Source organism: Cohnella nanjingensis, from assembly GCF_014212125.1.
In the GTDB taxonomy this organism is placed as follows: Bacteria; Bacillota; Bacilli; order Paenibacillales; family Paenibacillaceae; genus Cohnella; species Cohnella nanjingensis.
Genome location: NZ_JACJVP010000030.1, coordinates 115,343 through 171,851, shown reverse-complemented (window position 1 = coordinate 171,851; position 56,509 = coordinate 115,343). Strand labels below are relative to the sequence as shown.

Below are 56,509 nucleotides of genomic sequence, written 5' to 3'. Positions count from 1 at the left end.
TGCGAACGAGGACGGGCATCAAGGGGTTGCGCTAGGCGAACAGCAGATGGACGGCGCCTATTCTTGGGTGAACAAGCGCGCGGTCAAGATCAACGATACGGTCTATCAGGTGAAATGGATTGACGATCGCCTGATCTTACAGGGAGAGCAGGACGAATTTACATTCATTCGAAGCCAGTAAGGGAGACAGCCGCACGCCCCCGTAACCGAGAGGAGAACGTCAAATGGAACCGAAATGGCTGACATGGGCCAAGCAGATTCAGGCGATCAGCCAAGCCGGGCTGGCATACTCGAAGGACATCTACGATCTGGAACGATTCGAGATGCTGCGGACGTTAAGCGTCGACATTCTTCAGCATTACACGGAAGTCGACGCCGAACGAATCCGGACGCTTTTCGCAGCCGAGACAGGGTATGCGACGCCGAAGGTCGATGTCCGCGGCGTCGTCTTCCGACAAGACCAGATCTTGCTCGTCCAGGAGCGCCTCGACGGCGCCTGGGCGCTGCCCGGCGGATGGGCGGACATCGGGCTGTCGCCCAAGGAAGTCGTCGTGAAGGAAGTGCTGGAAGAGTCGGGATTATGCGTGGAGCCGGTACGGCTGCTCGGCATCCTGGACAAGAAGTTCCACGACCACCCGCCTTCTCCTTGGCACGTTTACAAGATCTTCATCCTGTGCGAGGTTGTCGGCGGCCAGATGGCGTCGGGAATGGAAACGCTGCGGGTGGCATTCTTCGGCAAGAATGAACTACCGGCCTTGTCCGTGGAACGGAATACGAGAGATCAGGTCGAGCGGATGTTCGAACTAAGAAACCATCCGCATGAGGTGACGTTCGATTAATCGCCTCGACAACTTCGAGAAGGCAGGTGCGCGATTGCAGCTATTCCATATGAGCGAGGAGCCCGGCATCGCCCGGTTTGTGCCGAAGGCGGTCGCCGGAGCGCCGGACAAGCCGCCTCTCGTCTGGGCGATCGACGAGGCGCATCTCGTGAATTATCTTTTTCCCCGCGAATGCCCGAGAATCATCTATACCGACTCGCATAACGTGAGCGAGCAGGATCGAAGCCAGTTCTTTGCGTTGTCGGCGGCCAAGACGATCATCGCGGTGGAGCAGGCGTGGTACGAACGGATCCGGGACGGCCGGCTGTATCGTTATACGTTCGAGGCCGACGGATTCGAGCGAGCGGACGGGATTGCCGGCTATTATACGTCGACGCGGACCGTGGAGCCCGTCTCCGTCACGACGGTGGATCGTCTGCTCGATCGGCTGGCGATCTCAGGATGCGAGCTTCGCTTCACGCCGAGTCTCCATCCGCTCCGCGACGCCATTCTGGCTTCCGCCTTGACGGACTTTTCGATCATCCGGTTCCGGAATGCCGGTCCGAGGACGCCGGCTCGCGCTTGCTTTGCTCGATCATCCGAACGAATGGCGCCGGATCGAAGGCGAGTTCCGCGACGACGAACGTATGGCGTTTGGCGGTCAGGAACAAGAGGGCATAAGGCTGCTGACCTGGCGCAAGGAATAGATAAGCTTCTTGCACGGGTCTGGCGTAGAAGGCATGGCGAGGGCGAACCGGGGCCGCGAACGGAATGTGCAGCACCCAGCCGTCCTTCGGGTCGACAGCGGTATTCGCATAAGTGACGGGAGAAGCTTCGAGCGCCGAGAGGACGCGGGCTTGGAGCGCCTCCGTCAACGGCCAGACGGCGACAACCTTCTCTTGGCGGACGTCAAAGACCGAGACGGTCGGCCGCGGCGTATTCGCGAGCGCGGGTTCGCCGCACAAGAACCAGACGGGAATCAGAGCGAACAGCAAACGTGCCGCGATGCGCATGTTCATCGGGATCACCTCTTTGCCAGCATCCCCTATGAACGGAAAGTTTATGAGATCGCCGCCGGAAAATGCCCGAAGCAGTCGGATGGACTAATGTTGCGACTGGCGCCATGACCGGCGTCAGCTATCATCTATCGATAACCAAGCGGGGGTCGGCGCTGCCGAACGCGTCAGGCAACGTTCTCCTCTCCACGGAGCCTTTCCTTGCGCAATGGAAGAAAGGACGATCGGTGGAGGTGACCGGGGCTGCCGACGGCATCAAGCGCCGTCGGCATGAAGTGAAAGGCATCCGCATTCGTTATGCGAATAAAGGAGGCGCCGCATGAATCGTTTGACGAGGAGAAGAAGCCCTATGACGCCCCCTAAAACTTCATTATAAATGTTGTTCCACGACCTCCGTCATTTCGTAGGCTCTGTTGGTTCTTCTTGCCTCATCAGCGGCATTCAGCAGAATATCTGCCACTTCCACTGCGCCTTTAATATTCCGCAGCAAGAAGTTCGGCGTATCTACATCCGTAGAATTCACCACAATATCGCCCATGCTCCAAAGACGTTCCCATAGGTTGCGCTTGGAAGACCCGTCTCGGATCCGATAGAGCCTGATTTCTTTCCGTGTTTTCGTAAAGATGCCCCGCTCGACGATGAGTCTGTTGCTTGTAATGGTGTACGTGGTGAACGATGGAAATCCGTAGTTGAAAGGTTTGCCTTTCCACAGCACTTGTTCTGCCATGCGATCGCCTCCAGGTAAGATAGGTATATGTTTATCTCGCGATATATTCATTATTATAAATAGATCTGCTTTTCGCTGTCTCCCTATTTTGGCCACAGCAGAGAAGCGACGGATGATTCGAACGGGGGAGTGGAACGGCGTTGCTGAAGAAGTTGGGGCTTGCCTCGATCCTTATCGCGCTTGCGGCAGCGATTGCGGTCTTGTATTATACCTATCCGAGACATCGCGTCCTGCATGCCCAGGGCCTGCTGTTCCAGCTTGGGGAGGATCATGCGTCGTTCGCGCAGCCGATCGCCATCGACGCGGACGGCACGCTGCGGAGAAGCTTGAACGGGAGCAAGACCTTTCGCGGCACGTTCAAGGTTGACGAAGGCGCGGATACGCATCCGATGTTCGATCAGCCGCTGACTATCCGCTTCGACGCGAAGGGAAGAGGCACGCTCCTATCGGCGGATTTCCGGAACGGCCGGCCGATCATTCAGACGTACGGAGACGTCTTCATCGACGGCAAGATGAGCCGGGTAGCCATCGCGAAGTACGTCATGACGGGCGTGGACGCTACCCAGAAGGGCTGGTCCGGCGCCGACGGTCTCATGATCGCCGCTCCCGCCGCGGATCGGACAGCCGGATTGCGCGTCGTGAACGAACTGACAGGCCGGTTCTGGCGAGACCATACGTTCCGATAAATCAAGTTCCCAAGAGAAGGAGGAATCGAGAGATGGACCCATCTTCATTCGATATGGAGAAGCTGTATCTCGTCACCGATATACCCGGGTACGCCCCGCAGATCGGGCGGCTGCTGTCGATGATGAACTATGCGCGCTATACGACCTTGTCCGCGGTGAAGGGACTTGGCGTCGAAGAGCTGGACGCGCTCACGGACCCCGGGAGCAACTCCATCGGCATGCTGCTGCTTCACTTCGCCGCAGTCGAGCATGCTTATCAAGCTCTGACGTTCGAAGGCAGAGAGCTGAACGATCAAGATGCGGCCGAATGGGGACCCGCCCTGGATCTTGGAGAGAAGGGACGGGCGAGCATTCATGGTCATGAACTGGACTATTATCTGGAACGTATGCAGACGGTCCGCAACCGAACCTTCGAATGGTTCAAGACGGTGGACGACGATTGGCTGGCGCAGGAGCAGCCGTTCTGGCGTGGCCGACCGGCCAATTTCCACTTTATGTGGTATCACGTGTTCGAGGACGAGATCAACCACCGGGGACAGATCCGGTTGATCCGCAAGCGGCTGGGAGGGCATTATCGTGCGTAGCCCGCTCGTACCTTCCCTCGCGCTGGCCGCGGAGATCGAGCGCTCCAAGATCGGCTATATGTCCGATCGTATGACCGCCATCCGGAGCCGGGAGGGCAACCCGGAGGGCGTCGAGATCCGCGCGTTCGGGCAAGCCGTCGCCTTTTACAGCCGGACGATGCCTTGGCCTGCCTTTAACACGGTTAAAGGATTGAGGAACGGCGACGCAGACGCGCTCGAGGACATCTTGGCTTTCTACAACGAGCGAGGCCGGCGCCCGCAGTTCGAGATCGTGCCCGGACTTGCGGATACGGGCCTCCTGCGCAGGTTGTCGGAGCTCGGCTGCGAGCTGTCCGGCTATCATACGTCGCTCTATGCCGATCCGTCGACGCGCTCGATTCCGGCCGGCTCGGCCCTCGGCGAGCCGGCCGGGATCACGGTGCGCGAGCTGCGGGAGGAGGAGATCGAGCTGTACGCGACGATTCATTGCCGGGGAACCGGCTTGCCGGACGACGGCATCCGGCCGGTCGCCGCGAACAATCGCGTGCTGTTTGGCCGGCCGGGCTGGAAGATCTTCTTGGCTTCCGTCCACGAATCGCCTGCGGCGGTCGGGGTTCTGCACGTGAAGGACGGGATCGCCTCCTGTACTTTCGCGGCCACTTTGCCGGAATATCGAAACCGGGGGTTGCAGCAGCTTCTTCTGAAGCGTAGATTGGAAGAAGCGGCCGCTCAGGGCTGCCGGCTTGCGGTAAGCCAATGCGCCTACGCGTCGCAGAGTCACCGCAACATGGAGCGAGTCGGGATGAAGATCGGCTACATTCGTTCGTCTTGGACGGCGCGGAACTAACGACGGTCGCTTGCCGGCAGACCTCCAAGCCATGCCGGGGCCGGTACGCTGTTCGGCTATTTTCTCTTCGCCATGTTGATCGCGATGCTGCTGTTCATGATCTGCTTCGCCTGGATTCGGTGAGCATCCGCCGGCGCGCGGCACGGCACTGCCGAATGGTATGCCGCCTCCTGACAAGGAGAACCTAGAAGACATTCGAGCTTTACGACAACAGGCTAAGGAAGTATGCACAGTGAGAAACGGAATTCATGGATATCATCCCGTCTGGCATGAGACGAGCGAGGCGTTAATGGCGGCCGAAGGTCTGCAGCTGGAGCGGCTGCAGGGGTGCCGTCTCCTTAACGTCTATTCGCTCTGGGACGTCGGCCAGGAACGTTGGAACGACGCGGCGCCGTTCGTATTCGAGCTGGACGCCTTCAACCTCGAGGTGTGCCACGCCTGCCTGCATGCGCTGTCCGTGACGGTGAACGCCATCGATCTCGCCTCCGAGCCGGCCTGCGAATGGCGAACCGGAAGGCCGGAACTGTCCGACTTCATCGGCGCCTTCATCGCGGGACTCGATCTCGTCGAGTTCGGCGCCGGCCATGCGGGCGGAGCGGGCTGGATGCTGCACGGCATCGGCTTCGACACGACCAAGGGCTATTTCGCCGTGAACAACGGGCTGGACCGGAATCTCATTCGCATCGGCAAAGACTACGGAGACGATATTCGAACGAGAATAGTATTTTAACAACGAGAGGTGAGCGCAATGTCGATCGAAATCATCACCCCTCGGATGGCTCTGCGGGTCATCGACGAGGGACAAGCGGATCAAGCGTTGGCTTATTTCGTGCGCAATCGCGACTATCTGGAAGAATGGGAGCCCGTGAGGCCGCCCGAATACTATACGCTGGAGCATCAGGCGCACCTGCTGCTCCACGATCAGATGGCGATGGCCACCGGACAATTGTTCAGAGTCTGGATGTATTCGCTGTCCGAACCGGACCGGATCATCGGTTCGATCGCGTTGAGCAACATCGTGCGGGGCGCCTTCCTGTCGTGCCACCTGGGTTACCGGCTGGACGCGGAAGCGCACTCCCAGGGCTATATGACGGAAGGGCTGCGAGCGGTCATCGACTATGCGTTCGGGACGCTGAAGCTCCATCGGATCGAAGCCAACATCATGCCGAAGAACAAAGGCTCGCTGCGCGTCGTCCAGAAGCTCGGATTTTACGACGAAGGACTGGCTCGTCAATATCTCAAGATCAACGGACAATGGGAGGATCACATTCATATGGTCCTGCTCAACGACCAGGTATGAGGGAGGATGGCCGCGACGTTCCCGCATGACTACCGCATCGGCTTCCCGGACAAGCGGATCTATATCGCGAGAAATCACCAGTGGGCGTTCGCTGCCTGGGCGCTCGGCCGGCGCACCGGCGCGTTCGCGCATCCGGTAACGCTGCTCCACGTGGATGCGCATCTGGACGACACATGGGACGGCATTCTCGCGCAGGGTTTAAACGAGATGCGTACGCCCGAAGACTGCCTCTCGGTCGCCGGGCGGCTTGAGATCGACAACTTCATCTGGGCGGGATTCGCCTGCGGCGCGATCGACCGCATCGTCTACGTATGCCCGAGGGAAGAGGACCCATCCGATCCGTTCGATCTGTCGGATTGGCCGCTGAACGGCGAACAATTGCTGCCGCTCAAGATGCTATTGGCGCGCAAAGCCTATCAAGGCGAACGCTTGGAATCGATCGCTGAGCTTCGGCGGCTCGCGGCTTGTCCCGATCGGCTGGAACAACTGCTCGCCGCACCGAACGCCGTCGTGCTCGATCTGGATCTAGACGTGTTCCGTTCGTATACGGAGGCGGAGATCCGGGCGGACTTGGCCTTCTTAAAGTCCTTCTATGCTTACGACATGATCACGGTCGCGCTCTCGCCGCCGTTCTGCGGCGGAGAGGAGCGCTGCGCGTCGATCTATCGGCAGTTTCTGGACATCTTCGAGCTTGATCCGGCAGAAGCGGTAGATTGGTAGAAGAGGTTCAGGAACGCGACGCCATGCTTGGCTGATGCGCGGGAGGTCCAAAAGCGAAGGGGTGAGCAAGCGATGTGTACAAGCTTTGTGGTTCACGGGGAGCGCACCTTCATCGGGATGAACTTCGATATCTCGGACCGGCCGATCAAGCTCGCGCGCCATGGCGAGCATCAGCTCATCGTACGCCAGCAAGAGAACGGCTCCTATTATCCCGCCTTCGGGCTGAACCGGGCGGGGACGTTCATGAACCTGCAGACGGTCGAGCCGAACGAAGCGGGCCGCTATCGGCGGACCAAGGATGCCGTCCATACGATGAGATTGTTCGAGGATGTGCTGGGCGAGAAGATTCGGCTGTCGTCGCTCGGCGACTACTTGCGGATGAAGGCGGTCGTGAACGTGCCGAATTACAGCGTGCACTGCCTCATCGCGGGCATGGAACGCCAAGGCTACATCGTCGAACCCGGCCGCGGCAACCTCGCGCTGGACGAAGCGGAAGATCCCGACGTGATGGTGCTGACGAACTGCGCGCTGACCGACGGTTCGGCGCCTGTCGACGAACGATACGAGACCGCCAATCGGGCGATTCGGCTGCGCAAAGCGGCGTTCGACCCGGCGGCGGGGCTCGCGGTGCTGGCCGAGACTGCGCAGCAAGAAGGGGACTACCCTACGCAGCTGTCGCTCGTCTCCGTACCGGAAGAGGGGCTCATGTACTTCGCTTTGCGCCGGAGGTTCGATCGGATCTTCGTCTTCCGGTTCGACGACGATACGATACGTACGCATGCCGGATTCGAGCGCGCATGCAGTTGGCCGGTGACGAAGCAAGGAATCGACCTCGCCGATCTGGACATATTCGCTTAATGCGCCTCGCGCTCCGTGGGGGAAGATCGTCATCCGCGTGTCGGACGACTGAGCGATTTCCCGGGAAGCCGCAGGAAGCGACAGCTTCCGGCAGCGCTAGACGAAGCGTATTCCGGCAGCCGCATCTCGCCGGGGATTTGATCTTTCCGCTCCGGTTGAGTACGATTAGGGACAGAACGGTTCATCGATCGAAGGAGCGAACGCTGGTGTTAATCGAGATTAAAGATCGGCTGGACAAGCCGCAAGTCTACGAATTGATCGAGATGTCGGTCTTTCCGGACCCGGACCGCATCGTCCAGGTGCTGCAGGAATATCGGGAGGATCCGTCGCTGGAAATTCGCGGCTACTACGAAGACGACGCGCTGATCGGCATTATCGGCTCCAGGCTGGACGACGAAGGCGCGCTGGAGATTCGGCATATCGCCGTCGCGCCGGATGAGCGCGGCAAAGGCTACGGCAGAGGCATGATCCTCGAGCTGCTCGCGGCCAAGGATCCGAGAGAGATCGTCGCGGAGACCGACGACGAGGCCGTGAACTTCTACCGCAGCATCGGGTTCACGATCGAGAGCTTAGGGGAGAAGTACCCCGGCGTCGAGCGCTACAGATGCGCGTACGATACCGCGTTGGAGTAAGCGAGCTGCGGCAGGAGCGGAACGTCCGAAGAGGCGGGCCGCTCCTTTTTTCGTTTTTTCGGGCGCAACGGCGGGGCTGCGGGGATGACCGGGATACGGGCGAGATGGTATATTGAGAGGAAAAGCCGGTGGGGAGGCGAAAGCCATGATCGTCCGCGAGAACGAACGTTTTTTTGTCCTGACGCCGCAAGATGACCATGCGCGGCTGTCGGGAGAGATCGCAAAGCGCATGCATGCGAATCTGTACGGGAACAGCCCCTACGTCCAGGAGGCGCTGCTCGCCATCGCCGAGCACGACCGAAGCTGGATGCGGCTCGACGACACGCCCGTCTGGAACGACCGGGATCGCAGGCCCTTTTCGTTCATGGACTATCCGCATCTGCCCAAACTGACCTTTTATCGGTTGGGCGTCGACGAAGTCGAAGCCATGAGTGCCTATGCCGGGCTGCTGTGCAGCCTGCATTTCTCCTCATTCCAGCCTCCGGGAGGAGCGCAGGACCCCGCTTGGAGCGAATTTGTCGATCACGAGCGGGCGAGGCAGCGCCGCATCCGGGCCGTGCTGAATGAACCGGAAGAGGCGTCGGTGATGCGGCACCTTGGCATTTTGCAGCTATGCGATCAGATCTCCTTGTATGTCTGCTTCAACGAACCCGGCGCGGCCAAGGCCGACGAACACCCTTGGTACCGCGAAGGGTTCGGCGTCCGGCTGGACGGCCGGCAGCTGTCCGCCGCCTGGACGGGGCCGGAGCGGGTGCGGATCTCGCCTTCGCCGTTCGCCGAACCGTTCCGTGCCGTGCTCCGCACGAAGCATGTTCTCAAGGACGCAATCGCTGGCATGGGCATCGGGGATGCCTATCGGGAGACGCCGTGGACGGAGCAGACCCTTCATTTCGAATAAGAGGTGCAGATGATGGCGAACCTGCTTTTTTTCGCCGGGATGGCCATCCTGGTGCTCGGCGGCTTCATGGGCCGGGTAAGCCGCAATCAATCACATTTTTCACGAAGGGAGCGGGAACGTGCCGAACAAGATGGCCTTACTCGTCGTGGATATGCAGAACGCGTTCTTGCAAGACCGGGTGGAGGCTTCCCGCATCTCCCAAGCTTGCGAATATATCAACCATGTCGCTCGTCTCTTCCGCGAACGCGGGCACGCGGTGGTCCACGTGCAGGATATCGAAGGCATGGAAGCGGATCAAGAAGAGACTTACGCGTTCGTGCCTGAAGTCGAAGTGGAGCCGGACGACGTTCGGATCCGGAAGGTCCATTCCAATGCTTTCTGGGAGACGGATCTGGAAGCCGTCTTGCGCGAACGCGGAGCGGGCTTGGTCGTCGTAGCCGGATTCGCGGCCGAATATTGCGTACTGTTCACCTATCAGGGCGCGATCGAACGCGGATTCAAGGCGGCCATGCTGCAGAACGGCATTCTAAGCGAGCATCGGGACACGGTTCAAGCCGCTTACCGCGATCGCCACGTGGTGGCTTATCCCGTCCTGGAATGGCTCGCCGAGCACAGCGGCACACGGGCTTGAACGAGAGGCGAGGTTTGGCCGGAGGGCGCTGGAGCCGTTCGAGGCGGCCGAATGAGCCGGCGGACGACCGACCGCTACTACGCTCCGGGCATGATATCCGCTATATGCGGAACCGGCTAAGCTTGAACGAGAATGGCTTCAGTTCCTAACCGATACGGAACGCACCGATACGAACGAAGTTAGCCCATGAGGAGGGGAACACGATGACGCGATTTTTGGAAGTCAGCCAAGCGACGGCAGCCGATCTCAGCGTGCTGGTCCCGCTGTTCGACGCTTATCGTCAGTTTTATGGACAAACCGCCGATCCGGCGGGAGCCGAGCAATACCTCTTCGAGCGATTCGCTCACTTGGAGTCGGTCATCTTCCTCGCGCGGGACGCGAACACCGGCGAAGCGCTCGGGTTCGCGCAGCTCTACCCGGCATTCTCTTCGATCTCGATGAAGCGTACTTGGATTCTGAACGATCTGTTCGTCGGCGAATCCTACCGCCAACAAGGCGTCGCCAAGCGTCTGCTCACGGAGGCGATCGCGTACGGGCAGTTGACGCGCGCCAAGGGCATCGAGCTGTCGACGGCCAAGACGAATGCGGGCGCGAAGCGGCTCTACGAGCAATTGGGTTTCGAGCGGGACGAGACGTACGATCATTACTTTTTGACGATCTGAGACGGACTTCGCGCGCATAGATTAAGAGAAGACGAGTCCCGGAAAGGAAGGAAGACGCATGCGATACGAGATTCGGTCAGCCGTAGACGAGGAGCTGCCGGTCGTTCATCGGATCATGAGAGAAGCGTTCGGCGAATACCGGGAACGGCTGAATCCGCCCCCTTCCGCGCTGAAGGAAGAAGTGGAGGATATCCGACGCAAGCTGGCGGGGCGCGGCGGCGCACTGCTCGTCTGGCTCGGGGACGAGCCGGTCGGCTCCGCCCAGTACTACTTCAGCGAGCGATACATGTATATCGGACGCGTCTCCATCCTCGAACGTGCGCGCAGACGGGGGATCGGCAGCGGCACGATGGCTTACCTGGAACGGCTCGCCATCCGGCAAGGATATTCGGAGACCCGGATCGAGGTTCGCGCGTCGCTCCTAGGGAACGTTGCGCTCTATCGGAAGCTGGGGTACGCGATCGTCAGACGCCGTACCTATCCGGACGGGAAGGACGGCTGGTTCGTCATGCGGAAGAAGCTCTCCGGCCGAACGGGCATGGCCGAGGAGGTGCGTCATGACGAATCGGCGGGCGCGTGAACCGATCGCGGTCATCTCCGACATCCACAGCAACGCGCACGCGCTGGAAGCCGTACTGCGCGATATCGACGCCCGGGGCATCGGCAGGATCGTATGCTTGGGCGACAGCCTGTTCGGACCGATCGATCCGATCGGCACGGCCCGGCTGCTCATGGCGGATCCGCGGATCGTCCATCTCATGGGGAACTGCGATGAAGTATTGCTAGCGCCGGAAGGCGCAGGTCCGACCTATCGTTTCGTAAAGCCGCTGCTTACGGAAGAGACGGAGCGTTGGATGGCTGGATTCCCGGCCGTATGGTCGGACGGAGATTGGCTGTTCTGCCATGGCACGCCGGACGCGAACGACGTGTATCTGCTCGAAGAGGTCGGTCCGCGCGGCGCGTCGTACAAGCCGTCCGACCGGCTGCGGCGCGAGCTTGCGCATGTGCGGGCACGCGTCGTCTTCTGCGGCCACAGCCACGTCTTCGCCCTGCGCCATTTGCCGGACGGCAAGACGGTGGTGAACGCCGGGAGCGTCGGCCTTCCCGCCTATGAAGACGAGGAGCCGATCCCGCACGTCATGGCCTCGGGCCATCCTTTTGCCGAATACGTCATCGTGAGGGAAGGTCCGGACGGGACGAATGCCGGGCCGCGGATCGAGCATCTCCTCGTGCCCTACGACTGGGAGCGGGCCGCCGATATCGCGCTACGGCGCGGGCGGCCGGAGTATGCGACGGCGCTGCGAACGGGACGAATGTGAGACGCCAGCGCCCGGTCGTTCCGCCGTTATTAGCCGCAGCCCGAATCCGGGCAGCGTTACGACAGTTAAAGGAGAGAAAAAGATGATCCTCGAAGTCGCCATCTTGAACGTGAAGTCCGGCTTGACCAACGATTTTGAGAGCAGCTTCCGCAAAGCCTCCAAGATCATCTCGTCCATGCGCGGATATATCGGCCACGAGCTGAACAAATGCGTGGAGAAAAAGGACCAATACATCCTGCTCGTCAAATGGGAGACGCTCAAGGACCACACGGTCGGCTTCCGCGGATCGCCCCAGTATCAGGAGTGGAAAGCGCTGCTGCATCATTTTTACGATCCGTTCCCCGAAGTCGATCATTATATCAACATCCGGTTGGACGAAGGTCCGATTCCTCCGATCGTCTATCAGGAGGAACAGGAGGGGGAGCCGTCATGATCGGAGCTTATGATATCGCCGACGCGGTCTTGGACGACTTGCCCGAGATCGTCGGCATCTACAATTCCACGATCGCGGGACGGCAGGTGACCGCCGACCTCGCACCGGTTACGGTCGAGAGCCGCATCGCCTGGTTCCATGCGCACGAGCCGGTGCGCCGCCCGTTGTGGGTACTGAAGCTGGACGGCCGCATCGTCGCCTGGTTCAGCTTCCAGTCGTTCTACGGCCGTCCGGCCTACGACGCCACCGCCGAGATCAGCATCTACATCTCCGAGCGGCATCGCGGGCAAGGACTGGGCAAGCGCTTGATGCGGCATGCGATCGAGAGCTGTCCGCGGCTCGGGATTCGCAGCCTCGTCGGATTCGTCTTCGGCCACAACGAGCCGAGCATCGCACTGCTGACGAAGTACGGCTTCGAGCAATGGGGCTATCTGCCCCGCGTTGCCGAACTGGACGGCGTAGAACGGGATCTGGCGATCCTCGGCCTGCGGGTGGCGGACTGAAGAAGGGGACGGCGTCAGATGGCCCCATGGAGCAGATTTGCCGCTGGCAGAAAGTCGGTGACGTTGGCAGAGAGTCGGTATCACCGGCAAGTAGTCGGTGTTACTGGCAGAAATTCGGTGCCGCTGACAGTTGGTTCCGCTGGAAAAGAATAGGGACTCCTGTGCAAAAGTGCATGGGAGTTTTTTTGTTTTTGTTTGAAATGCGGTATTCAAAAATAAACAAATATGATAAGATCAAAACAAATAAAAACAAACATTCATTCGGAGGTTATCATCCATGGTACAAAGCTTGTGGGATCCGGCAAAAGCCTCACAGCAGTCCGGCGGACTGAACGAACTGGTCTACCGCTCCAACCTGATCGGCGAAGACCGCCGCGTATGCAACTGGGGAGGCGGCAACACCTCGGCGAAGACGGTCGTACAGGACTTCCGCGGCCGCGACGTCGAAGTCATGTACGTGAAGGGCAGCGGCTCCGACCTCGCGACGATGAAGGCGGGCAACTTCACGGGCTTGCGCATGGAGGATATCCGGCCGCTGTTCGAGCGTCCGGAGATGTCCGACGAAGAGATGGTCGCCTACCTGGCTAATTGTATGATTGACGCCAAGCACCCGCGCGCATCGATCGAGACGCTGCTGCACGCGTTCCTCCCGTTCAAGCATGTCGACCACACGCATCCGGACGCGATCATCAGCCTGTGCTGCGCGGACAACGGCAAGGAGCTGGCGCGCGAGATCTTCGGCGACCGCTTCGTATGGGTACCGTACATTCGTCCAGGCTTTACGCTGTCCAAGATGATCGCCGAAGGCGTGCTCGCGAATCCGAAGGTGGAGCTGGTGCTGATGGAGAAGCACGGCTTGGTCACTTGGGGAGAGACGTCCGAAGCGTGCTACGCGCAGACGATCAAGATCATCAGCGAAGCCGAAGCGTTCATCGAAGCGCGGGCGGACGAGGCGAAGCTGTTCGGCGGCGCCAAGCATCCGGCGCTCCCGGCAGACGTCCGTCGGCAGATCGCGGCCGCCGTCATGCCGACGATCCGCGGCGCCGTCAGCGACGCGAAAAAGATGATTTTGACGTTCGACGACCAAGCGGACGTACTCGCGTTCGTAGGCGGCGAGCGCTCGCCGAAGCTGTCCCAAGTCGGCGCCGCTTGCCCGGACCACCTGGTTCATACCAAGGTCGTGCCGCTGTTCATCGATTGGACGCCGAACGCGGACGACGTCGATGGCTTGAAGGCGATCCTCAAAGAGAGCGTGGCCGCCTACAAGGAGCAATACAAAGCCTACTTCGAGCGCAACAAGAACGAAGGCGACGTCATGTTCGAAGCGGCGCCACGCGTCATCCTGATCCCCGGCGTCGGCATGATCAACACCGGCAAGAACTGGGCGATGTCCCAAGTCAGCGGCGCGCTCTATCACCGCGCGATCGCGGTGATGCGCGGCGCGACGGCACTCGGAGAGTTCGTCTCCTTGAGCGAGAACGAATCGTACAACGTGGAATACTGGCCGCTCGAGCTGTATAAATTGTCTTTAGCCCCGGCCGAAGCCGAATTCTCCCGCAAGATCGCGTTCATCACGGGCGGCGCGGGCGGCATCGGCAGCGAGACGGCCCGCCGTCTCGTCTCCGAAGGCGCGCACGTCGTGCTGGCGGACTTGAACCTCGAAGGCGCGGAGAAGGTCGCGGCCGAGATCAACGCGAAGTACGGCGACAACCGGGCCGTCGCGGTCAAGATGGACGTCACGAACGAAGAGGCGGTCCAAGCGGCGTACGCGGAGACGGCGCTGGCGTTCGGCGGCGTGGACATCATCGTGAACAATGCCGGTCTCGCCACGTCCAGCCCGTTCGACCAGACGTCGCTGAAGGAATGGAACCTGAATATCAACGTGCTCGGCACCGGGTACTTCCTCGTCGCCCGCGAAGCGTTCAAGCAGATGAAGGAACAAAGCATCGGCGGCAACATGGTGTTTATCGGCTCTAAGAACTCCGTCTACGCCGGCAAGAACGCGACGGCTTACAGCGCGGCCAAGGCGCTCGAAGCGCACCTCGCCCGCTGCATCGCGGCCGAAGGCGGCGAATACGGCATCCGCGTCAACACGATCCTGCCGGACGCCATCCTCCAAGGCTCCGCGATCTGGAACGGCAGCTGGCGCAACGAGCGCGCGGCGGCCTACGGCATCGAGCCGGATCAGCTGGAAGAATACTACCGCAAGCGCACGACCCTGCTCGTGAACATCTATCCGCGGGATATCGCGGAAGGCATCGCCTTCTTCGCGTCCTCCAAGTCCGACAAGACGACGGGCTGCATGCTGACGATCGACGGCGGCGTGCCCGCGGCGTTCACGCGCTAATCGTCCAACCATTATCTGAACGGAAGGGGATACCGGGAATGCCTCAAGCCACAGGAGAGAAGCTCTGGTACATTCCGGACGCTTATATTCCGGAGAAAAGCTCGGGCGGCCTCACCAGCCACGAGTCGGTGTGCGTCATCAACACGGCGTCGGAAGACGCGCTGCTCAGCTTTACGGTTTTCTTCGAGGACCGCGCGCCGCTTGAAGACATTCTCGTGGTCGTCCCGGCCAGACGGACCAAGCATATTCGCACCAGCTCGCTGGCGAAGGGAGGAGCGTCGATTCCGGTCGGCGTTCCTTACGCCATCGAGGTGCGCAGCGACATCAAGATCATCGTCCAATACAGCCGTCTGGACGCGACCCAAGCTGAGAACGCTCTCATGTCCGTCATCGCTTATCCGGTCCGATCATCATCTTAACCGATAGGGGACGCAACCCCGAGGAGGAATTATCGTATGCAAGAGAACGTCAAACGCAATTACGAAGCGGCCAAGGCGCAGTACGCCGAACACGGCATCGACGTCGACCAGTCGTTGAAGCAGCTCGCTCAGATCAAGATCTCCATGCATTGCTGGCAAGGGGACGACGTGCGCGGCTTCCTGAATCGCGACCAGGACTTGACCGGAGGCATCTCCGTGACTGGCAACTATCCGGGCGCGGCGCGCACGCCTGCCGAGCTGAGAGCGGATCTGGAGAAAGCGCTCTCGCTCATCCCCGGCAAGCACAAGGTGAATCTTCATGCCATCTACGTCGATACGGACGAGAAGGTGGAGTTGGATCGGCTGGAGCCGAAGCACTTCCGGCGCTGGGTCGATTGGGCGAAGGAGCAGGGGCTCGGCCTCGACTTCAACCCGACCTGCTTCTCCCACGAGAAGTCGAGCGACGGCTTCACCCTCAGCCACCCGGACCCGGAGATCCGCCGGTTCTGGATCGACCACTGCAAGGCGTCGCGCAAGATCAGCGCCTATTTCGGCGAACAGCTTGGCCAGACCTGCGTCACGAACGTCTGGGTGCCGGACGGCTTCAAGGACACGCCGGTCGACCGCATGGCGCCGAGACAGCGCCTGAAGGAATCGCTGGACGAGATCTTCGCGGAAGAACTGAACCCCGCTTACCATCTGGACGCCGTCGAGAGCAAGCTGTTCGGCATCGGATCGGAAGCGTACGTCGTCGGCTCGCATGAGTTCTACATGGGCTACGGCATTCGGAACAACAAGCTGATCTGCCTCGACGCCGGCCACTTCCATCCGACGGAAGTCATCTCGAACAAGCTGTCCTCGCTGGCGCTGTTCGCGGACGGCATCCTGCTGCACGTGAGCCGTCCGATGCGCTGGGACAGCGACCACGTCGTCGTCATGGACGACGAGCTGCTCGCGATCGGCCAAGAGCTGGTCCGCGGCGACCTGCTCGGCAAGACGCACATCGGCCTCGACTTTTTCGACGCCAGCATCAACCGCGTCGCGGCTTGGGTCATCGGCACGCGCAACACGATCAAAGCGCTGCTCCGCGCCATGCTGGAGCCGGTCGACCTGCTGCGCAAAGCCGAGCTGGAAGGCGACTACACGACGCGCCTCGCGATCGCCGAGGAGTTCAAGTCGTATCCGTTCGGCGCCGTCTGGGACTACTATTGCGAGCAGCAGGGCGTGCCGGTGCGCGAGCAATGGCTCGCGGAGGTCAAAGCCTATGAGCAGGAAGTTCTGCTGAAGCGCGGTTAATACGGAACGGGGAGGACGGCGGGCGGCCGCGGAGCGCTCCCTGCGTACTCGCTGCGTGGCACGCACGAGCATGCTAGCCGTTCGTTGCGCGTAACGCGGAGCGTTCCTGCGTACTCGGTGCGTGGCACGCACGAACATGCTAGCCGTTCGTTGCCGCGTAACGCGGAGCGCTCCCTGCATACTCGATGCGTGGCACGCACGAACATGCCAGCCGTTCATCGAGCTGAAAGCGGTTGGCATTTGTCCGCCCTAGCCCCTCGTTTCGCGATTCGTGAGTAAGCGCCGCGGTCGCGGGAGGCGGAGCGAGCTGATATTTTCCGCCTCAGCCGCCCTCGTTTCTCGATTCGTGAGTAAGTGCCGCAGTCGCGGGAGGCGGAGCGAGCTGCTATTTTCCGCCTCAGCCGCCCTCGTTTCTCGATTCGTGAGTAAGTGCCACGGTTGCGGGAGGTGGAGCGAGCTGCTATTTTCCGCCTCAGCCGCCCTCGTTTCTCGATTAGTTGCAAATGTACAACTTTTTTAGCCTTATCTGCATGAAAAAAGCAAAAAAGGTGCAAATGTACAACTTATTTCGTGAGAATACCGCTTTACTCGGAAAAAGGCCGAAATAAGTTGTACGATTACAACTTATTCAGCCATATCGGCCCATTTGAGCGAAAAAAATGGTACAAATGCAACTAAATGATCAACCAGCCACGCCCGACGAGAGGTCGGACTTCGCTAGGACGACGCTTCAGCCACGCCCGACGCGAGGTCGGGCTTAGCTAGGACGACGCTCCCGCCGCGCCCGACGAGAGGTCGGACTTCGCTAGGACGTCTCTCCCTGCGCGCCGTACGACTTTCAGATTCCGAATGGAAAGGGGATGCCCATCTTGGCGAGCATTCTCGCATATGACCTTGGCGCCAGCAGCGGACGAGCGCTGCTCGGCCGGCTGACGGACCGCAAGATCGAGACCGAGGAGCTGCACCGGTTCCCGAACGATCCCGTGCAGGTGGGCGACCGCTTGCATTGGGATATTCTCCGTCTGTATCATGAACTGAAGCAGGGCTTGCTGAAGGCAAAGCACCAAGGCGTGCAAGTACAAAGTCTGGGCATCGATTCCTGGGCGGTGGACTTCGGCTTCATCGGCGCGAACGGGGAGCTGCTCGGCAATCCCTACCACTATCGCGACCGGCATACGGACGGCGCGATGGAGCGGCTGTTCGCCGAACTCCCGCCAGAGGAAGTATTCGGACGGACGGGCATTCAGTTCCTGCCGTTCAATTCGATCTTCCAGCTCTATGCGCTGAAGCAAGCGAATCATCCGCTGCTGCGCGAGGCGAACCGGTTCCTCATGATTCCGGACCTGCTCCGCTACTTCCTCACCGGCGAGATGAAGAGCGAATTCACGAACGCCACGACCACCCAGCTCTACAATCCGGCCTTGGGCGGCTGGGATACGGAATTGCTGGCCAAGCTAGGCCTGCCTGCGTCCTGGTTCGGCCCAATCGTCCAGCCGGGCACGCAGGTCGGCGCGCTGCGCCGTTCGCTCACCGAGGAGCTGGGCATCGACGCGATTCCCGTCTTCGCGGTCGCCGAGCACGACACCGGCTCCGCGGTCGCGGCCGTACCGGCTTTGGACCGCTCGTTCGCTTACTTGAGCTGCGGCACATGGTCGCTCATAGGGACGGAGGTAGAGCGTCCAGTCATCCATGACGAAGCGAGAGCGCTCAACTTCACGAACGAGGGCGGCGTGGACGGGACCTACCGTCTGCTGAAAAACATTATGGGCCTCTGGATTCTGAACGAGACGCGCCGCGCATGGGAACGAGCAGGAAAATCGTACGCGTTCCCCGAATTAGTGAAGCTGGCGGGCGGAGCGCCCGCGTTCGCCGCGTTCATCGATCCGGACGACGAGGCATTCCTGCATCCGGGCGACATGCCGGGACAGATCCGGCGTTATTGCGAGCGTACGCGCCAACGTCCGCCGGAGGAACCGGGCGCCGTCGTACGCTGCATTCTGGAGAGCCTCGCGATGAAGTACCGCTATATCCTCGAATTGACCGAGCGGCTGTCCGGCCAATCGTTCAACGGGCTGCACATGGTGGGCGGCGGCATTCAGAATACGCTGCTCTGCCAATGGTCCGCGAACGCGATCGGCAAGCCGGTATGGGCCGGGCCCGCCGAAGGCAGCGCGATCGGCAATCTGGTCGTCCAATGGATCGCCCAAGGCGAGCTGTCGGATATCTGGGAAGCGCGAAGCGTCATCCGGGATTCGTTCCCGGTGACCGTCTACGAGCCGGAAGCATGGGAAGCATGGGACGACGCATACGGCCGATTCCTGCGCGCGACGGGACTGCAAGGAACGTGAGCCGAGGGAGCTTGCGTCGACAATAGATGAAGTTAGTGGAGAAGAGGTTGCTTATGCTGGTCGCGGAACGCTACGAGAAAATAGTGGAGCTGGTTAACGAGCGGGGGAGCATTCGGGTATCCGAGCTGAGCGAGCTGTGCCAGGTCACGGAGGAGACGATCCGCCGCGACTTGGACCGGCTCGAGCAAGCGGGGCGCCTGCGGCGTTCGCACGGCGGCGCGGTTAGCGTGAAGGACCAGCACCAGCAGCCGGAGATCCCGTACTTCGAACGGGAGATCGTCCATGCGGAGGAGAAAAAGCGGATCGCCCAGGAGGCGATCGGCCTCATTCAACCGCGTGACCGCATTCTGCTGGACGCGAGCTCGACCGCTTGGTACATGGCGCGCGAGATGCCGGACATCCCGCTGACCGTGCTGACCAACTCGATCAAGGTCGCCATGGAGCTTGCCGCGAAGGAGAAGATCGAGGTCATCTCGACCGGCGGCTCGCTCGCGCAGCGCTCGCTGTCGTTCGTCGGCCCGTTGGCCGAACGCTCGCTCGACGCCTATCACGTCGACAAGGCGTTCCTCTCCTGCAAGGGCGTTCATCTCGAGCGGGGGATCAGCGAGTCGAACGAGCTGCAGGCGCGCGTCAAGCACAAGATGGTCGGCATGGCCGACCAAGTCGTCGTTCTGGCCGACGCGAGCAAGTTCGGCGTGCAGGCATTCACGCACGTGTCCGATCTGGACGGCGTCGGCACGATCATCACCGATCGGCGGCTGCCCGCCGAGACGAAGCGTCAGTTCGCCGAGCGCGGCATCGCCGTGCGGACGGTATAGCGATACGGCATGCACGCATTTCTCGCCGGGTACGGTATAGCGATACGGCATGCACGCATTTCTCGCCGGGTACGGTGTAGCGATACGGCATGCACGCCATCTCTCGCCAGGTACGGTGTAGCGGTACGGCATGCACGCATCTCTCGCCGGGTACGGTATAGGCGATACGGCATGCACGCATTTCTCGCCGGGTACGGTATAGGCGATACGGCATGCACGCATTTCTCGCCGGGTACGGTATAGGCGATACGGCATGCACGCATTTCTCGCCGGGTACGGTATAGCGATACGGCATGCACGCCATCTCTCGCCGGGTACGGTGTAGCGATACGGCATGCACGCCGCCCCTCATCGAACCCAACGCCGAAGGCGGTTGCCTTCGGCGTTGGGCATCTCCAACTTGTCTGACAACCTGACAAACTGATAAAATGGAGTCAAAACCTCCTCATCCATTCGAAAAAGAGGTGCCTATCATGAAGGTGTCGTTGTTTATCACCTGCCTCGGAGACGCCATCTACCCCCGCGTCGGGGAAGCGATGGTCCGGGTGCTGGCCAAATACGGCATAGCGCTCGATTTTCCCCGGATCCAAACGTGCTGCGGCCAGCCGGCCTTCAACAGCGGCTATTGGAAGGAAGCGCGGGCGAGCGCCTTGACCTTGCTCGACGCGTTCGAGGACAGCGACTTCGTCATCTCGCCGTCCGGCTCGTGCACGGGCATGATTCACCATTACCCGAAGCTGTTCGAGGACGATCCGGTTCAGCGCGAACGGGCCCTGAAGCTCCAGGCGAAGTCGTACGAGTTTGCGCAGTTTCTCGTGAACGTGCTGGGCGTGACCGACGTCGGCGCGACGTTCCCGCGCAAGGTGACGTACCATCCCTCCTGCCACGGCACCCGGCTGCTCGGCGTCAAGGATGAGCCGATGGCGCTCATGCGGCACGTGAAGGGGCTGGAGTTCATCCCGCTGCCGTTCGCGGAAGATTGCTGCGGCTTCGGCGGCACGTTCGCGGTGAAGATGGCGGACATCTCCGGCGCGATGGTGACGGAGAAGGCCGATCACGTCAAGGAGACGGAAGCCGAGGTGCTCGTCGGGCTCGACATGGCCTGCCTGATGAACATCGCGGGAAACCTGCGTTACCGAAACGAACCGGTACGGGTCATGCACCTGGCCGAATTGCTTGCGGAAGGGGCGAACCTGGCATGAGCGCGACGGGAGCGGCACATCCATCCGTGAAGGAACGGGCGGAGCTCGCCTTGAACGACGAGTTCCTGCGCAAGGCGGTCAAGTTCACGACCGAACGGCTGCGCAACGGGAAAAAGAACGCTTCGGCGGATCACGGAAACTGGGACGAATGGCGGGAACGCGGACGGCAGATCCGGCTCCACACGATCGCCCATCTGGACTATTACTTGAACCTGTTCGTCGAGAACGCGCGCGCGAACGGCGTGCACGTCCACTTCGCGGATACCGGCGAAGAAGCGGTCCGCATCTCGCTCGACATCGCCGAACGCAAGTCGGCGAAGAGCGTCGTCAAGTCCAAGTCGATGGTGTCGGAGGAGCTGCATCTCAACCATGCGCTCGAGACGATCGGCGTGGAAGCGATCGAGACCGATCTCGGCGAGTATATCATCCAATTGGCGGGCGAGATGCCGTCGCATATCGTCATCCCCGCCATTCACAAGAACCGTTATCAGATCGCCGATCTGCTCTCCGAGGTGGCGGGCGAGCGGCTCGAAGCCGATACGACGGTGCTGGCCGGCTTCGTCCGCAAGAAGCTGCGAGAGAAGTTCCTCGAAGCCGATATCGGGATGACCGGCTGCAACTTCGCGATCGCGGAGACCGGCTCGATGGTGCTGTTCGAGAACGAAGGCAACGCGCGGATGGTCACCACCGTGCCGAAGACCCAGATTACGCTGATGGGCATGGAGCGGATCATCCCGTCCTTCGAGGATCTCGAAGTGATGGCGACGCTGCTGCCGCGCTCGGCGACGGGCCAGAAGCTGACGATGTACATGTCGGGCATCTCGGGCCCGCGGCGGTCGGACGACGCGGACGGCCCGGACGAGATGCATATCATCATCGTCGACAACGGGCGTTCCCTGCAGCTCGGCGACCCCGAGTTCCAGGAGCTGCTCAACTGCATCCGCTGCGGCGCCTGCCTGAACGCCTGCCCGGTCTACCGCCACATCGGCGGGCATGCTTACGGCAGCACCTACAGCGGGCCGATCGGCGCCGTCTTGACGCCGGCGCTGAACAAGAACATCGCCGAATGGGACGATATCGCCAATGCGTCGAGCCTGTGCGGCGCTTGCTACGAGGCGTGTCCGGTCAAGATCCCGCTGCACGAGATGCTGATCTATCTGCGCAGGCGCAAAGTCGAGAGCGGCCACGGCAACAAGCTCGAAGCCGCCGGCATGAAGGGCTTCGCCGTGCTCATGGCGAACGCTTCGCGGCTCCGAGCCATTCTGGCGCTGGGCAAGATCGGACAGAAGCTGGTCGTCCGCAAAGGCGAGATCCGCACGAAGATCGGACCGCTGAAAGGGTGGAACAGCTACCGCGTCACGCCGAGCCTGCCGCGCGCTTCGTTCCGCGACCGCTGGGCGACGCTCGATCAGGAGATCCGCCACGGGCTGCAGGAGTTGAATCCGGAGATGCAGCGCCGGTTGGAGAACGCCGTGAAGCAGCGGCAGCAGGGAGGAGGCGCCGGACATGGCGGACATTGACAAGAGCGAGACGGCGCATGCGGCGTGGTTGAAGGAGATGGAAGCGGCCTCCCGCGCCAAGCAGGAGACGTTCATGAACGGGATCGCCGCGCGCCTGCGGCATCCGCGGATGAAGGAGAAGCCCGCGCACCCTTACCGCGGGGCGCTGGACTTCTGGCGCGAATTCGAATGGACCGAGGAAGAGCGAATCGCGCGCTTCGCCGACAACTGGAGAAGCGTCGGCGGGCACGTCGCGCGCCTCTCGAACGCGGACGAGGTGCGCGACTTCATCGCGGGCAAGGCGAAGGAGCTCGGAGCGCGGTTCGTCGTGCGCCAGAACCAGGCGGAGCTGGACGCGCTCGGACTGGAAGCCGCGCTGCCTGACGCCCGGATCTCGGTATGGAACAGCGATCCGGAGGAGCACTGGAAGGCGCGCGCGGCGGAGGCCGATATCGGCGTCGTCGCGGCGGATTACGCGGCGGCATACACCGGTTCGGTGACCGTCCTGTCCGCCAAGGACAAGGGGCGCTCCGTCTCGCTGCTGCCGACCGTGCTCATGATCGTCATCCCGATCGAACGGCTGAAGACGCGGTTAGGCGAGGTGCTCGTGAACTTCGACCGCGCCGGACGCGAGCAGCTGCCGGCCGGCATTCACTTCATCTCCGGCCCGAGCCGGTCCTCGGACATCGAGAACGACCTGACGATCGGCGTCCACGGGCCCGGCATCGTCTATGCGCTGATCGTAGGCTGAACGGCGAGGGAACGAGGGCGGAAGAAGAACGGATCCCCCGTAGGATAAGGAGGCGCATCGCGGCATGGAAGCGACCCGGCTGACGAAGCGGAACCATTACGAAGAAATGACGGAGCATCTCAAACGCCAAATTCTCGAAGGCAAGCTCCAGGTCGGCGACAAGCTCCCTTCGACGAAGGAGATCTCCGAGCGGTTCGGCGTCGGCCGTTCCACCACGCGCGAAGCGCTCAGCGCCTTGAAGGCGATGGGGCTCATCGAGATTCGCCAGGGCGGCGGGTGCCGCGTCATTCGCAGCGCCCCCGCCGAAACCGTCCCCGAGATCGAGTCGCTGCGTGTGAACCGCGAGACGCTGCTGGAGCTGCTCGAAGTCCGCCAGACCTTGGAATTGTCGATCGCGGCCATCGCCGCGTCCAGACGCACGGACGAGGACGTGGACGCGCTGCGGAGGGTGGTGCAGGAGATGGCGCAGGCGATCGGAGACGATCTGGAGGGAGAGCGGACCGACCTGTTGTTCCATCTGAGCCTCGCCCGCGCGACGGGAAATGCGATCATGGTACGGCTGTTCGAGTCGATCACCGGCCAGATGGAGCGGGCGATCCGCGAAGTGCGACGCGTGGAACTGTACGCCAACCGCTCCGTAGCGGAGCGGTTGTTCAGGGAGCATGAGGCGATCGCCCGGGCGGTGGCCAACCGCGAGCCGCAGGAGGCTACCGCCCGCATGAGCGAGCATCTGCGCCATGTGGAGAGCATTTTGACCAAGCATTTGTGAGGACGCCTAAGGGCATCCCGATACCGGCGTTTGCGCCCGACAATACCAAGACGCCCCGGCGACGGCCGCAGGTCTAACTGCAGCCGCCCGGGGCGTCTTGGTTTATTTGCCGTTGCGCGGCAGGCTTCGGGACACGATTCGGGTCACCCCGTACATGATCTTGGCCAGCGGAGCATTTTTGGGGTAGGCCAGATAACGTGGCTCCCATACCGGATCGAACTTCTCCTTGAACCGCCGCAGTCCTTGGAAGCTGTAGAAGTGATTGCCCTTCAGGAAGATCAGGCGCGCGATGCGCTCCCCCCGATAGGAATATTCCGATTCGCCGACGCTCGCGAGCGGGGCCATGCCCAGGTTGAACCGTTCGTATCCGGACGCCTTGGCCCATTGCAGCAGATGGACGAACAGCACGTCCATGACGCCGCTGCGCAGCCCTTTCCGGTAGCGCATCAGGTCGACGGAGACGGACTTCCCGCCGTCATAGACCGGCATCAGGCTCGCGAACGCGGCCGTGCGGCCCTCCTGATCCTTGAGCACGGCTATGGGCGCAAGCTCCAGGTACGACTCGCGGAACGTCCCGAGCGAGAAGCCCTTCTCCGCGCGGTCTCCCAGCCATTCGTCCGACACCTCGCGCAGCTCCAGCAGAAACAGCTGAGGGAAGGGCGCTTCGATCATCTCGAAGCGATAGCCTTCCCTCTCGAACCGGTTGCAAGCGGCGCGCAGATCGGCTTTGCTGCGTCCGGTCAGCCCGAATTGCGCCAAGTTCACGACGGCTTCCTCGCCGAGCTTGAAGAATCGGTAGCCGAACTCGTGGTATATCGGCAGGTACTCCGCTTTGACCTGATAGAAGGCGGCGGTGGACGCATACCTGTCGGCGTACTCGCGGAACGTTCGGATCGCATCTCGAATCGCGGCCGGTTCCCCGATCGGATCGCCTAGCGCCACGAGCGTTTTGCGGGTGGCGCCGTAGGCGAGCATGGCTCTCCCGTCGGCCGTCCACAGAAAGCTCTTGTCCCCGAGGAAAAGCAGGTGCGTCAGGAAGTTTCCGCGGTGCGTCTGCAGGAACGCCTTCAGTCTCGCGAACGCGCGGCTGTCCGGCAGCGGGGAGACCGGCAATCGGGGCCGCAGCAGCCAGCGGGCCGTCAGCAGAATCCAAGTAATGGCGAGCGCCAGCACGGCTTCGTGTAAAAAGTCTTGGTCCTGGAGCATGTACCGCGCGTAGAGCTTCGACCGAACGAAGCGCTCCGGCAGATCGTTCGTCAGCCTGCCTACCGACAGATAGAGGTACGTAACGGCGAGCGTGACGAAGGCCCAGCCCGCGATCTTTCGGGCGGAGAAGGGGGCCTCCTCCCGCCGGAATCGGTCCTTGGACAGCCAGAGCAGGACGAAGACGAAGGCGAGGAACAGGGATTCCTCGTAGTCGAAGCCCTTCAGAATCGAGAAGACTGCCCCGGCCAGCAGCAAGACGAGGGTGGCATAATACGCCCGCTTGACTTGGAGCCGGATGCCTTCGGACAGCACCAGCATCAGCAGACCGATCAAGACGGTGAGCTGATGGGAGCCCTTCATCGTGAGCGGCGTGATGTAGTGCTCCAGCAGATGCATCCGGTGCCACTGTCCCGGCGTCGCCGCGGACAGGAGCAGCAGCGCGCCGCTCAGGAAGACGAGCGCGGCGAGCGCCCAGCCCCCGAAGTCGCGCAGAATCGCCATCTGGGACGGCCAGTTCCAGATGGCTTGCCAGCGGCGAACGGCGGGCTTCAGCACTTGACCGGACGCGTTGCTCCAGGCTTCCTTGCCGGGGAGCCACTCGGTGGAGGCGAGGGCCAGTCCGATCGACAGCGGGATGAAGTAATAGAACATCCGGAAGACGAGCACGAGGGCCAACGCCCGCGCCGGCGGGATGCCGAACGCGTTCAGTCCGAGCAGCGCGACGACGTCGAAGGAACCGAGGCCGCCGGGGACGAAGCTGGCGATCCCCGCGACGGCGGCCATCGTGTAGATGCCTGCCGCATCGCGGAAGTCCATCGGGAGGTGCAGCATCCGCGCCGCCACCCAGAAGGTGAGCGCTGCGGCGATCCACTCCGCGAACGAGGCCGCGATCGCCGCGACGGCCGGCGTCCAGCGCGCGTTCGAGCCGCCTTCCACGCCCACGGCGCGCTTCAGCAGCGGGAGCACTTTCAACAGCGCGAAGACCGGCAGGTAGACCGAGACGCCGATAATGGCGATCAACAGCCAAGAATGGTCCTGGAGCAGGGCATGGTCCTTCCACGCCCCTCCGAGCAGCAGCAGGCAGAGTACCGACAACCCGGTCAAACCGGAAAGGCTGAGGTAAAGCACCGAACCGAGCAGGCCCTGTCCCGAGACTCCTCTTTTCCGATACAGCATCAAGCGCAATCCCGCGCCCGTGAAACCGGCGAACCCCAGCGCGTTGTTGAACGAATTGGAGATCCAACTGATCTTCCAGACCGTGCGAAGCGGCAGCCTGGCGCCGTTCCAGCGCAGGAGCAGCAGATCGTAGCCGATCATGATCGACACCGCGAAGAGACTGACGCCAAGGAGCAGCAGATGGCCGCCGAGATGAATGCGGCCCATGATGTGCAGCGCGACGGAGGGCCGGATATCCCGGAGGAACGCATGCGTCTGGCTGTACAAAAAGACAAGAATAAGGACGGGAAGCAAAATTTTCAAGTAGCGCTTGCCGCGTTCGAACCAGGCAGACAAAGGGGCGTTCATGGAATCTCCTTTACTTTAACGGACAGGAAGCAAAAGCTCCGCGTATCCTTCGCTGATCCGTTTCCGATAAAAACTTATCGCCCTCTAGAGCGAACGGCGAAGCCGTTCATACTTAGGAAGGTCGGTTAACTTCTACATTACCCCTTCGCTGCAATTTATTCCAGCCTACCGCCGCACCTCGAATCGCCGCCCAGAGCGCCCGGAGGATGACCCAGGTCATGAGCTGGCGGTAAGCGATCCGCTGGAGGAAGAGCCAGGCCAGCGGCCGCGGGTTTGCTCTCTCCAGCCGGAAGGCGAACAGCGCCACCAGGAAGTCCAGGAGGAAGAACGCCGCATAGCTGATCGTCGCGATCCGGGAACCGCCCGCGAACAGGGAGAAGAGGAAGAGCAGGTCGATGAGCGGGGACACGCAAGTATAGACATATTGGAACAGCCACATGTTCGGCATGCCGACGAACCCGAGCGTCCACTGTCGCGGATTAAACAGCGCGCCGCGGTGCTTCCAAAGACATTGCAGGGTGCCGTAGGTCCAGCGGTAGCGCTGCTTGACGAAGCCGCGGACATCCTCCGGCGCTTCCGTGAACGCATAGGCGCGCTCCTCGTAGCCGATCTTCCAGCCCCGGCGCAGAAGAGAGAGGGTCAAGTCCGCGTCCTCCGCGAGCGTATCTTCGCGGTACAGGCCGGCTTGCTCGACCGCGGACTTGCGCCAGGCGCCGATCGCCCCCGGCACGACCGTGACGCAATTCAGCCGATCGAACGCGCGGCGCTCCAGATTGAAGCCGGTCACGTATTCGATATGCTGCCAGATCGTCAGCAGGTTCCTGGCGTTGCCTACGCGTACGTTGCCCGAGACGGCGGCCATCCGCGGCTCTCGGAAGTGGCGGACCATCAGGGAGATCGCATCGCCCGCGATCAACGTGTCGGCATCGAGCGCGACGACGATCTCCCCCCGCGCTTCCAGGTAGCCGAGGTTGACGGCGGAGGCTTTGCCTCCGTTCGCCTTGGCGACGAGCCGGACGTCTCCGCGGCCGCCGTAGGCGGAACTAACCGCATCGGCCGTCCCGTCCTTCGAGCCGTCGTCCACGACGATGATCTCCATCGCGGGATAGTCGCTGCCCAGGATGGAGGCGATCGTCTTGCAAATGACCTGCTCCTCGTTGTATGCGGCGATGACGACGCTGACCAGCGGCTTATAGTCGTCGTCGGGACGGATCGCGCGGTAGGCGCGCTTGTGCCGCCAGGCAAGGGCGAACAGGAAGGCGACGCGGAAGAGGCCGATGACGATCGCCGAATAGAAGATCGCCTGCAGCGCCGCATTTCCGTGATGAAGCCAATTGAACACGGCGCGGTCATACGCCATCAAGGGAACGTCCTGTCGGGCGACGGGCGGCATCGTCTGCTTCCGCGTCTGTCCGATCAGCGCGCTGAGCGTCGTGAACGTGTAGCCTTCGCGCTGCAGCCGCTCGATGATGATCGGCAGCGCCTCGACGGTCTGATCGCGGTTCCCTCCGGCATCGTGGAGCAGGATGACGTTGCCTTCGGAGAGCTGCGACAGGACGCGGCGCACGATCTCCGCCGTGGACGGCCGGGACCAGTCCTCCGGATCGATCAGCTCGCCGACCATCGTGTAGCCCATCTCCTGGCCGCGCAGAATCGGCAGCAGCTCGGAGGGAGAAGAGGGTTCCGCGTCGGCAACGTACGGCGGACGGAAGAACGTCATCGAATGTCCCGTGATCTCTTGGACGAGCCGCTGGGTCGCGTTGAGCTCCAGCCGGGTCCTGAACGGGGAGGTGGAGGCGACGTTCGGGTGGGTGAACGTATGATTCCCCAGTTCGTGGCCTTCCTTGTAGATGCGCTCGATCAGGTCGGGAAACATCTCGGCATTCTCGCCGACGACGAAGAACGCCGCATGAATGCCGTATTTGCGCAAAATGTCGAGGATCTCGGGCGTATACTTTCCGCTCGGCCCGTCGTCGAACGTCAGCACGACCTGCTTGCCCGCAGGTTTGCCGTAGCGTTCGATCTCGAACGGCTTGGGATACGTCTCGTACGTCTCGTCGGCGATATAGCCGTCCCCATCCGTCTCGAAGGTCCGGCGGCCTTCGGCCGATGCGGAACGGATGCGCAGGATCTCGCCTTCTCCCGCGTAGTGGACCGGGTTCGGACTGGACAGGGAGGACAGCTGGTCCAGCTTGGGGTCGGCTTGCCCGAGCATCCGCCAGAGGGTCGGATCTTCCGAGCCCAGCCGCCAGACCGCGACGCCGGGGAAGCCGTTCTCCCGGACGACCTTCAGCTCGTCATAGGCGGTTGCCGCATCCAGAAACCAGACGATATGCGAGTCCCCGTTTTCCCGATAGCGCATGTAAGGGTTGCCGCTCTCGTCGTCCCAATGGACGACGAGCCGGGATTGCTGCGCGAGTTCCATGATGTCTCCGAACGTCAACGCGTCCCCCTGCTGCTGGCTGTTCTCGACCCAATCGTAGCCGTAGCTGCCCATGCTGACGATCAGCTTGTCGGGCGGGATGTCCAAGCGGTCCAGCGACTGCTCGAACCAGTTGTCCGAGGCGACGGGCCCGGGATGTCCCTGCGCTTCGTGCTCGTCGTACATCATGACGATGAGCCGGTCGGCCGACTTGGCGAGCGCGCCGTAGTCGAAGGCGTCATCGTCCGCAGGGACGTCCACGGTCACCTGGAGACCGCGGGCGTGGAACGCGCCGGCGAGCGATTGGACGAAGGCGGTATACGCATCCTGGTCTTCCGAACGAAGCGCCTCGAAGTCGATGTTGATGCCGGATTCGCCGCGTTCGGCCACTTGGTCGTACAGCGCCCCGATCAGCTTCTGCTGTTGTTCGGGGGACTGCAGCAAGCGGTGCAGCGTATCCGCGTCCCACTGATCGTTCGCGTAGTTGTTAATCAGCGGCTCGACTTTTTGATTCTGGCTCTTGGCGATCTGGATGACCGCCGGGTCCGTCTGATCGTCCAAGCCGAAGTCGGACTTCAGATGATACCACTCCGGCAGCAGCGTGTTGATCTCCTTGCCGTACTGCACCAGCGATTGCTTGCTGTTCTCGTCCCAATTGACGTAGAAGGCGTACACCTCGCGGGCGCTCTTCGCAGCTGGGGACGGGGATGGCTTGAACTGATGATGCTTGCGGTAGTCCAACTGGAACGTCGGATGCAGGCGCTCTTCTTCCCGAAGCTGCTGCAGCAGGGCGTTCTCGCTGAGCTTCTCGGCGACGGGGCTGATGCGGGAAGCCGAGCGGGCATGGCCCAGCGCGAGCTTGGGCAGGAACGGATTGGCGCCGATGCTGGCGCCGAACACCGCGAGGATCAGCATCGCCACGGATAGGCCGAGCGCGCCGAACCGGCGGATGAACGACAAGCGTCTGCCGCTCTCGTCCTGGAATACGTAGTCCCGGCGGCGATGGGGCAGATGCCGCGGCAGGCGGTACAGCAGCAGGAACAGCGGGAACGCCGCCGCGGCGAGCGTCAGCCCGGCGACGGCGCTGCCGAGCAAGTGAATGCGGCTGCCCGGCGTCCACTGCGCCAGATGCGACAAGGCGAGATACTTCATCGAATAGAACGGGATGTCATACCCGGCCAGCCGCTCTCCGACGGAGAACGACAACAGATGAAGGAAGGGGAGCAGAGCGGTGACGGCAAGACCGAGAAGCAGCGCGCCCAGATTGAAGCGGAATAGCCAAGAAAGGGCCAGCACCAAAATAAAACGGATGCCGAACAGCGGAAGCATGCCGACGAACAGCCCGAGCGAGCTGGCGGCGGCTCCGCGGAACGCGGTGACGGGAGCGAAGAGGGAAGAGAATAACGGGCGAAGGATGACTTTGCGCACGGGGCACGCTCCACTTATATGCTTTTTTCTTCAATATAGCAAATTGCCCGTTTTTATCAAGGCGAAGATCAAGGACTTTTTGTGTCGATCTTGAATGGCAATTTAGCTCACATGTACTTGCTTCCCGCGGCTTTGCCGCATATACTAAATGCCAATATCCATCGAACGATCGGATGCAAGCAATAACGGCTTCGCCGCCTTCTGGGAAGCGGCGACACGTATTTATCGGAGATGTATCGGCAAAGTAACGGTAAAACTTAGACTTGCCGATACTTGAAAAATAGCGGAAGGGAGCGGGTGTGCATGAACGTGCGCAAGCTGCGGTTATACGATACCGAAAACATCCACTCCGGCGAAGACCGGGACGAATTCGAGAAAGACTACGCGCGGCTGATCCAATCGCCTTCTTTTCGCAGGCTTCAGGGCAAATCGCAAGTGTTCGGCGCCGGTTCGGGCGATTATTACCGGACCCGGCTCACCCATTCGCTCGAAGTGTCGCAGATCGCCCGGGAGGTCGCGCGCCGGCTGGGCAAGCAATACGCGTTTCTGTCGGCGAAGGCGCATCCCGGCCTGATGCTGGAGCCCGAAGTCGTCGAGGTCGCCGCGCTGGCCCACGACCTCGGGCACCCGCCGTTCGGCCACAAAGGCGAGGAAGTGCTGAACGACGTCCTGACCGCGGAGCATGGGTTGAAGTACGAAGGCAACGCGCAGAACTTCCGGATCCTCATGTTCCTGGAGAAGCGGGCCGGCAGCGACAGCGGGCTGGATCTCAGCGCGGCCGTGCTGCTCGGCATTAACAAATATCCCTTCTGCATCGACGAGCCGGGACGGGTCAAGGGGGTCTACCGCACGGAGTGGGAAGGCATCGCCTATCTGCGCCAGCTGTGGGGGATGCCGGAGGGGTGCGCGACGCTCGAGGCGCAGTTGATGGACCTCAGCGACGATATCGCATATTCGACGCACGATCTGGAGGACGGCATCCGCGCGGGCAAAATTCCGATGAGCCGGACGTTGTTCGAGGATGACCGGATCATCGCTCATCTGATTCAGGAGATCGAGGACGATCCGGGCAACAAGGATATGAACTGGGAGCAAGTGGATCTGCAAGCCATGGTTCGCCGGGTGCTGAGCGACTACCTGGCGCAATGGGAGGCGATCTATATGGAGTGCGACGGAGAGCCGTCGCGTACGAGACGCGAGATGAAGGCGCGCTGGGTGCGCCAGTTCGCCAATCAAGTCGGCATCCTGGACGACCCGGCGCGCGGCTGGAAGCGGGTGACGTTCATCCGCGAAGGCGTTCAAGATCTCGAACTCCTCCGGACGATGGAGATTCTGAAGAAGCTCGCGTGGGTGACGCTCCTCAAGGATTTCCGCGTGCAGCGTCTCCACAAGCGCAGCGAGATCATGATTCGCGGGCTGTGGGACAGCTTCAAGACGCTGGAGACGGGGCGGCTGATCCTTCCGCCCGACTGGCTGGAGATGTACGAGCTGCAGAAGGGCAAATGGCCGTGGGAGCGTCTCGTGGCGGACTATCTCTCCGGCATGACGGACGCATACGCGGAGAAAGTATATGCCGAATTCTTCGCCAGCCGGTCCGGCTCGATCTACGAACGGGACTGAGCGCGAAGAGGCGAGAGCGTGCGCAGGCAGCGCGGAACCGCCGCGTATCCCTATCCCGCACGCCGCGTTCGCGCAGTAAGTCTCGATCGGGTGCGCGCAGCGCGGCATCCGGGCCGACGTTCCGCCTGTCCCTGCGGGCGATTGCCGCGCCGTTAGGACGTGGCGGCCTTGCAGGCGCGGTCGTCCACGGCTTTCGCTCCGGCTTCGATGCCGAGCATCGAGGCCGCAAAGTCGGGATCCCGCAGCATCGGCCTGCCGATCGCGATCGCGTCCGCCAGACCGTCTTCCAGGATGCGGTTGGCGTAATCGGGCCGATGGATGTTCCCGACCGCGATGACGGGCACGCGCACGTGCTGCTTGATCGCCGCGGCATAAGGCAGCTGATAGCCGTCCGGCGTATGCTCGGGCGCGACGGGCAAGAGACCGCCCGTCGAGACGTCGACGGCGTCGATGTCCACGCCCTTTAACATTTCCCCGAGTTGTCCCGCGGTCAGTCCGTCCGACGCATAGTCGGTCGCAGAGACGCGTACGATGACGGGGTAGTCGTCTCCGGTCTCCGCGCGGACGGCGGCGACGATCTCCCTCAACAATCGGGCTCTTCCTTCGAGACTGCCGCCATAGGCGTCCTCCCGGCGGTTCGTTAACGGAGAGAGAAATTGATGGACGAGGAAGCCGTGCGCCGCATGCACTTCGATCCCGTCAAAGCCGGCATGCAGGCTCCTTCTCGCCGCCAGGCGGTACTCCTGGACGATCGATTCGATCTCGGACAAGGTCAGCGCATTCGGCGTGCCGAAAAAGTCATCATAGGGGATCGCGCTCGGCCCGACGAGCCGGCGGGTCGTCTGCGGGTCGGACTTGCGTCCGCCGTGGGACAGCTGAATGAACGCCGGAGCGCCCGCTTGGCGGATGGCGTCCGCGATCTTGCGGATCGGCGCGACGTGGCGGTCGGTGAAGATGCCGATATCGTTCGGATTCAGCCGTCCGTCCGGCGAGACGGCGACGGATTCGAGGATGACGAGGCCGACATGGCGGGCTCTGCGACCGTAGTGGTCCACGTGGTGCTGGGTCGCGAAGCTTTCCGGCGTACCTTGATACTGTTGCATCGGCGCGAGAACGAGCCGGTTGCGCAGGACGAGGCGATTGATCTTCAACGGTTGGTTCAATAAAGACGTCTTGGCGTTCATATTTCATTTCCCCTTTCCGGTATAGCGTTCATTTTAGGGAATTCCGAGCGCGATTTACATCCGATATTCATGTTAAAATGGGGATTGAACTTGATGAAATGCAGTTATTCCGGTCCGTAAAACTTGAAAAATGCAAGGAGGCGGCAGCAATGGATCGCATCGATATGCAAATCCTCTCTCTGTTGGAGGAGAACGCGCGCATCTCGATCGCGGAGATCGGGCGAACGGTCTCCATGACCCAGCCCGCGGTGACCGAACGCGTCCGCCGATTGGAGGAACAGGGCGTCATCCTCGGCTACCGGGCGGTGCTGGCGCCGAAGAAGCTGGGCCGCGGCGTGACGACCTTCGTGCAGTTCAAGACGAACGATTGCGGTTCGTTCGAGCGGTTCTGCGAGGAATCGCCCGAAGTGCTGGAATTGTACCGCACGAGCGGGGAATACAACTTTCTCATGAAGATCGCGACCGCGACGTTGGAGGACTTCGCGGCGTTTCAACGGCGGTGCAGCGCTTACGGCTTCTCGATGGCGATGACGGTGCTCGCGGCCAGCATCCCGGGAAAGCCTTTGACGGAGACTGTCATCGGCGAGGATCGGGCGCAATCTTCCTGAACGCTTGACTCTCACATCGATGTGAGGGTTTAGAATGGAAACAGCCGCTGAAGAAAGGAGGATTCGGTCATGAAGATCGGGGAACTGTCCGCGCGAACCGGCGTGAGCATCCGGTCGCTGCGCTATTACGAAGAGCAGGGGCTGCTGACGCCCGTTCGGGAGGCGAACGGCTACCGGGAGTATTCGCCGTTCGCCGAGGATCAGGTGCGCACGATTCAACTTTACTTGCAGCTCGGACTGTCTACGGAGCAGATCTCCGGCTTTCTGACCTGCGTACTGCAGAACCCGGAGACGTTCTGCCGGGAAGTGCTGCCCGTGTACGAGCGGAAGCTGCGGGAGATCGAAGCGCAGATCGAGCAGCTCGGGCGGATCAAAGCCAATCTCCAGGACCGAATCCGATTCTTCGGGGCGAATTCCGTTCGCGTTCAGGAGGAATGACCCGTGAAGTTGACCGAAGTGAACGATCAGTCGTTCAAGGAACACGTTCGTCCCCTAGGGGTTACGCTTGTCGATTTCAGTACGACCTGGTGCCCGCCCTGCAAGGCGCTGATGCCGGTGCTCGAAGAACTGGCGGATGCGTACGGCAGCCAAGTCTCGATGCTCAAGGTGGATTGCGACGATTCGCCGGAGACGGCTTCGGCCTTCGGCGTAATGGCCAACCCGACGGTCATCGTGTTCCGCGACGGCGAACCGGCAGAGAAGCTGGTGGGACTGCGTCCGAGCGGCGCGTACCGCGCCGTGCTCGACCGCCATCTCGTGCCGGACGGAGAATCGTCGTCGGCGCGGAATTAACGCGTGAAAGGAATCCTCTTCCTCGGAAGGGGATTCCTTTTGTCGCTTGACATACCCCTACGGGGTATATTAAACTGAGCGCGAGAGGCGAACCTATGATGAACCGAATCCCTTGCGGCTCCGGATCGAAGGCCGAGCTTCCGAATTGAATGAAGGAACGGGGAGGTTAATCGTATGCAGAACGTAACCTTGAAGGTAGACGGCATGTCCTGCGCGCATTGCGTGAACAGCGTGGAGGGCGCCGTGAAGCAGCTGGGCGCGAAGGCGACGGTAGATCTGGCGGGCCATGCCGTAACGGTTCGGTACGACGAAGCGAAGACGACGCTCGCGGCGATCAAGGAAGCTATCGAGGACCAGGGCTACGACGTCCGCTAAACCCATTGTCCCCTTGACGAATGCAAGCCCCGCAGACATCTGCCTGCGGGGCTTGCGGTGTTGGCGGAGCTTCGCTCAGCTCTCTGCCGACGAGCTCAGTAACGTCCGCTGCCGCCGAGCTGCTGCTCCGCCATTTGAACCAGGCGGCGGGTGATATTGCCGCCGAGCTGCCCGGTCTCGCGGGTCAGCATATTGCCGTAGTAGCCGTCTTGCGGGATCTGGATGCCCAGTTCGCGCGCGACCTCGAACTTCATTTGCTCGAGCGCGGCGCGCGCGTTCGGCACTACGAGCTGGTTGCGACTTGCCATATGTAATCACCTCCATGATTTGCCACTTATTATGCTGTTCGGATGTTCCTCTTATACATACAATTACCATCCCCTCGCAAGCCTCTCCAGTGCTACAATCGAGGGATAAGAGAGGAAAGGCGGACTGTCCCATGTTCATCGCGCCCATGCTGCTCGAGCAACGGGAGCATCCCTTCGACGACGAAGGCTGCCTGTTCGAGCCGATGATCGACGGCCGTCGACTTCTCGTATCGTTGGAACGCGGACGCGTTCGACTGTACACGCGCCACGGCATCGAAGTCACGTCCCAGTATCCGGAGCTGCATCAAGTACCGGTCGCCGGCGGCGCGGACGCCGTGCTCGACGGCGAAGTCGCCTGCTTCGACGCCGCGACGGGGACGTTCGCGCCGGAGCGGCTGACGGAGCGATTCCGCATGCGCAAGCCGATGCAGATCCGGGAAGCGGCCGTGCGGCAGCCCGTTCATTTTTTCGCGTTCGATCTGCTGCGCTGCGATGGCGCCGATCTGCGGGATCTTCCGCTCGAACGGCGCAAAGAGATGCTCTCCGGCGCGCTCGAAGACAGCCGGAGCTTCTCCAAGCTGCCGTATATCGATGGAGACGGCAGCGCCTTTTACGAGGCGATGGCGGGCAAGCCGTTCAAGGGGATGGCGGCCAAGCGGAAGTCGAGCCGCTACGTCGGCCGCAGGGACGGGAGCTGGCAGAAGATCATGCGTTACCGCTATGCGAACGTCGCGATCGTCGGCTACCGGAAGCATCATTTCGGGTGGCTGGTCGCGCACGACCGCAAGATCGTCGGGCTGCTGGACCGCGACGTGCCCGATCCCTACCGCCAAGCGTTCGGCGGCGTGAGCCGCGAGATCGCGACCGGCGAGGACCGGGATTACGTCTATGTGAAGCCGGCGATCGCGGCGCGCGTCCGGTTCCGCGATTGGACGGCGGACGGCAGGCTTCGCATGCCCGAATTTCTCGGATTCGCCGATTGAAGACAAGCCGTGCGAACGAAGCGGAATCGGGTCAGGGATGTTTCACGTGAAGCAACATTTTTTGCCAATTTCCGCGCGAAACGCTCCGATAAGCGTCTGGTCATCGGGATATGCTACGCCTCCGGTTCCTCCGACCTTTTCCGCGGCGAGGGATTGACGGCTTCTGTCGGATCGGCTGCGCTTGGCGGGTGCAATCCATGCGGGATTGTGCTATAGTACAAAGCGTCCAAAGGAAGAAAATCCGGCCGCTTCGCGCCGCCGGGAGAGGTTCGCAAACTCCCTCTATAAAAAACTAAGGGACGTCTTAGTGGCTTATACAGCGTGTTTCACGAATCTCTTTGTTCTTTTCGCATCCGGCAAGCCGCATTCGCGGCCGGGCCCGACAGAAAAGGGAGGAGATTTTTTTCATGTCCGCAGGAAGAAACGACGAGCAGCTGGCCGGCGTCACATTGCTCGGCAATCAGGGCACCAAGTATGCGTACCAGTATGCGCCCGAGGTGCTGGAGACGTTCGAGAACAAACATCCGGGACGGGATTACTTCGTCAAGTTCAACTGTCCCGAATTCACCAGCTTATGCCCGATGACGGGCCAGCCGGACTTCGCCGCGATCTACATCTCCTACATGCCGGACGTGCGCATGGTGGAGAGCAAGTCGCTCAAGCTCTATCTGTTCAGCTTCCGCAACCATGGGGATTTCCACGAGGATTGCATGAACGTCATCATGAACGATCTAATCGCGCTCATGGATCCGAAGTACATCGAGGTGTGGGGCAAGTTCACGCCGCGCGGCGGCATCTCCATCGACCCCTACTGCAACTGGGGCCGACCCGGCACGAAGTACGAACGGATGGCGGAGCACCGGCTGCTGAACCACGATCTGTATCCCGAGTAAAAACGGCTTCGCCGTCTTCCCGAGCGGCGACACGTTTTTATCGGAGGTCATACAGAGATGGATAGGTGCAAAGCTTGTACATGCGGTATGACCGAGAAGGTCGATAACCGGTAAAAAGACCATTAGTCCGACAGGCTGCGCCACAGATAAAAGGTGGCGAAAGCCTCCCAGCCCGCCCACGGCGCATAGAGCTCCCGCAACTGGGCCAGCGTCGGCTTGGCGTCCAGATTCAGAAGCTTGCGCACCGCTTGGTGAATGCCGGCGTCCTGAATCGGGAACGCCTCGGGATAGCGCAGGCAGCGCATGAGCGCGTAATTCGCCGACCACGGACCGATGCCGTGGAGCGCGGTGAGGCGGACGACGGCGGCGTCGAAGCCGCCCCGCAGCTCGGGCTGCGCCTTGTTCAGCGTCCCCGCCGCGACTTCGCGGGCGACGCCGATCAGGAAGTTCGCCTTGTTCCGCGAGAATTGCAGCGGGCGAAGATCGTCGGCGGAGAGACGCGCGATGACGGCCGGGTCGGGAAACGACCAGAAGCGTTCGCCTTCATATTCCAGCGAATCGCCATAGGTTTGCACGAACCGCTTTTTGAGCTGGTAGGCGAAGCTGAGCGTGATCTGCTGACCGATGATCGACCAGCACAGCGCTTCGAACAGGTCCGGCACGCCGACGATACGGAGTCCGGAATGGCGCAGGATCAACGGCGACAGAACCGGATCCCGGGCCGCCATCCGGTAGAAGGCTTCGACGTCCGCATCGAGTCCGAACCAGTCCCATACGTAGCCGGCCGCTTCGCGGAGTCGTTCGGATGCGCAACTGCCGCTTAGGCAGCGGATGCGAAGCCCGTCGCGGTCCGGCTCATGGGCGAGCTCGACGAGCAGGGGAAGATCCTTGATGCGGAGCAGCTTCAAGATGCGGCCGTCATCGGTCACGCGATGCAGCACTTCTTCGTTGGAGCGCGTCAAGTAACCGAGCGTCTCCGGGTAGGAGAAGGGCATCGGATGCGCGAGGAAGACGCTGTCGCCGTCCAGGACGATGGCGTCATCGATTGATGAAGGGAGAGGCATGGCATTTCCTCGTTTCTATAGGGAGATCGGTCAAACTCGTCTTCATTCAGTATAAACCTTACGCGCGGAGAAACGGTAGCCCGGGCCCTCGTCGGGCTTCGCCGCCGGGATGGCGGCCGTTCGTCAATCCGTCGGACGCGACGATCGAATTTCTCTATCGTCCGCGCATTGACGCTGGATCGCGAGCGGTGGTACAGTGAGAACGAATGTTAACCCGATCAGGATAGTCAGAATGATGTGGAGAGGTTAGAGAGACGGAGGGATCGTTTTGGGAGAAGTGGCGGAGATTCGCATTCGGGAAGCGTCCCCTGCGGATGCGGAGCCGATCCGGGACCTGCTGTTGGAGGCCTACGGCGAATACGAGACAAGGTTTCCGGAAGGCCGGTGGGAGCCTTATCGCAAGGAATTGAGCGATTCGGTCACGCGGGAGGGACCGATCGCGCGACTCGTGGCCGAAGGGGACGGACGGATTCTGGGCAGCGTGCTGCTCTTCGACTCGGGCGACAGCGCCTACGGCTTGCCGAGCCTCGAGATTCATACGCCCGTCATCCGTCTGCTGGCCGTCTCGCGGCAGGCCCGGGGGCGCGGCGTCGCGACCGCCCTCATCGAAGAGAGCGCCCGTCGCTCGCGCGAGCTGGGCGCTCCTACGATGTACTTGCATACGTCCGATCTCATGGCGGCCGCGATCAAGCTATACGAACGGCTGGGGTTCGAGCGGGCGTCCGACAAGGATATCTACAACGGAGCCGTGCAGATCAAGAGCTACGTGCTCCGGCTTCAAGCGTCGGCGGTGCGATAAGCTAGCCGCGAAGGCTCGCATCGGGCTGCCGCCGCCGCCGGCGCCAAGCGAGGATCGAGACGGTCCAGGCAAGCGCGAACAGGACGACCAAGGCGTACCCGACCTGATCGAATGCGATGCCGTCGATCCACGCGAGGAGCGGTCCCTTGGTCTTCGCCTGGTCGCCCAGCACTTGCGCGAGCTCGACGATGCCGATGACGAGCGCGGCGGCGACGGAGACCGAGGTGACGGTGACGTTGTAGTAGAGCTTGCGCAGCGGCGTCGCGAACGCCCAGCGGTAGGCGTTCGTCATGAACATGCCGTCCGCGGTGTCCATGAGGCTCATTCCGGCAGCGAAGAGGAGCGGGAGCGAGATGATGCCGAAGATCGGCATCGTCCCTTGCGCGGCGGTCGCCGAGATGGCGAGCAGCCCGATCTCGGTCGCCGTGTCGAAGCCGAGTCCGAAGAGGAAGCCGAGCGGGTAGACGTGCCAGCTGCGGCTCACGAAGCGGAACAGCGGCTTCAGGATGCGCGCGAACAAGCCGCGCGCGTTCAGCAGCGCCTCGAGCTGATCCTCCTGCAGGCGTCCCTCCCGCAGACGCCGGAACAGCGGGAGCAGCTGCAGCAGCACGATCAGGTTCAGGGCGCCGATGACGACGAGGAAGAGGCCGGAGACGGAGGCGCCGATCACGCCGCCGATCTCGCCCATCTGCGGCATCCGGTCCTGGATCCAATGAACGGAGAAGGCGATCGCGAGCACCATGAGGAAGACGACGGACGAGTGTCCGAGCGAGAAGTAGAAGCCCACGCCGAGCGGGCTTCTTTTTTGTTCGACCAGCTTGCGCACCGTGTTGTCGATCGCGGCGATATGGTCGGCGTCGAAGGCGTGCCTCAGCCCGAGCGTATAAGCGAGCAGTCCGACGCTCCAGAACGCCGCGTCGTGCCGGGCGGCGGTAAGCAGACCGAGCATTCCGACGACGTGAAGCGCGAGGATGACGACGAGATAGCCGGACCAGGATTTGCGGTCTTGCCAGAGGGATCGGAACATCGGGTAGCCTCCTACGGGGATGGATCCCGCATGAATGCCGGCGAGGGAAGGAGCCGCATCCCGCGCGAGAGGGACTGCGGACTTTGTCAACTTTCCTTACCGGGACATCTAGCGCGGATTGCTGAATTGGTAAGAATGTAACATGGTCGGCGCGAGTCGGTCAATGAATGTGTTATATTTAATGACATCAATTCAAGGCCGATCGCGCATATAGTCGGAAGGGATGCGGCCCGTCGTCCGTTTGAAGATCCGTTGAAAGTAAGAAACGTCCCGATAGCCCAAGTATTCCGAGATCTCGGCCACCGTGAGCAGGGAGTCGGACAGCATGTAGACGGCGGTCTTGATGCGGACCGCATGCACATAGGCGCTGATCGTCTGCCCGATCACGCGCTTGAACAAGGCTGCCGCGTGGTTGGGCGTGCGGCCGATGCATTCCCCCAGCTCCTCCTTCGTCACGCGCTCCCGGTAATGGCCGGCGATATAGGCCTTCATCCGCTCGGCCATGCGGACGGCGGCATCCGTGGCGGGTTCCCGCAGATTTTCCCGGCTCCAGAGCACCGCCAGCTCGCTCAGGATCGCTTCTGCGCGCAGATCGGCATACGGCGCTTGTTCCGTCCATTCCTCGTGCATCGTCTTCAGACGTTCGATCATCCATTCGTACATGCCCATTCGCGCATGCGCTAGACGGCCCTCGCCGAACAGCGGCACCCGTGCCGCCGCTTCGCCGCAGGAGAACGAGACGACGTATTTCTCGTGGAAAACCGAAGGAATGCTCTTGGCGTAATAGTCGGCAAACGCGGGCACGAAGAGAAAGTCGCCTTTCTCGAGAATGATCTTCCGTTTGCCCATCCAGTACACGATGCGCCCGTAAGTCACGGCTATGAAGGACGCGAGCCCGCGGTCCGGCTCTCCCTGCTCGAACCAGTCCGTGCCTCGATCCTGTCTGACATAAGCGACATGAAGCATGATTCGCTTCGCCTCCGATCGTACAATGATGAATCTATCATACTATAGTTCATATTCATCCGACAAAATTCGATCTACAATAGAATCGAGAGGTTGGACATCGGGAAGAGCGAAAGGGAGAGAATGATGCGCAAAACGAAGATTGTATGTACGATGGGACCGGCGTGCGAGTCGGTTGAGGTGCTGAAGCGGATGATCGGCGCGGGGATGAACGTCGCCCGCCTGAACATGGCGCACGGAGAGCTTGAGGATCACAGCGGACGGATGACGCGCATCCGCGAAGCGGCGCGGGAGATGAACGCGCTGGTGGCGATTCTGATGGATATCAAAGGACCGGAAGTCCGCATCGGCAAGCTGGCCGAACCGGGCGAGCTCAAGGCAGGCGAACGCCTGACGCTCACGACGGAGACGATCGTCGGCAACGCGGAGCGCATCTCGGTCAACTATGCCGAGCTGCCGCTCGTCGTGAAGCCGGGGAATCGGATCCTGATCGACGACGGTCTGATCGAACTGACGGTCGAATCCGTCGATCGGACGGAGATCGTCTGCCGCATCGTGAACGGCGGCACGATCAAGTCGAACAAAGGCGTGAACCTGCCGGGCATCCGGACGACGCTGCCCGGCGTCACGGAACGCGATATTATGCACATCAAGTTCGGCGTTCGGGAGAAGGTCGACATCATCGCGCCTTCCTTCGTCCGCCGTGCGGAAGACATCCTGCAGATCCGCGGAATGCTCGAGGAGCTGGGCGCCGGCCATATCCAGATCATCTCCAAGATCGAGAACGAGGAAGGCGTCGACAATCTCGACGCGATCATCGAAGCGTCCGACGGCATCATGGTGGCGCGCGGCGACCTCGGCGTCGAGATCCCGGTCGAAGAAGTGCCGATGATCCAGCGCGAGATGATCGAGAAGTGCAACCTGGCCGGCAAGCCGGTCATCGTCGCGACCCATATGCTCGACTCGATGCAGGTGAATCCGCGTCCGACGCGCGCGGAAGTGAGCGACGTCGCGAACGCGGTGCTGCAAGGCACGGACGCCATCATGCTGTCGGGCGAGACGGCGGCGGGCAAGTATCCGGTCGAGTCGATCGAGACGATGGCGAACATCGCCGTGAAGGCGGAGTCGATGCTCGACTACGGCGAGCAGTTCCGCAAGCGGAGCCAGCGGCAGCCGTCGACCGTCACCGAGGTGATCAGCCAGTCGGTCGTCAGCGCCTCGCTCGAGCTCGACGCCAAAGCGATCCTGACGCCGACCGAGAGCGGATTCACCGCGCGGATGGTCTCGAAGTACCGGCCGAAGGCGCCGGTCGTCGCGATCGCCTCCGATGATAACGTCCTGCAGCGGCTGTGCCTGCTGTGGGGCGTGATCCCGGTGAAGGGCGAGAAAGCGGAATCGACGGACGACGTGTTCGCGTCCGCCGTCCGCAACGGCCGGAAGACCGGCCTGCTCGCCGCGGGCGACCATGTCGTGATCTCCGCGGGCACGCCGATCGGCAAGGCCGGCGCCACGAATCTGATCAAGATCGAGCAGATCGCCGAGTAGCGCGATCGGCGACGAGTCGGCGGCAGCGGAGATTTAAGTCGCCGAAGAATACGGGCGTGCCGGCGGCGAGGACCTGAAACTCGGTACGGTGCGGCAGCGACTACGCCATCATAGATGAACGCCGATGGCGGGTGGAACGAGACGGGATAGAATCCCGTCTCGTTTCTTTTTTTGGCGCCGCGGATGTTCGTCCGGTCGGTCCGGGCTGCCGCTCGAACAAGGATTTCCAATTGTGCTACAATGGGATGACGGCCGCGATCGAGCTGCACGCGGCCCCATGAAGGAGGCGTACGGATGTCATACCGGATCGAGAGAGACTTTCTAGGCGAGAAGCAAGTGCCGCAAGACGCGTACTACGGCATCCAGACGCTGCGCGCGGTGGAGAACTTCCCGATTACCGGCGTCCCGATTCACTTCGAGCTGATCGTCGCCTTGGCGCACGTGAAGAAAGCGGCGGCGCAAGCGAACGCGGCGACGCACATGCTGCCGGCGCCGATCATGCAGGCGATCGTTCAAGCGGCGGACGAGGTGGCCGGCGGCCAATGGGCCGACCAATTCATCGTCGACTCTATCCAGGGCGGCGCAGGCACGTCTATCAATATGAATATGAACGAAGTGCTCGCCAACCGAGCGCTGGAGATTATGGGCCGCGAGAAGGGCGATTATTTCTACTGCAATCCGAACAACCATGTGAATATGTCCCAATCGACCAACGACGCGATCCCGACCGCGCTCAAGATCGCCGCGCACCGGCTGGCGGATCGCCTGCTAGAGACGCTGGGCACGCTGCAGGCCGGCTTCGCCGCGAAGCAGCAGGCATTCGACGACGTCATCAAGATGGGGCGGACCCACCTGCAGGATGCGGTCCCCATCCGTCTGGGCCAGGAGTTCGGCGCCTACGCGGCGGTCGTCGGCCGGGATATCAAGCGCATCTCGAGCGCGACGGCCCATCTGCTGCCCGTGAATATGGGGGCGACCGCCGTCGGGACAGGCTTGAACGCGAAACCCGAATACATCCGCGAAGTCGTCCGGCTGCTCGCCGAGGATCTGCGGATTCCGATCGAATCGGCCGCGGATCTGGTCGACGCGACGCAGAATACCGACGCGTACACCGAGCTGTCCGCTTCGCTCAAAGTATGCGCAGTCAATCTGTCCAAGATCTGCAACGACATCCGCTTGATGGCGTCCGGTCCGCGCACCGGTCTTAGCGAGCTGTCGCTGCCCGCGCGGCAGCCCGGCTCCTCGATCATGCCGGGCAAGGTGAATCCCGTCATGGCCGAGGTCGTCAACCAGACGGCCTTCCAGGTAATGGGGAACGATCACACGATCTGCCTCGCTTCGGAAGCGGGCCAGTTCGAATTGAACGTCATGGGTCCCGTCATCGCGTTCAATCTGCTCCAATCGCTCAAGATTCTGCGCAACGCGATCGACGTCTTCGTCCGCTACGCGCTGGAAGGCATGGAGGCTAACCGCGACCGGTGCCGGACCTACGTGAGCAACAGCTTCGGCATCGTGACGGCGCTGAATCCCCATCTCGGCTACGAGGTGGCGGCGGGTCTAGTGAAGGAAGCGCTCAAGACGGGGATGACCGTTCAGGATCTCATCCTGGAACGCAGCCTCCTCACGAAGGAAGAGATGGACGTCATCCTCGATCCCGTTCAGATGACGACGCCGGGCATCGCCGGCGAATGGCTGATCGGACACAATGGCGACACAGATTAACGCCCGAACGAAGCAACCGCGAGGTTGCTTTTTTGTATAATTAAATAGGTACTTCGTTACTTTTAATTATTCAAACCTAGAAAGAGGTTGCGCCATGTTCAGCAACGCCGTTCGCGCCCTTCGCAAGATCGGGATCGCGGAAGGGATCTCCTTCCTCGTCCTGCTCCTCATCGCCATGCCGTTAAAGTATTGGGCGGACATGCCGATCATGGTCCAAATCGTCGGTTCGATCCACGGATTCCTGTTCGGCGCCTACCTCATCGCATTGCTCGTCGTGTGGATCCGCCGCCGATGGTCGTTTTGGCGCGTGCTGGTCGCGGGAATCGCGTCGCTGCTGCCCTTCGGCACGTTCGTCTTGGACCGGCGTCTGCGCAAGGAAGAGTAACGATACACTAGGCGTGACCTGTCATCCTCCTACTTTCGGAGATAACATCGGCACAGCTTCAAACGCCTCTGCGGTTTTAAAACAGGCGGGGGACGTTTGCCTTCCCGAGGCGGGTGAGCCGGAAGCGGCTGCCCTCTCGACATTTGCGGCGGTCGATTTCGCGCGCGCCGTTTCCATAAACGCGCGTTTTTAGATACAATGGATCTATCCGGCGCGTTAGGCGCAAATGGGAGGAGAGCGAGATGGAGAAGACGGTGCTGGGACGGACGGGCCTGGAAGTGACGAAGCTGGGCTACGGGGCGATGGAGATTCGCGGTCCCCGGGTGTGGAACGGACGTCCCGTGTCGGACGAGGACGCGAGGCGCATCTTGAACGAGGTGCTGGACGCCGGCATTAACTTTATCGATACTTCCTACGATTACGGCCGCAGCGAAGAGCTGATCGGCCAATTCATCAGCCGTCGGCGCGATTCGTACATCCTCGCGACCAAGTGCGGATGCACGCTCGTCGATCATGGCGACCATGACGAGACGCCGCATGTTTGGACGAGGGACAATCTGCTGCACAACATCGAGACGAGCCTGCGCCGCATGAAGACGGACTATGTCGATCTGCTGCAACTGCACGGACCGACCGTTCAACAAGCGGAAGACGGCCGATTGATCGAAGTGCTGAAGGAGATCCAAGCTTCCGGCAAAGCGCGTTGGATCGGCATCTCCAGCTACTTGCCTCATCTGCCCGATTACATCGCGACCGGCGCGTTCGATACGTACCAGATCCCGTATTCGGCCTTGGAGCGGGCGCACGAGAACTTGATCGGCGCAGCGGCGGCGACGGGCGCGGGCGCGATCATTCGGGGCGGCGTCGGTCAAGGAGAGCCGGGCGCGGGACGCGGTCTCGCTGATCGCTGGACGCATTGGGAGGCGGCGAAGCTGGACGAGCTGCGCGAGGAAGGCGAGAGCCGTACGGGCTTCATGCTACGGTTCACGCTGACCCATCCGAACCTGTCTACGACGATCGTCGGGACGAAGAATCCGGCGCATCTGCACGAGAATATCCGCGACGCGGCGAGAGGCAAGCTGCCGGCGGACGTCTATGCCGAAGCGAAGCGCCGGTTGGATGCGGCCGGCTGCGCGCCTTTGACGCCGGCGGCAGCGGAGCGCGTCGAGCCGTGATGTGCAAGCGGAAGACGGTCGGTTGATCGAGGTGCTACCCTACTTTACAGGAATGAACGCCTCGTGGAAAAGACAGCCAGAGACCGAATGGGGAGTGTAGGGATTGACGACCAGAATCGGAATCATCGGACTTGGCGATATTGCGCGCAAAGCGTATCTGCCCGTCCTGGGCATGCATGAAAAGGTCGAGATTGCCGCCATCATGAGCCGATCCGCCGAGACGGTCGAGCGGGTCGGCCGGCTATACCGCATCCCGTCGGCTTTTACGGATCGGGACACGTTCCTGCGCACGGAGATGGACGCCGTGTTCTCCATTCGCCGACCGAAACGCACGAAGAAGTCGTGACGGCCTGCCTCGAACGCGGCCTGCACGTCTACGTCGACAAGCCGTTGTCGTACGATATCGCGGCTTCGGAGCGAATGGCCGAATTGGCGTCGAAGCGTGGACTGCTGCTGGCGGTGGGCTTCAACCGGCGATTTGCCCCGATGTACGCCGAAGCGAAGGCGTGGATGCAGGAAGCGGGCGGCTTCGACTTCTGCGTCGCGCAGAAGCATCGGACGAGGCAGCAGAGCTTGCAGGCGAAGATGACTTTGTACGACGATCTCATTCATATGCTCGATCTGCTCCTGTGGCTAGGCGCGGAGCCTGCGGAAGTGTCGGCCTACGCGCAGGAGACGAGCGCCGACGGCCGGCTGCTGCATGCTTCGGGCAGCTTGCGGATGGGCGCGCGTGCCGCCGTCTTCAGCATGAACCGGCGAGCCGGTGGCGATCTGGAGCGAGTTGAACTGCATGGCGGCGGCCGGTCCGCGGAGATTCTGAACCTGGAGTCCGCGGTGTGGCGCGACCGTGAGCAGGGAGAGACGCGCAAAGCGTTCGGCGGTTGGCAGACGATCGCGCATCGTCGCGGGTTCGAAGGCGCGATCGCGCATTTCTTGGGCTCGCTGGCCGCTCCGGACCGATGCGATATCCGGGCGGATCGCGTCCTGGACGCGCATCGGCTCGTCGAACAACTGAGCGATTGGCGGGGTTGAGCGAAATCGGATTCTTCCGACTCTCGCGGGGGTAAGGATTAGTTATCTTACCTTTAAGGGAGTGAAGCCTCATGAACGCGAAAAAAGTACTGGCGGTCGTCTCGAACGGACATCGGATGGATAACGGCCAAATGGCGGGCGTCTGGTTCTCCGAGTTGGCGGAGCCGTTGACGGCGTTTGTCGCCCAAGGTTTGGAAGTCACGGTGGCCAGTCCGCGCGGCGGGGCATGTCATATCGATCCCGCCAGCTTGAAGGGCGGGGATCCGGAGTGCGCGGAGGAGACCAAAAACCTGCTTCGCCATACGCTAGCGTTGTCCCAGGCGAAGGCGTCGGATTACGACGGCATCTTTCTCTGCGGCGGTCATGGGGCGATGTTCGACTTCCCCCAGGACGTCCAGCTGCAGAATCTGCTGACGGACTTCTCGACCTCGGCGAAGCCGATCGGCGCCGTCTGTCACGGCGTGGCCGGCCTGGTCGGCGCGAAGCTCGACAAAGGCAATTGGCTCGTGGAAGGCCGGACGGTGACGGGGTTCACGAACGCCGAAGAAGCCGAGACGGGCAAAGCGGACGAGATGCCGTTCCTGCTGGAGACGAAGCTTCGCGAGCTGGAAGCGCATTTTATGACCAAGCCGAACGGTGAGGATCATGTCGAAGTGGACGGAGGGCTCGTCACCGGACAGAATCCGCAATCCGCCGCCAGCACGGCGCGCGAGTTCGCGAAGCTGGTCAACGAATCGGACCGCGGAATTCATGCGCGTCCGGCAGGGGGGATCTTGGATGAAAGATCTGAATGAAGCCCGGCTGGCGAAGCTGAAGGAGATGCTGCTGCGGGAGAAAAGCGAGCTCGAAAGACACTTCGCGCAGGCGTCCGACGCGAGACGGACGGCTGACGGTCCGGTCGAAGAGCGCGTCATGACGCCGCCGCCATCCGGCGCGGGCGCGGACCGCCGGCGCCAAGCCGGACGATTCGACGACGCGGGCGCCTGGGAGGCGGTGGAGGAATACGGCAATTCGTCTGACGCGGTTTCGCCATCCGAGCCTGAATCCGAGGCGGCGGCTGCAAGAGAAGTGAACGAATGACAAGGTACGGTCGAATGAGGAGTTTCTCATTCGGCCGTTTTCGCGTTTTCTAGCAACCATCTCCCCATATTTACGTCTAATAGATACGCGCAATGATATCTCATAGGCTTGGAGGATTTGGGTTCATGAAAGTTCGGAAGTGGATCGCGTTACCGTTGGTGCTAGCACTTTGTATGCTGTCGTTCGGAATACCGGCGCAAGCCGCGGCCGTCAAGGCCATCACGCTCTATCTCGACGGAAAGCGGATTCAGACCGACGTCGCGCCTTACATTCTTCCGAAGGTGAACGTCACGATGGTGCCGATCCGCGTCGTGAGCGAAGGTCTTGGCGCGAATGTCGACTGGTCCGGCAAGACGAAGACCGCGACCATCACGCAAGGCGGAACGAAGATCACGATGACGAGCGGCCAGAAGTTCGCATCCGTGAACGGAAGCCGGGTCGCCCTCGATGCGTCGGTGGAGAACAAATTGGGCCGCGTGACGGTACCGCTGCGTTTCGTAGGCGAGAGCCTGGGCCTGAAAGTGGATTGGGACGGGGTGGCCCGGACAATCTCTCTGTCGTCGAGCGGCAATCCGGATCCGGGAACGGGCACGGGCGGCGATCCCAGCGGCGGGAACGGCTCGGGCAATGGATCGGGTAACGGCTCCGGGAATGGTTCGGGCAATGGATCTGGCGGCGGCTCCGGAAACGGATCGGGCTCCGGTTCGGGCGGCGACAACGGCTCGGGCAACGGCGGCGGCAATGGCGGTCCTGTCGATCCGGGAACCGGGACCGGCGGCGGGGCGGTCAAAGGGCTGCGCGGCGCTTGGATCTCCAGCGTATTCAACCTCGATTGGCCATCGACCGCTACCTACGGGGATCCGTCGCTGCAGCAAGGAGAGTTCACCACGATGCTGGACCGCCTGCAAGGGATGGGGATGAACGCCGTTTTCCTGCAGGTCAGACCGGCTTCGGATGCTCTGTATCCTTCGGATCTGGTCCCCTGGTCGAAGGTGCTGACCGGCGTTCAAGGCGTAGATCCCGGATACGATCCGCTTGCGGTGCTGATCCAGGAGACGCACAAGCGCGGCATGGAGTTCCATGCCTGGTTCAACCCGTTCCGGGCGAATGTCGACACCAAGACGGACAAGCTCGCGTCGAACCACGTGGCGTTGAAGCATCCCGACTGGATCGTCGCTTCGGGCACGCAGCTCTATATCAATCCGGGCATCCCGGAAGCCAGGCAGCATATCATTGACGTCGTGATGGAAGTCGTCAAGAAATACGACATCGACGGCGTCCATCTGGACGATTACTTCTATCCGTCCAGCGGCGTATTCAGCGACGATGCGACCTTCGCGCTGTACAATCCGAAGTCCATCCTGCTGAAGGCGGACTGGCGGCGCGACAATATCAACACCTTTGTCCAGCAGCTCGGCGCTTCGATCCATCAAGCCAAACCGAAGGTCGAGTTCGGGATCAGCCCGTTCGGCGTCTGGCGCAACTTGGCGAAGGATCCGACCGGTTCCGACACCAAGGCCGGCGTAACGGCTTACGACAATATGTACGCCGACGTCCGCACCTGGATCCGCCAAGGCTGGATCGATTATGTAGCTCCGCAGATCTATTGGAGCCTTTCGTTCTCCACGGCCCGCTATGACAAATTGGTCGACTGGTGGTCAAACGAGGTGTCGGGCACCAATGTGAAACTGTACGTCGGCCACGCGCCATATAAGCTCGGGACGACGGAGACGGGCTGGCAGTCTTCGGACGAGATCGTGAATCAGCTCCGTTACAACGCGCGGAACGGCCGCGTCCAAGGCGACCTGTTCTTCAGCGCCAGACATTTGTTGACCAACACCCTCGGCGTCGGCCAGGCGCTCCAGAAGTATTATCAGCAATAATACGCAGAAGGATGAGATCCGTTTGGAGCGGGTTTCATCCTTCTTTTTTTCATGCGCCTAGTTTCGTTCCTCTCCGTTTGCACGCTATCCCGTTCGCTCAGGGAACAGTCCGCGTTGTATGTCGTTTACACGCTATCCCGTTCGCTCAGGAAGAGTTTACGCGTTGTGTGCCGTTTAGACGATATCCCGTTCGCTCAGGAACGGTGCCATTTATACAATATCCCCTTCGCTCAGAATTATTTTTTCGTACTTTGCTGTTTGCGCAATATCCCGCTCACTCAGGGAAGAAGACTTTTTGGCTCAGGGGATCAATAAGAAACCGACCTTGGAGAGTCAAGATCTTGATGCCAGCGGGAGGAAGAAAGTGATCTTGGTTTGTTTCAAATTGTCTTTTTCAGCAATTCAGCCAGAGTGAAAGGGATATCGTTCAAACGATTTACAGAGGGAGTATCAACCTGATCGAAAGGGATATCGTGCAAACGATATACTGAGAGAGCATCAACCTGATCGAAGGGGATATCGTTCAAATAGGATTCGGAGCTTGGCGTCGACCTGAGTGAAAGGGATACCGTTCGAATGCGATTCGAGGGGAACGTCATCCTGAGGGAAATGGATATCGTTCGAAGGCGATTCGAGGGAGAGCGTCGTCCTGATCGAAGGGGATATCGTTAAAACGGCGAACGCGAGGCCATTTCCCATGTCTCCGATGCGAGTCTCGGCCAGCGCAATGCGACTCCGAAATACCATTCATTGGATCTTCATCCGTTCTTCATCGAACCTTCATGAAAGTTCATGAAATAAGTGTTATTGTTTTGATTACAGTTACTTGATTATAGAAAACGAAGCATCGGATCGGAGGAGTCATCATGCAGGCATCCGCGTTTGTTCTGTTTGGCGCTACGGGGGATTTGGCGAAGCGCAAGATCTTCCCGGCTTTGTACAATTTGCACCTGGAGGGCAAGCTGCCCGAACGATTCGCCGTTTTCGCGCTGGGCCGCAAGCCTTTTAACGACGAATTATTCCGCGTGCACGTAGCCGAGTCGCTAGGGCGTTTCTCCCGGAAAGGCAAGGAGAACGCAGCGGCGATCGCAGACTTCGCGGCGCGCATTCAATATCACGTGCTGGACGCGCGCGATCCAGAGAGCTATATCCGGTTGAAGCATGCGGTCGAGAAGCGGGAAACGGAGCTCGGACTGCCGGGCAACCGGTTGTTCTATCTCTCCGTCGCGCCAGAGCACTTCGGGCCGATCGCCATGCATATCCGCGAGAGCGGACTAGGGAATGAGGACGGTCGGACGCGGCTCGTGATCGAGAAGCCGTTCGGCCACGATCTCGCCTCCGCGCGTTCGTTGAACGATACGCTGGGTCGCGCATTTCCGTCCGACGACATCTACTATATCGATCATTATCTAGGCAAGCCGATGGTGCAGAATCTGCAGGCATTGATCGCCTCCAACCCCGTCTTGAAAGCGGTGCTGAACAACCATTACGTCGCGAACGTGCAGATCACGGCCAGCGAGACGGTCGGCGTCGAGGCGCGTGCCGGCTACTACGACCAGGCCGGGGCGCTGCGCGACATGTTCCAGAATCATATGCTTCAATTGCTGATGATGACGGCAAGGCACTCCGAGGTCTATGACAAGCGCAAGATTATCGATTCGGTCTACCCCGTGAACAAGGATGAAGCGGCGAATCACATCGTGCGCGGACGATATGCCGCCGGAGAGATCGAAGGCAACGCTGTCCCGGGTTATCGCGACGAGCCGGGCGTCGATCCGCAATCGAACACGGACACCTACGTGGCGGCGCGGCTTCAGCTCGACGATCCGATCTGGCGCGGCGTACCTTTCTATATTCGCACGGGCAAAAGATTAAGCGAGAAGTCGACCCGCATCGTCTTCGTCTTCAAAAATCCGCTGGAGAGCCACTCCTCGGAAGATCCGGTGCGCAACTACCTGAGCATCAACATCCAACCGAATCAAAGCGTCGATTTCCAATTGAACTTGCATGGCCTGAACGGCGAGATTCAGCCCGTTCCGCTCCATTTCGCGACCGATGCCGAAGAGGTGCCCGAAGCGTACGAATTGTTGCTCTTCGATGCGCTGCACGGCGACCCGACGTTCTTCGCCCATTGGGACGAGATCGAGCTATCTTGGAAATGGGTTCAGCCGATCCTCGAAGCGTTCGAGGAGCGTATCGTGCCGCTGCATGCGTATCCGGCCGGATCGAACGGCCCGCTCGCGGCCGATCGCCTGCTGGCGGAGCAAGGCTTCGCATGGGTCGAGCATGGCCAAGGCCAAGCCGTGGAAGAAGAGACCATTGGAGAAAGTTTGGCTTATGTCTACTAACATTGATGCACAGATCGAGACGCTCCCTTCCATGCGATCCGTACGTAATCGAACGACGCCTTGAACGCGGAGAAGCCGGTTCCACCATGATTACGAATAGAGAGGAAGGTTATAAGCGGATGAGCAAAGCGCAAATCGGCGTGATCGGAATGGCTGAAATGGGTAAGAACTTGGCGTTGAACATCGAGAGCAGAGGATACGCCGTCGCGGTCTACAACCGTTCGCCTGAGAAAGTAACCGACATGCTGAAGGAAGCGGCGGGCAATCGAATTCTCGGCACTTATAGCCTGGAAGAATTCGTGGCCTCGCTCGAAACGCCGCGCAGAATCCTGATCATGGTTCAGGCGGGCCAAGCGACGGACGCGACGATCGAACAGCTGCGTCCGCTGCTGGCCCCCGGCGACCTCGTCATCGACGGCGGCAACGCCTACTTCGAAGACACGGCGCGGAGGAGCGCCGCGCTGGAGGCGGACGGGCTCCTGTTCATCGGCGCCGGCGTCTCCGGCGGCGAGGAGGGCGCGCTGAAGGGGCCGGCTATCATGCCGGGCGGCCAGCCTGAAGCGTACGCGCTCGTTCAGCCGATCCTGGAGGCGATCTCGGCGAAGGCGGACGGGGATCCGTGCTGCACGTACATCGGGCCGCAAGGCGCCGGACACTACGTGAAAATGGTGCATAACGGCATCGAATACGGCGACATGCAGCTGATCGGGGAAGCGTACGATCTGCTGCAGAACGCGCTCGGCATGGATGCCGACGAGCTGCATGCCACTTTCGCCGAATGGAACCGCGGAGAGCTCGACAGTTACCTCATGGAGATCACGGCCGACATCTTCACGAAGCGCGATCCGGATACGGGACGCCCGCTGGTGGACGTCATCCTCGATAAAGCGGGCCAGAAAGGCACCGGCAAATGGACGAGCCAAAACGCGCTCGATCTCGGCATGCCGCTGTCGGTCATCACGGAGTCCGTGTTCGCACGTTTCCTGTCGGCGATGAAGGACGAGCGGACGCGCGCGAGCCGTGTTCTGACCGGACCCGCGGCGACGCCGTCCGCCGGCGACCGCGGCGCCTTCGCGGAAGCGATCCGCCAGGCACTCTACGCGAGCAAGATCATCTCCTACGCGCAAGGCTTCGCCCAAATGAAGGCCGCGTCCGACGCTTACGGCTGGAACCTGAACTACGGCGGCATCGCGATGATTTTCCGCGGCGGCTGCATTATCCGCGCGCGTTTCCTGCAAAACATCAAAGCGGCTTTCGACCGCGACGGCGCGCTCGACAACCTGCTGCTCGATCCTTATTTCAAGGATGTGCTGGATCGCTACCAATCGTCCTTGCGCCAAGTCGTCGCCGCGGCCGTGGCGCGCGGCGTGCCGGTCCCGGCTTTCTCCGCAGCCGTCGCTTATTACGACAGCTACCGCGCGGAACGGCTGCCGGCCAACCTGCTGCAGGCACAGCGGGACTACTTCGGCGCGCACACGTACGAGCGGACCGACAAGCCCGGCGTTTATCACACGCAATGGTTCGCCAAGGAATCGCAAACTACGGAGGCGTAAGGCTCTAAACGAGCGATCCTATTCGGATCAAGTTGTAGGCGAACGATCTGGCATCAACAGCGAGAAGAGGGCTGCCCTGTCGCACTTGCGGCATCGGGCGGCCTTTTCTGTCGGCACCGCTCTATTTCGGCGGCGGATCGCGCGAACCGAGAGGCGCACAGGAGCGTCATGGCACGTCGCATTAGGAGCGGGCGAGCTTCTGATGCTCAGCGGGAAGACGTCAAAGTAGATGATGATGGATAAAAGGATAAAAGGCTTTCTATGTCCGACGCTTCTAGCTAACGCTGATGACGGTCCGCCCATATCGGCGTGCCCGAAGAAAATTGTCCCCTATCAACGCATTGCCGGATGTGCTACTATCTTGTTGAATTCGCTTGCATACCCGTATCGAGGAGGGATTGTATTGTCAGGTAACCGCGCGGTCGTCTATGTGAAACCGGGAGAAGTTCGAGTCGACGATATTAACTATCCGGATTTGGTGCTAAGGGACGGTCCGGGAGTGAACCCCCTCAACGTAGGAAGGAAATGCGATCACGGCGTTATTCTGAAAGTCGTCACCACTAACATTTGCGGAAGCGACCAACACATGGTACGCGGGCGCACGACCGCTCCGAGCGGTCTCGTGCTCGGCCATGAAATCACGGGCGAGGTTATCGAAGTCGGCCGCGACGTGGAGTTCATCAAGAAGGGCGACCTCGTGTCCGTGCCGTTCAACATCGCGTGCGGACGTTGCCGCAGCTGCAAAGAACGCCACACGCACGTCTGCGAGAACGTGAACCCAGACCGTCCGGGCTCGGCTTACGGTTACGTGGATATGGGGGGGTGGGTCGGCGGCCAATCGGAATACGTCATGGTGCCTTACGCGGATTTCCAATTGCTCAAGTTCCCGAACAAAGAGCAGGCGATGGAGAAAATCTTGGACCTCACGATGCTCTCCGACATCTTCCCGACCGGCTACCATGGTGCGGTCAGCGCGGGCGTCCGTCCGGGTTCGACCGTGTATATCGCAGGCGCGGGCCCTGTCGGATTGGCTGCGGCGCACTCCGCGCAACTGCTCGGCGCGGCGGTCGTCATTGTCGGCGACCTTAACGCGGAGAGGCTCGCGCAGGCGAGAAGTTTCGGCTGCGAGACGGTCAACTTGCGCGAGCATTCGAACCTGGGCGAGCAAATCGACCAAATCCTCGGCGTCCCGGAAGTCGATTGCGCCGTCGATTGCGTCGGGTTCGAGGCGTCCGGTCATGGCGCGAATGCCGGTGAGGCGCCGGCTACGGTGCTCAACGCCATTATGCAAGTGACGCGGTCGGGCGGACGCCTTGGCATCCCAGGCTTATACGTCACCGGCGACCCCGGCGCCGTCGACGAAGACGCGAAGATCGGCACGCTCAAGGTTCGTCTCGGTCTCGGCTGGGCGAAAGCGCATACGTTCGTCACCGGCCAGACGCCGGTCATGCAATACCACCGCGAACTCATGATCTCCATTCTGAGCGGCCGCGCGCAAATCGCCAAGGCTGTCAACGCGAAACGCATCACGCTCGACCAAGCCCCGGCGGCTTATAACGAGTTCGATAAAGGCGCCTCCAAGAAATTCGTCATTGATCCTCACGGTATGGTAAAGACCGGGAAGGAATAAGCCGATTAGGGCAAGCGAAAAGTTATTAAGACGCTGAAAACGCTATGAAAAAATAAGTTTCAATAGAGGATATGGAGGGGAATCTCATGCGCATGGGTAATGAAACTCGCAGCTATGAGGTCGTATCGAATTGGGCCAAGTTGCCGGAAGGACGCTCCTTCGGCTATACGCACGGCATCGAGGTCGACGCTAACAATCGCTATTATGTATTTCACACCGGTAGTCCGGCCATGTACGTATTCGACGAAGAGGGCAACTTCCTGAACGCTTGGGGCGAAGAATTCGCCGGAGGGGCACACGGTTGTTATTTGCACCGGGAAGCGGACGGCGAACGTTTTTATTTGACCGACACGGCACGCTCCGAAGTGATCAAGACCGATTTGGAAGGAAACGTGCTGCTGCGGATCGGCACGCCGGACTTGCCGGACGTCTACGACGCGGAGCGGCTGTTCGTCCCGACGGACGTCGCTGTCGGACCGGGCGGACTGATCTATGTCGCGGACGGTTATGGTCAAAGTTACATTCACGTTTACGATCAAGAGGGCCATTATATTAAATCATGGGGTGGCAAAGGCAACGGCGAAGGGCAGCTCGATTGCCCTCACGGTGTATCGGTCGACTACCGGCACGACGAGCCTGAAATCTACGTCGCGGACCGTGGCAACAACAGGATTCAGGTGTTCACTTTGGAAGGCCGGCACAAGCGCTTCGTGACCGAAGAGATGCGCATGCCGGACAGCTTCTTTTATTATGGCGACGAAGTCGTGTTCCCAGACTTGCTCAGCCGCGTCACAGTGTTGGACAAAGACGATAAGCTCATCGTGCATCTGGGAGACGATCCGGAAGCGTCCAAACAAGAGGGCTGGCCGAACTTGCCGAATGACTACTACCGCGC

56 protein-coding genes, 2 pseudogenes and 1 riboswitch (2 of these 59 cut by a window edge) are annotated in these 56,509 nt (G+C 61.2%); of the genes and pseudogenes, 49 read left to right on the top strand and 9 right to left on the bottom strand.

The genetic code is table 11. The annotated features are described in order from the left end of the window. From H7C19_RS19190 to H7C19_RS35740, 3 genes and pseudogenes are all read left to right on the top strand, one after another. Positions 1-181: the 3' portion of a hypothetical protein gene (locus tag H7C19_RS19190; protein ID WP_221469337.1), read on the top strand. It extends 164 nt beyond the left edge of the window; the window shows 181 of its 345 coding nt (coding positions 165-345); the start codon falls outside the window, past its left edge; the stop codon is at positions 179-181. Between the two features lie 43 nt (positions 182-224). After that, entirely contained in the window at positions 225-839 is a 615-nt protein-coding gene (locus tag H7C19_RS19185; RefSeq protein ID WP_185670657.1) for an NUDIX hydrolase, read from the top strand. A gap of 49 nt (positions 840-888) precedes the next feature. Next, a pseudogene (locus H7C19_RS35740) lies at positions 889-1,317 on the top strand (DUF6886 family protein); the annotation flags it as partial. 40 nt (positions 1,318-1,357) lie between these two features. Here the strand turns inward: H7C19_RS35740 and H7C19_RS19180 are convergent. Continuing rightward, positions 1,358-1,837: a hypothetical protein gene (locus tag H7C19_RS19180; protein ID WP_185670656.1), complete on the bottom strand. Its 480-nt coding sequence runs from the start codon at positions 1,835-1,837 to the stop codon at positions 1,358-1,360. 104 nt (positions 1,838-1,941) lie between these two features. Between H7C19_RS19180 and H7C19_RS19175 the strand changes: the two genes are divergently transcribed. Then, positions 1,942-2,157: a hypothetical protein gene (locus tag H7C19_RS19175; protein ID WP_221469335.1), complete on the top strand. Its 216-nt coding sequence runs from the start codon at positions 1,942-1,944 to the stop codon at positions 2,155-2,157. Positions 2,158-2,204: 47 nt separating this feature from the next. On the opposite strand, the gene H7C19_RS19170 is transcribed toward H7C19_RS19175, so the two are convergent. Beyond that, positions 2,205-2,561, bottom strand: a complete 357-nt coding sequence (locus H7C19_RS19170; RefSeq protein ID WP_185670654.1) for a PH domain-containing protein — start codon at positions 2,559-2,561, stop codon at positions 2,205-2,207. A gap of 140 nt (positions 2,562-2,701) precedes the next feature. On the opposite strand from H7C19_RS19170, the gene H7C19_RS19165 reads away from it, so the two are divergent. The 24 genes from H7C19_RS19165 (at position 2,702) to H7C19_RS19050 (ending at position 24,062) form a co-directional block, all read left to right on the top strand. Beyond that, positions 2,702-3,247: a hypothetical protein gene (locus H7C19_RS19165; RefSeq protein WP_185670653.1), complete on the top strand. Its 546-nt coding sequence runs from the start codon at positions 2,702-2,704 to the stop codon at positions 3,245-3,247. A 32-nt stretch (positions 3,248-3,279) separates the two neighbouring features. Continuing rightward, positions 3,280-3,831: a DinB family protein gene (locus tag H7C19_RS19160; RefSeq protein WP_376775383.1), complete on the top strand. Its 552-nt coding sequence runs from the start codon at positions 3,280-3,282 to the stop codon at positions 3,829-3,831. After that, positions 3,824-4,657 carry a GNAT family N-acetyltransferase gene (locus H7C19_RS19155; RefSeq protein ID WP_313731816.1) on the top strand — a complete coding sequence of 278 codons (834 nt, stop codon included), beginning with the start codon at positions 3,824-3,826 and terminating at the stop codon, positions 4,655-4,657. Before H7C19_RS19160 ends, H7C19_RS19155 begins: the two co-directional genes overlap by 8 nt. A 232-nt stretch (positions 4,658-4,889) precedes the next feature. Further along, positions 4,890-5,387: a hypothetical protein gene (locus H7C19_RS19150; protein ID WP_185670652.1), complete on the top strand. Its 498-nt coding sequence runs from the start codon at positions 4,890-4,892 to the stop codon at positions 5,385-5,387. 18 nt (positions 5,388-5,405) lie between these two features. Continuing rightward, the gene (locus H7C19_RS19145) at positions 5,406-5,957 is read left to right on the top strand and encodes a GNAT family N-acetyltransferase (protein ID WP_185670651.1); all 552 of its coding nucleotides are present in this window, start codon (positions 5,406-5,408) and stop codon (positions 5,955-5,957) included. A 6-nt stretch (positions 5,958-5,963) separates the two neighbouring features. Beyond that, entirely contained in the window at positions 5,964-6,677 is a 714-nt protein-coding gene (locus H7C19_RS19140) for a peptide arginase family protein (RefSeq protein ID WP_185670650.1), read from the top strand. Between the two features lie 72 nt (positions 6,678-6,749). After that, positions 6,750-7,535 (top strand): hypothetical protein, encoded by a 786-nt coding sequence (locus H7C19_RS19135; RefSeq protein ID WP_185670649.1) that lies wholly within the window; start codon positions 6,750-6,752, stop codon positions 7,533-7,535. A 206-nt stretch (positions 7,536-7,741) separates the two neighbouring features. Beyond that, a complete protein-coding gene (locus H7C19_RS19130) occupies positions 7,742-8,167 on the top strand; it encodes a GNAT family N-acetyltransferase (RefSeq protein ID WP_185670648.1) in 426 nt (141 codons plus the stop codon). 145 nt (positions 8,168-8,312) lie between these two features. Further along, on the top strand, positions 8,313-9,065 hold the full coding sequence (locus tag H7C19_RS19125; protein WP_185670647.1) for a DUF3891 family protein: 753 nt from the start codon (positions 8,313-8,315) through the stop codon (positions 9,063-9,065). A 118-nt stretch (positions 9,066-9,183) separates the two neighbouring features. Beyond that, positions 9,184-9,696, top strand: coding sequence for a cysteine hydrolase family protein (locus H7C19_RS19120; protein ID WP_313731814.1), 513 nt, complete (start codon positions 9,184-9,186; stop codon positions 9,694-9,696). Positions 9,697-9,899: 203 nt separating this feature from the next. Beyond that, positions 9,900-10,358 carry a GNAT family N-acetyltransferase gene (locus H7C19_RS19115; protein ID WP_185670646.1) on the top strand — a complete coding sequence of 153 codons (459 nt, stop codon included), beginning with the start codon at positions 9,900-9,902 and terminating at the stop codon, positions 10,356-10,358. A gap of 58 nt (positions 10,359-10,416) precedes the next feature. Then, positions 10,417-10,938 carry a GNAT family N-acetyltransferase gene (locus tag H7C19_RS19110; protein WP_185670645.1) on the top strand — a complete coding sequence of 174 codons (522 nt, stop codon included), beginning with the start codon at positions 10,417-10,419 and terminating at the stop codon, positions 10,936-10,938. Continuing rightward, positions 10,916-11,677 (top strand): metallophosphoesterase family protein, encoded by a 762-nt coding sequence (locus tag H7C19_RS19105; RefSeq protein WP_185670644.1) that lies wholly within the window; start codon positions 10,916-10,918, stop codon positions 11,675-11,677. Before H7C19_RS19110 ends, H7C19_RS19105 begins: the two co-directional genes overlap by 23 nt. 82 nt (positions 11,678-11,759) lie before the next feature. After that, on the top strand, positions 11,760-12,110 hold the full coding sequence (locus tag H7C19_RS19100) for an antibiotic biosynthesis monooxygenase family protein (protein WP_185670643.1): 351 nt from the start codon (positions 11,760-11,762) through the stop codon (positions 12,108-12,110). Further along, complete coding sequence (locus tag H7C19_RS19095; RefSeq protein WP_185670642.1) at positions 12,107-12,613, top strand: GNAT family N-acetyltransferase; 507 nt, start codon at positions 12,107-12,109, stop codon at positions 12,611-12,613. The genes H7C19_RS19100 and H7C19_RS19095 overlap by 4 nt, the downstream gene beginning before the upstream one ends. 277 nt (positions 12,614-12,890) lie before the next feature. Continuing rightward, complete coding sequence (locus tag H7C19_RS19090) at positions 12,891-14,960, top strand: bifunctional aldolase/short-chain dehydrogenase (protein ID WP_185670641.1); 2,070 nt, start codon at positions 12,891-12,893, stop codon at positions 14,958-14,960. A gap of 38 nt (positions 14,961-14,998) precedes the next feature. Beyond that, on the top strand, positions 14,999-15,379 hold the full coding sequence (locus H7C19_RS19085) for a sensory rhodopsin transducer (protein WP_185670640.1): 381 nt from the start codon (positions 14,999-15,001) through the stop codon (positions 15,377-15,379). Between the two features lie 36 nt (positions 15,380-15,415). Next, positions 15,416-16,675 (top strand): L-rhamnose isomerase, encoded by a 1,260-nt coding sequence (gene rhaA / locus H7C19_RS19080; RefSeq protein WP_185670639.1) that lies wholly within the window; start codon positions 15,416-15,418, stop codon positions 16,673-16,675. 869 nt (positions 16,676-17,544) lie between these two features. After that, positions 17,545-19,023 (top strand): rhamnulokinase, encoded by a 1,479-nt coding sequence (locus H7C19_RS19075; RefSeq protein WP_246469603.1) that lies wholly within the window; start codon positions 17,545-17,547, stop codon positions 19,021-19,023. Positions 19,024-19,076: 53 nt separating this feature from the next. Continuing rightward, positions 19,077-19,841 carry a DeoR/GlpR family DNA-binding transcription regulator gene (locus H7C19_RS19070; protein WP_185670637.1) on the top strand — a complete coding sequence of 255 codons (765 nt, stop codon included), beginning with the start codon at positions 19,077-19,079 and terminating at the stop codon, positions 19,839-19,841. Positions 19,842-20,314: 473 nt separating this feature from the next. Then, positions 20,315-21,043 (top strand): (Fe-S)-binding protein, encoded by a 729-nt coding sequence (locus H7C19_RS19065; protein WP_185670636.1) that lies wholly within the window; start codon positions 20,315-20,317, stop codon positions 21,041-21,043. Then, a complete protein-coding gene (locus H7C19_RS19060) occupies positions 21,040-22,563 on the top strand; it encodes a LutB/LldF family L-lactate oxidation iron-sulfur protein (RefSeq protein WP_185670635.1) in 1,524 nt (507 codons plus the stop codon). The genes H7C19_RS19065 and H7C19_RS19060 overlap by 4 nt, the downstream gene beginning before the upstream one ends. Beyond that, entirely contained in the window at positions 22,550-23,293 is a 744-nt protein-coding gene (locus tag H7C19_RS19055) for a LutC/YkgG family protein (RefSeq protein WP_185670634.1), read from the top strand. Before H7C19_RS19060 ends, H7C19_RS19055 begins: the two co-directional genes overlap by 14 nt. A 64-nt stretch (positions 23,294-23,357) precedes the next feature. Next, the gene (locus tag H7C19_RS19050) at positions 23,358-24,062 is read left to right on the top strand and encodes a FadR/GntR family transcriptional regulator (protein WP_185670633.1); all 705 of its coding nucleotides are present in this window, start codon (positions 23,358-23,360) and stop codon (positions 24,060-24,062) included. A gap of 102 nt (positions 24,063-24,164) precedes the next feature. On the opposite strand, the gene mprF is transcribed toward H7C19_RS19050, so the two are convergent. Together mprF and H7C19_RS35510 are read right to left on the bottom strand one after the other, a co-directional pair. Continuing rightward, on the bottom strand, positions 24,165-26,792 hold the full coding sequence (mprF, locus tag H7C19_RS19045) for a bifunctional lysylphosphatidylglycerol flippase/synthetase MprF (protein ID WP_185670632.1): 2,628 nt from the start codon (positions 26,790-26,792) through the stop codon (positions 24,165-24,167). Between the two features lie 112 nt (positions 26,793-26,904). Beyond that, positions 26,905-30,642, bottom strand: coding sequence for a DUF2062 domain-containing protein (locus tag H7C19_RS35510; protein ID WP_221469333.1), 3,738 nt, complete (start codon positions 30,640-30,642; stop codon positions 26,905-26,907). A gap of 303 nt (positions 30,643-30,945) precedes the next feature. Here H7C19_RS35510 and H7C19_RS19035 point away from each other — a divergent pair, with 303 nt between their 5' ends. Next, complete coding sequence (locus H7C19_RS19035; RefSeq protein WP_185670631.1) at positions 30,946-32,262, top strand: deoxyguanosinetriphosphate triphosphohydrolase family protein; 1,317 nt, start codon at positions 30,946-30,948, stop codon at positions 32,260-32,262. A 152-nt stretch (positions 32,263-32,414) separates the two neighbouring features. Here H7C19_RS19035 and H7C19_RS19030 read toward each other — a convergent pair whose 3' ends face one another. After that, positions 32,415-33,446: an oxidoreductase gene (locus tag H7C19_RS19030; protein ID WP_185670630.1), complete on the bottom strand. Its 1,032-nt coding sequence runs from the start codon at positions 33,444-33,446 to the stop codon at positions 32,415-32,417. Positions 33,447-33,595: 149 nt separating this feature from the next. Here H7C19_RS19030 and H7C19_RS19025 point away from each other — a divergent pair, with 149 nt between their 5' ends. The 4 genes from H7C19_RS19025 to H7C19_RS19010 all read left to right on the top strand — a co-directional run bounded on the left by H7C19_RS19025 (position 33,596) and on the right by H7C19_RS19010 (position 35,221). Further along, complete coding sequence (locus H7C19_RS19025; protein ID WP_185670629.1) at positions 33,596-34,054, top strand: Lrp/AsnC family transcriptional regulator; 459 nt, start codon at positions 33,596-33,598, stop codon at positions 34,052-34,054. 69 nt (positions 34,055-34,123) lie between these two features. After that, positions 34,124-34,492 carry a MerR family transcriptional regulator gene (locus H7C19_RS19020; protein ID WP_185670628.1) on the top strand — a complete coding sequence of 123 codons (369 nt, stop codon included), beginning with the start codon at positions 34,124-34,126 and terminating at the stop codon, positions 34,490-34,492. A gap of 3 nt (positions 34,493-34,495) precedes the next feature. Next, a complete protein-coding gene (locus tag H7C19_RS19015; protein WP_185670627.1) occupies positions 34,496-34,846 on the top strand; it encodes a thioredoxin family protein in 351 nt (116 codons plus the stop codon). Positions 34,847-35,020: 174 nt separating this feature from the next. Continuing rightward, the gene (locus H7C19_RS19010) at positions 35,021-35,221 is read left to right on the top strand and encodes a copper ion binding protein (protein WP_185670626.1); all 201 of its coding nucleotides are present in this window, start codon (positions 35,021-35,023) and stop codon (positions 35,219-35,221) included. Positions 35,222-35,316: 95 nt separating this feature from the next. On the opposite strand, the gene H7C19_RS19005 is transcribed toward H7C19_RS19010, so the two are convergent. Further along, entirely contained in the window at positions 35,317-35,529 is a 213-nt protein-coding gene (locus H7C19_RS19005; RefSeq protein ID WP_185670625.1) for an alpha/beta-type small acid-soluble spore protein, read from the bottom strand. A 131-nt stretch (positions 35,530-35,660) separates the two neighbouring features. Between H7C19_RS19005 and H7C19_RS19000 the strand changes: the two genes are divergently transcribed. Both H7C19_RS19000 and queF read left to right on the top strand, forming a co-directional pair. Beyond that, positions 35,661-36,512, top strand: a complete 852-nt coding sequence (locus H7C19_RS19000) for an ATP-dependent DNA ligase (protein ID WP_185670624.1) — start codon at positions 35,661-35,663, stop codon at positions 36,510-36,512. A gap of 258 nt (positions 36,513-36,770) precedes the next feature. Further along, positions 36,771-36,814: riboswitch (PreQ1 riboswitch) on the top strand. A 105-nt stretch (positions 36,815-36,919) separates the two neighbouring features. Further along, positions 36,920-37,405: a preQ(1) synthase gene (gene queF / locus H7C19_RS18995; protein WP_185670623.1), complete on the top strand. Its 486-nt coding sequence runs from the start codon at positions 36,920-36,922 to the stop codon at positions 37,403-37,405. A 122-nt stretch (positions 37,406-37,527) separates the two neighbouring features. On the opposite strand, the gene H7C19_RS18990 is transcribed toward queF, so the two are convergent. After that, positions 37,528-38,469, bottom strand: coding sequence for a DNA-3-methyladenine glycosylase family protein (locus tag H7C19_RS18990; RefSeq protein ID WP_185670622.1), 942 nt, complete (start codon positions 38,467-38,469; stop codon positions 37,528-37,530). A gap of 277 nt (positions 38,470-38,746) precedes the next feature. On the opposite strand from H7C19_RS18990, the gene H7C19_RS18985 reads away from it, so the two are divergent. Further along, complete coding sequence (locus tag H7C19_RS18985) at positions 38,747-39,268, top strand: GNAT family N-acetyltransferase (RefSeq protein WP_376775387.1); 522 nt, start codon at positions 38,747-38,749, stop codon at positions 39,266-39,268. A gap of 1 nt (position 39,269) precedes the next feature. On the opposite strand, the gene H7C19_RS18980 is transcribed toward H7C19_RS18985, so the two are convergent. After that, the gene (locus tag H7C19_RS18980) at positions 39,270-40,295 is read right to left on the bottom strand and encodes a HoxN/HupN/NixA family nickel/cobalt transporter (protein ID WP_185670620.1); all 1,026 of its coding nucleotides are present in this window, start codon (positions 40,293-40,295) and stop codon (positions 39,270-39,272) included. A gap of 192 nt (positions 40,296-40,487) precedes the next feature. After that, complete coding sequence (locus tag H7C19_RS18975; protein WP_185670619.1) at positions 40,488-41,261, bottom strand: helix-turn-helix domain-containing protein; 774 nt, start codon at positions 41,259-41,261, stop codon at positions 40,488-40,490. A gap of 126 nt (positions 41,262-41,387) precedes the next feature. On the opposite strand from H7C19_RS18975, the gene pyk reads away from it, so the two are divergent. From pyk to H7C19_RS18915, 13 genes and pseudogenes are all read left to right on the top strand, one after another. After that, entirely contained in the window at positions 41,388-42,806 is a 1,419-nt protein-coding gene (gene pyk, locus H7C19_RS18970) for a pyruvate kinase (RefSeq protein ID WP_185670618.1), read from the top strand. Between the two features lie 294 nt (positions 42,807-43,100). Beyond that, on the top strand, positions 43,101-44,528 hold the full coding sequence (gene aspA / locus H7C19_RS18965; RefSeq protein WP_185670617.1) for an aspartate ammonia-lyase: 1,428 nt from the start codon (positions 43,101-43,103) through the stop codon (positions 44,526-44,528). A 94-nt stretch (positions 44,529-44,622) separates the two neighbouring features. Next, positions 44,623-44,913 carry a DUF3817 domain-containing protein gene (locus H7C19_RS18960; protein ID WP_185670616.1) on the top strand — a complete coding sequence of 97 codons (291 nt, stop codon included), beginning with the start codon at positions 44,623-44,625 and terminating at the stop codon, positions 44,911-44,913. Between the two features lie 242 nt (positions 44,914-45,155). Continuing rightward, complete coding sequence (locus tag H7C19_RS18955; protein WP_185670615.1) at positions 45,156-46,088, top strand: aldo/keto reductase; 933 nt, start codon at positions 45,156-45,158, stop codon at positions 46,086-46,088. Between the two features lie 172 nt (positions 46,089-46,260). Beyond that, positions 46,261-46,496 (top strand): annotated as a pseudogene (locus H7C19_RS35735) (Gfo/Idh/MocA family oxidoreductase); the annotation flags it as partial. A 12-nt stretch (positions 46,497-46,508) separates the two neighbouring features. Beyond that, positions 46,509-47,120: a Gfo/Idh/MocA family protein gene (locus H7C19_RS18950; RefSeq protein ID WP_376775386.1), complete on the top strand. Its 612-nt coding sequence runs from the start codon at positions 46,509-46,511 to the stop codon at positions 47,118-47,120. A 71-nt stretch (positions 47,121-47,191) separates the two neighbouring features. Beyond that, a complete protein-coding gene (locus H7C19_RS18945) occupies positions 47,192-47,914 on the top strand; it encodes a type 1 glutamine amidotransferase domain-containing protein (RefSeq protein WP_185670614.1) in 723 nt (240 codons plus the stop codon). Further along, positions 47,898-48,200: a hypothetical protein gene (locus H7C19_RS35730; RefSeq protein ID WP_246469602.1), complete on the top strand. Its 303-nt coding sequence runs from the start codon at positions 47,898-47,900 to the stop codon at positions 48,198-48,200. The genes H7C19_RS18945 and H7C19_RS35730 overlap by 17 nt, the downstream gene beginning before the upstream one ends. A 125-nt stretch (positions 48,201-48,325) precedes the next feature. Further along, positions 48,326-50,083 carry a family 10 glycosylhydrolase gene (locus H7C19_RS18935; RefSeq protein ID WP_185670613.1) on the top strand — a complete coding sequence of 586 codons (1,758 nt, stop codon included), beginning with the start codon at positions 48,326-48,328 and terminating at the stop codon, positions 50,081-50,083. Between the two features lie 866 nt (positions 50,084-50,949). Next, positions 50,950-52,431 carry a glucose-6-phosphate dehydrogenase gene (gene zwf / locus H7C19_RS18930; protein WP_185670612.1) on the top strand — a complete coding sequence of 494 codons (1,482 nt, stop codon included), beginning with the start codon at positions 50,950-50,952 and terminating at the stop codon, positions 52,429-52,431. Between the two features lie 119 nt (positions 52,432-52,550). Next, positions 52,551-53,984, top strand: a complete 1,434-nt coding sequence (gnd, locus tag H7C19_RS18925) for an NADP-dependent phosphogluconate dehydrogenase (protein WP_185670611.1) — start codon at positions 52,551-52,553, stop codon at positions 53,982-53,984. 403 nt (positions 53,985-54,387) lie between these two features. After that, positions 54,388-55,614 (top strand): formaldehyde dehydrogenase, glutathione-independent, encoded by a 1,227-nt coding sequence (fdhA, locus tag H7C19_RS18920; protein WP_185670610.1) that lies wholly within the window; start codon positions 54,388-54,390, stop codon positions 55,612-55,614. 92 nt (positions 55,615-55,706) lie between these two features. Continuing rightward, positions 55,707-56,509: the 5' portion of an NHL repeat-containing protein gene (locus tag H7C19_RS18915; RefSeq protein ID WP_185670609.1), read on the top strand. It continues 106 nt past the right edge of the window; the window shows 803 of its 909 coding nt (coding positions 1-803); the start codon lies at positions 55,707-55,709; the stop codon falls past the right edge of the window.

What these genes read in the sequence shown, in the direction of transcription:
- H7C19_RS19025 (WP_185670629.1), top strand. Translation starts at nt 33,596, where the DNA reads ATGGATCGCATCGATATGCAAATCCTCTCTCTGTTGGAGGAGAACGCG.
- H7C19_RS19060 (WP_185670635.1), top strand. Translation starts at nt 21,040, where the DNA reads ATGAGCGCGACGGGAGCGGCACATCCATCCGTGAAGGAACGGGCGGAG.
- H7C19_RS18990 (WP_185670622.1), bottom strand. Translation starts at nt 38,469, where the DNA reads ATGCCTCTCCCTTCATCAATCGATGACGCCATCGTCCTGGACGGCGAC.
- H7C19_RS19145 (WP_185670651.1), top strand. Translation starts at nt 5,406, where the DNA reads ATGTCGATCGAAATCATCACCCCTCGGATGGCTCTGCGGGTCATCGAC.
- H7C19_RS19100 (WP_185670643.1), top strand. Translation starts at nt 11,760, where the DNA reads ATGATCCTCGAAGTCGCCATCTTGAACGTGAAGTCCGGCTTGACCAAC.
- H7C19_RS18935 (WP_185670613.1), top strand. Translation starts at nt 48,326, where the DNA reads ATGAAAGTTCGGAAGTGGATCGCGTTACCGTTGGTGCTAGCACTTTGT.
- H7C19_RS19185 (WP_185670657.1), top strand. Translation starts at nt 225, where the DNA reads ATGGAACCGAAATGGCTGACATGGGCCAAGCAGATTCAGGCGATCAGC.
- H7C19_RS18955 (WP_185670615.1), top strand. Translation starts at nt 45,156, where the DNA reads ATGGAGAAGACGGTGCTGGGACGGACGGGCCTGGAAGTGACGAAGCTG.
- H7C19_RS18980 (WP_185670620.1), bottom strand. Translation starts at nt 40,295, where the DNA reads ATGTTCCGATCCCTCTGGCAAGACCGCAAATCCTGGTCCGGCTATCTC.
- pyk (WP_185670618.1), top strand. Translation starts at nt 41,388, where the DNA reads ATGCGCAAAACGAAGATTGTATGTACGATGGGACCGGCGTGCGAGTCG.
- rhaA (WP_185670639.1), top strand. Translation starts at nt 15,416, where the DNA reads ATGCAAGAGAACGTCAAACGCAATTACGAAGCGGCCAAGGCGCAGTAC.
- H7C19_RS19140 (WP_185670650.1), top strand. Translation starts at nt 5,964, where the DNA reads ATGGCCGCGACGTTCCCGCATGACTACCGCATCGGCTTCCCGGACAAG.
- H7C19_RS19020 (WP_185670628.1), top strand. Translation starts at nt 34,124, where the DNA reads ATGAAGATCGGGGAACTGTCCGCGCGAACCGGCGTGAGCATCCGGTCG.
- H7C19_RS19175 (WP_221469335.1), top strand. Translation starts at nt 1,942, where the DNA reads ATGACCGGCGTCAGCTATCATCTATCGATAACCAAGCGGGGGTCGGCG.
- H7C19_RS18945 (WP_185670614.1), top strand. Translation starts at nt 47,192, where the DNA reads ATGAACGCGAAAAAAGTACTGGCGGTCGTCTCGAACGGACATCGGATG.
- H7C19_RS18950 (WP_376775386.1), top strand. Translation starts at nt 46,509, where the DNA reads ATGGCCGAATTGGCGTCGAAGCGTGGACTGCTGCTGGCGGTGGGCTTC.
- H7C19_RS19000 (WP_185670624.1), top strand. Translation starts at nt 35,661, where the DNA reads ATGTTCATCGCGCCCATGCTGCTCGAGCAACGGGAGCATCCCTTCGAC.
- queF (WP_185670623.1), top strand. Translation starts at nt 36,920, where the DNA reads ATGTCCGCAGGAAGAAACGACGAGCAGCTGGCCGGCGTCACATTGCTC.
- H7C19_RS18960 (WP_185670616.1), top strand. Translation starts at nt 44,623, where the DNA reads ATGTTCAGCAACGCCGTTCGCGCCCTTCGCAAGATCGGGATCGCGGAA.
- H7C19_RS19035 (WP_185670631.1), top strand. Translation starts at nt 30,946, where the DNA reads ATGAACGTGCGCAAGCTGCGGTTATACGATACCGAAAACATCCACTCC.
- H7C19_RS19050 (WP_185670633.1), top strand. Translation starts at nt 23,358, where the DNA reads ATGGAAGCGACCCGGCTGACGAAGCGGAACCATTACGAAGAAATGACG.
- H7C19_RS19065 (WP_185670636.1), top strand. Translation starts at nt 20,315, where the DNA reads ATGAAGGTGTCGTTGTTTATCACCTGCCTCGGAGACGCCATCTACCCC.
- H7C19_RS19105 (WP_185670644.1), top strand. Translation starts at nt 10,916, where the DNA reads ATGACGAATCGGCGGGCGCGTGAACCGATCGCGGTCATCTCCGACATC.
- H7C19_RS19090 (WP_185670641.1), top strand. Translation starts at nt 12,891, where the DNA reads ATGGTACAAAGCTTGTGGGATCCGGCAAAAGCCTCACAGCAGTCCGGC.
- H7C19_RS19135 (WP_185670649.1), top strand. Translation starts at nt 6,750, where the DNA reads ATGTGTACAAGCTTTGTGGTTCACGGGGAGCGCACCTTCATCGGGATG.
- H7C19_RS19095 (WP_185670642.1), top strand. Translation starts at nt 12,107, where the DNA reads ATGATCGGAGCTTATGATATCGCCGACGCGGTCTTGGACGACTTGCCC.
- H7C19_RS19160 (WP_376775383.1), top strand. Translation starts at nt 3,280, where the DNA reads ATGGACCCATCTTCATTCGATATGGAGAAGCTGTATCTCGTCACCGAT.
- H7C19_RS19010 (WP_185670626.1), top strand. Translation starts at nt 35,021, where the DNA reads ATGCAGAACGTAACCTTGAAGGTAGACGGCATGTCCTGCGCGCATTGC.
- gnd (WP_185670611.1), top strand. Translation starts at nt 52,551, where the DNA reads ATGAGCAAAGCGCAAATCGGCGTGATCGGAATGGCTGAAATGGGTAAG.
- aspA (WP_185670617.1), top strand. Translation starts at nt 43,101, where the DNA reads ATGTCATACCGGATCGAGAGAGACTTTCTAGGCGAGAAGCAAGTGCCG.
- H7C19_RS19085 (WP_185670640.1), top strand. Translation starts at nt 14,999, where the DNA reads ATGCCTCAAGCCACAGGAGAGAAGCTCTGGTACATTCCGGACGCTTAT.
- H7C19_RS19055 (WP_185670634.1), top strand. Translation starts at nt 22,550, where the DNA reads ATGGCGGACATTGACAAGAGCGAGACGGCGCATGCGGCGTGGTTGAAG.
- zwf (WP_185670612.1), top strand. Translation starts at nt 50,950, where the DNA reads ATGCAGGCATCCGCGTTTGTTCTGTTTGGCGCTACGGGGGATTTGGCG.
- H7C19_RS19115 (WP_185670646.1), top strand. Translation starts at nt 9,900, where the DNA reads ATGACGCGATTTTTGGAAGTCAGCCAAGCGACGGCAGCCGATCTCAGC.
- H7C19_RS35730 (WP_246469602.1), top strand. Translation starts at nt 47,898, where the DNA reads ATGAAAGATCTGAATGAAGCCCGGCTGGCGAAGCTGAAGGAGATGCTG.
- H7C19_RS19180 (WP_185670656.1), bottom strand. Translation starts at nt 1,837, where the DNA reads ATGAACATGCGCATCGCGGCACGTTTGCTGTTCGCTCTGATTCCCGTC.
- H7C19_RS19005 (WP_185670625.1), bottom strand. Translation starts at nt 35,529, where the DNA reads ATGGCAAGTCGCAACCAGCTCGTAGTGCCGAACGCGCGCGCCGCGCTC.
- H7C19_RS18975 (WP_185670619.1), bottom strand. Translation starts at nt 41,261, where the DNA reads ATGCTTCATGTCGCTTATGTCAGACAGGATCGAGGCACGGACTGGTTC.
- H7C19_RS19070 (WP_185670637.1), top strand. Translation starts at nt 19,077, where the DNA reads ATGCTGGTCGCGGAACGCTACGAGAAAATAGTGGAGCTGGTTAACGAG.
- H7C19_RS19030 (WP_185670630.1), bottom strand. Translation starts at nt 33,446, where the DNA reads ATGAACGCCAAGACGTCTTTATTGAACCAACCGTTGAAGATCAATCGC.
- H7C19_RS19170 (WP_185670654.1), bottom strand. Translation starts at nt 2,561, where the DNA reads ATGGCAGAACAAGTGCTGTGGAAAGGCAAACCTTTCAACTACGGATTT.
- H7C19_RS19125 (WP_185670647.1), top strand. Translation starts at nt 8,313, where the DNA reads ATGATCGTCCGCGAGAACGAACGTTTTTTTGTCCTGACGCCGCAAGAT.
- H7C19_RS19110 (WP_185670645.1), top strand. Translation starts at nt 10,417, where the DNA reads ATGCGATACGAGATTCGGTCAGCCGTAGACGAGGAGCTGCCGGTCGTT.
- mprF (WP_185670632.1), bottom strand. Translation starts at nt 26,792, where the DNA reads ATGAACGCCCCTTTGTCTGCCTGGTTCGAACGCGGCAAGCGCTACTTG.